The sequence below is a fragment of the Thermotoga sp. SG1 genome (assembly GCF_002865985.1).
Lineage (GTDB): Bacteria > Thermotogota > Thermotogae > Thermotogales > Thermotogaceae > Thermotoga.
The window spans coordinates 343,505-401,175 of record NZ_LNDD01000003.1 but is presented as its reverse complement, the minus strand read 5'-3'; the positions used below and the strand labels follow the sequence as shown (position 1 = coordinate 401,175).

Here is a 57,671-nt window from a genome sequence, read left to right as displayed (position 1 = left end):
CGAAGGATCTGGACTCGCGAGCCGCCGCAGAACTCATAGTCAATTCGATGGGAGACGTTCCGAAAGACCAGAAGTTGCTTCAGAGTATACAGGAAATGATCCTCAAAGGACTTTTGAACACAAAAACAGAAGAGGGGCAATAGCCCCTCTTTTTTTAGAATCTTCTCTTCACGCCGAATTTCTCTTCTGCACGCTGAACCATTCTTTCGAAGATCTGATTCACCTCTTCATCCGTCAGTGTTCTTTCTGGATGTCTGAATATCACATAGAAGGTAACACTCACCATACCTTCCGGGACGCCCTTTCCTTCGTAAACGTCGAACACTCCCACCTCTTCCACGAGAGACTCACCCACTTTTCTGAAGAGGTTCAGTATTTCGAGGGATTTGAATCCTCTTGGAAGCAAAAAGGAAACGTCTCTTCGAACAGCAGGGAATTTCGGGGTGGGTCTATAAGCAGGTTCCTCTGAAGCAAGCTCCATGAATGTCTCCAGATCAATTTCAAAGAAGTAAGTTTCTTCTTTAACGTCATATTCATCAAGAAGCTTTGGATCGACCATTCCCAGAAACCCAAGTTCTTTTCCCTCAGAGAAGATACGAGCGGTTCTCGTCGGGAAGAACCCTGTCAGTTCTGCTTCTCTGTACTCGGCACGTACGCCGTATCTTTGAAACAGCTCGTCAAGAATTCCTTTCACTGTATAGAAAGATACCTTCCTTTTGTCGGTGTAGTCGTCTGGATTCTCCAGTCCACAGGCCGCGGCCGACAACGTTTCAACTTCTCTGTACTCACCGCCCTCTCTGTAGTAGATCTTCCCGATCTCAAAGAGTTTGAGATTTCTGTTCTGTCTCTTGAAATTCTCAGACAGCACCTGAATCATGCTGTGAAAGAGCGTGTATCGCATCGCGTCCATATCCGAAGAGATGGGATTTGTAAGAAGGATCGGTTCTCTTTTTACAACAGGCCATTTTCTCATCTTTTCAGAGTTCAGGAAAGAAAAACTCACAATCTCGTCAAATCCCATTCCTTTCATGAAGTGAGAAATCTCTTTCCTGAAAAGCTGCTTTCTGTTCCAGCCAGTGTTCACGGCGGGCAAGCTTATAACCCTGGGTTCTATCTTTTCATAGCCGTTTATCCTCCCTATTTCCTCGATCAGGTCTATCTCTCTTTCTACGTCCGGCCTGAAAGTAGGAACCACGACTTCGTACCCATCCTCCACACTTTTCACCTGAAACTCCAGACGCTCGAGTATTCTGCCAGGCTCTTCGACCTTTGTCCCCAAAATCTTTTCGACTCTCTCTTTTCTGAGAAACACCCTCTTTGGTTCTATCTTCTTCGGATACACATCCCAGAATTTTCTAAGTACAACACCCCCAGCGAGTTTCTGGATCATCTCTGAAAGTCTCAAAGATACCAGGTCTGCATCGTTGGGATCGACACCACGCTCGAACCTGTAAGAAGACTCAGAACTGATTCCATGTGCCTTGGACGCCTTTCTTATTCTGACTGGATCGAAGTAAGCCACTTCGAGCACCAGATCCCTTGTGTCTTCATACACACCGGATTCCATTCCACCCATGATACCACCGAGAGCTAGGATGTTTTCCCCATCGGTTATCAGAACCTCTCCACCTTTCAACTCGTACTCCTTCTCGTCGAGCAGAACAACTCTTTCTCCACCCTTCGCGGTCTTCACGACTATCCTCTTGTTTTTGAGCCTGTTCATGTCGAACGCGTGAACAGGATGTCCAAGTTCGAGCATCACGTAGTTAGTTACATCGACTACGCTGTTCAGTGATCTCATTCCTGAGGCAACGAGTCTTGCTTTCAACCAAAGCGGGGAGTCCTTCACGGTAACCCCTTTCACTATGCGGGCGGTGTATCTCGGACAACCATCAACATCCTCCACGATCACATCGAAATGAATTTCTTCATCCACAAACGAAACCCTGGGAGAAGGTTTCTTCAGAGGTTTCCCACTCAAAGCGGAAAGTTCTCTTGCCACCCCCAAGATGGAAAGACAATCTGGCCTGTTCGGTGTGATCTCAAGATCGAGTACCCTCTCGTCCAAGCCAAACTCTTTTATCACATTCACACCAGGAGCTACTGGTTCAGGGAATCGATACACACGGTCGGATTTTTCTTCCAAACCCAACTCCTCGAGGGAACACAGCATACCTTCTGAGATAACTCCTCCAAACTCGCGTGGTTCTATCTTGATACCATTGTTCAGCACGGCTCCTTCGAGAGCAAGTATTACATGATCTTTTTCCTTCACCGTTTTGTCGGCTGTAACAACCGTGTATACCCTCTTCCCAGTATCCACTTTGCACACTAGGAGTTTGTCAGATCCAGGATGATGGAAAGTTTCAACTATCCTGGCTGTAACGATTTCACCGGACACGTTGAAGGGTCTCAGAATGTCTTCCACACTCGTTCCTGAGAAAGTAAGCCTTTCTGCTATTTTCTCTATGTCCCAGTCCAGATCTATGAATTCTCTGAGCCACGACTCTGGTACCCGCACTCGTCACACCCCCGTTAGTAGCTACTGAGGAACCTTACATCGTTTCTCACAAATTCTCTGATATCAGTGATGCCGTATTTCAACATGGCGATCCTTTCAACACCCATTCCAAACGCATATCCCGTCCATTCCTCTGGATCGTATCCTACGTTCAAAAACACGTTTGGATCCACCATTCCTGCACCGAGTATCTCGAGCCATCCATAACCGGATAGATACACATCCACTTCAAAACTCGGCTCTGTGAAGGGAAAGTAGCTTGGTCGAAGACGAATCCTGGCGTTTTCTCCAAACATCCTCCTGGCAAACTCCTCGAGGGTGAATTTCAAGTGTGCCACGCTGAGATCCTTATCGACATGCAATCCTTCAACCTGGTGGAACATGGGAAGGTGTGTTGCATCATAATCTCGTCTGTAAACCTTTCCAGGTGATATGATGGCAATCGGAGGCTTTCTTTCCAGCATGGTTCTTATCTGAACGGGGGAGGTATGGGTGCGCAGAAGAAGCTCATCTGTGATATAGAACGAATCGTGTTCGTCACGGGCTGGATGCCACTCTGGAGTGTTCAAAGCATCGAAATTGTGCCAGGTTGTTTCTATTTCAGGCCCTTCCACCACATCAAATCCCATGGAAACGAAGATCCTCTCTATCTCTTCCATCACTTTCAACACAGGGTGAGAGTGTCCCACTTTCCTTCTGGCTCCCGGCAGTGTAACGTCCACTCGCATCTTCTCCATTCTTTCTCTTTCAAGAAGTTCCTCTATTTGTTTCTTCTTTTCGGAGAAAAGCCTTTCTACCTTTTCTCTGAGTTCGTTCACTCTCTTTCCATAGGCGGGCCTTTCTTCAGGTGGGAGATTCTTGAGATTTTTCATCAAACTGGTGATCTTTCCCTTTTTCCCAAAAAATTCCACCCTGAACAGTTCCAGTTCCTGAACGTTTGACACCCTTTCCAGCTTCTCGATCGCTTCCTTTTCAACGGTTTCGACATCCATTTCTCATACCCCCTGGCTTTCATTATACAAAAAATGGCGGAGGCGGTGGGACTCGAACCCACAAGGGCCTTGCGGCCCACCGGTTTTCGAGACCGGCTCCTTAGCCAGTTCGGACACGCCTCCGCATCGTACCTATTATATCATCAAGATATTTTATTTCATTTTGCGGCTATTTTCAATATCTCTTGAACGTCTTCTCTCTCCAGAACCTTCACCCTACCCAATGTGGCTCCCTTTGGTTTCAGATTTTTCTCCACAAGGAGCATCACGTTGTCTACGATCTTTTCGATGTCTTTCTCCGGAATACCAGCATCTTTGAGAGTTACAGGAGCTCCCACCTTCCTGAGCCAGTTCTTGAACGAATCTATGCCCCTCAGGATGAGATCCTCACCCTCTCCTTCGAGGTTGAATATTTTCCTCGCAAACCTTTCAAACTGCGCAGGATTTTCTCTGTACACGTACCTCATCCATGCAGGAAAGACGATTGCCAGACCCGCACCGTGAGCGATGTCGTAAAGGGCACTCAGAGAATGCTCTATTCTATGACAAGCCCATTCTCCGCCTCTTCTTCCAACGGCCATCGTTCCGTTCAGGGCTATGGTCGCACTCCAGGCAAGATTGGCCCTTGCTTCGTAATCATCCGGTTTTTCAAGGAGCCTTTCTGTCATCTTCATGATGGTTCTGATAGTGCCTTCTGCTATCTCGTTTGAGATCTCCGGGCTGCTTCCATCGAAGTAGTACTCGAGGATGTGAGCGATGGCATCCACCGCTCCGTACACCGTTTGCTCTTTTGGAAGTGTGGCCTGAACGGAAGGATCGATGATCGAAACTCTGGGATAGAGGGCCCTCGAACTCACACCATATTTTTCTTTCGTTTTTTCATTCGTTATGACAGCGTTTCCGTTCATCTCTGTTCCTGTAGCAGAGATCGTCAACACATCGAAGACAGGAAGAGCCTCTTTTATCACGTATTTCCCAACGAAGGCATCCCAGATGTCACCCTCGTACAGAATACCAGCTGCCACCGTTTTCGCCGAATCTATCACACTTCCGCCGCCAACACCGAGCACAGCCTCTACCTTCTCTCTTCTTCCAACCTCTATCGCCTCATGAACTTTGGAAAGAACAGGATTCGGCTTGACACCGGAGACCTCCACCCACTCTATTCCATGCTTTCTCAGAGATTCGACCACCTGATCGTAAACCCCATTCCTTTTTATGGATCCTCCACCGTAGAGAAAGAGCACTTTCTTTATTCCGGCATTCTTTATCTCCTCACCTATCTTTGGTATCGTTCCCCTTCCGAAGATGATCTTTGTTGGATTGTGAAAGACAAAATTCTCCATCAATTATCACCTCCTTATTCATATTTTATCATGCCCCTTTCAGTCTCTTTTTGGAAGAATCAGATTCAGAACGATTCCAACGAGTGCAGCAAGTCCGATTCCTTTGAGTTCGACCCTTCCCACCTTCAAAACCGCTCCTCCTATACCGGTTGTGAGCATCAGAGCAGCTATCATGAGGTTTCTGGGTTTGGAGAAATCCACCTGAGCGTTCACCATCGTTCTTACTCCAACCGAGGTGATCATTCCAAAGAGAACAAGACTCACACCACCCATCACAGCCTGAGGTATCGTCTGAAGGATTGCACCGAACTTTGAAACGAACGCAGCGAATATGGCAACGAGAGCAGCTCCCCTCAGAACGGACGGATCGTAGACCCTTGTGAGAGCCAAAACACCCGTGTTTTCGCTGTAGGTGGTGTTCGCAGGACCACCGAGCAAACCGGCAACCGCCGTGGCCAACCCATCTCCGAGAAGAGTCCTGTGAAGTCCTGGCTTGTCAAAGAAGTTCTTTCCCACGACCGCTCCGTTCGTGGTGATATCTCCAAGGTGCTCCATGAAGGTGGCAAGAGTGACAGGAACGATCATGAAAATCGCACCGTAATCGAACTTGGGAAGCATGATCTTTGGTACGTTGAAGAAGGGCGTGCTCAAAACGGCGGTGGTGTCTATCTTTCCCATGAAAAGTCCTGCGATGTAACCAACGAAGACTCCCGTGATCACAGGTATCATGCTGAAAAAGCCTCTGATCACGGTTGAGACGAAGACAACGGTTGATATCACGATGAGAGCGAGAGCCCAGTCACTGGAGGCCATCTGGATAGCAACGGGACTGAGGGTGAGTCCTATCACCATGATCATGCTACCGGTGACGACTGGCGGAAGGAGTTTTTTTATCTTCTCGGGTCCTACGATCTTCACGATCACCGCATAGAGCACGTAGAAGAGCCCTGCCACGAATATTCCACCGGTTGCGTAGGCAAGATCTCCGTACAGTTCCTTAACCGCAAGAATTGGAGCAATGAAGGCAAAACTCGATCCCAGAAAAACAGGGACTATTCCACCGGTTACAAAGTGGAATATGAGGGTACCGATTCCCGCTGTGAGGAGTGCCACAAGAGGATCTAGACCGGTGATCAGTGGAACCAGCACGGTGGCGCCGAACATGGCAACGAAGTGTTGAAGTGCCAGAAGAAACCATCGCCAGCCGCTCACCCTGGTAACCGCTCCCTCAAACTCCATGAAGACACCTCCCGTTTAAAAATAAAGGCTCTTCAAAAGAGCCTTCGATTTCTGTTTTTCAATTTTTCTATTAAAACCAGAGATACGAATTTCAGAACCTGAAAAGGAACCTTTCTTTTGCTGACGGGAGACTGAAAGAACCGATAAAGCCACTCAAGGTTCATTCTCTGAACCCATTCTGGAGCCCTCTTCTTTTTTCCGGAAATGACATCTATGGATCCTCCAACACCCATGGCGAGTCTCACGTTCAGTCGAGGGAAGTTCCTGTGTATCCACTTCTCCTGGCGAGGAACTCCCATTCCCACGAACAGAAGGTCAGTGGATCTTTCATTTATATCCCTCACCACCCTCTCTGATTCTTCCTCTCGAAAGAAGCCGTGGTGGTATCCCGCAACGTTCACACCGGATCTTTTCAGTGAATCGGCGGCTCTTTTGACGATCTCTTCTTTTGAGCCAAGAAGGTAAACCCTCCAACCGGTTTCCTTCGATCTGTCGCAGAGATACTTCATTATCTCGATGCCAGGAAGCCTTTCCGTGTGATTACCTGTGAGGGACTTCATCGCCCAGACTACACCGGATCCATCGGGCACGATCAGATCAGCGGAGTTGATGATATCACGGTATTCTTTGTCTTCCACAGCCTTCAGAAGGATAGAAGCGTTCATGGTGACCACGAAGGTTTTCTTCTTCTCTTCCAACCTTTTTTCGATTTCGTTCAGAAATTCTTCCCTCTTCCCGGAGAGGACCCTCGCTCCAAAAAGTTCGATTTCTTTCACCCTGATTTCCTCCAAAAAAAAGCGGAGGAAAAACCTCCGCCTTCCTCTGGTGCCGAGGGCGGGACTTGAACCCGCACGGGGAAACCCCCACATGATCCTGAGTCATGCGCGTCTGCCAGTTCCGCCACCTCGGCACACCACTCCGTTTGAATAGTTTAGCATTTCAAGGACTCTACGTCAAGAGGTCTCCGTTTTCTTTTCCTGGAGAATCAGCGGCTGAACGATCAGAGTGAAGGTGGCTCCCACACCGATACCGAGCATCATGAGAATCGAAATGTTCTTGAAGAGTGCAAGTTCAGAAAAGAGCAAAACAGCAAATCCACCGATCAAACCGAGCGCGTTCGTGAGAACAGACGGTCCCACGTTTTCGATGACTGGATGAGGATCTTTCAGCCTTCGTTCTTCAGAGGCGATGTGTATCGAGTAATCTACCACAAGTCCCATGAGGATACCGGATGTGATCGAGGTGGAAACATCGAGGTTGATACCGAAAAACACCATGAAAATGAAGTTGAACACCGTTGTGAAGGCAATAGGGATCATCACGCTGAGTGCAGAAAGAAATTTTCGAAAGATGGCAAACACCATGCCAAAGATCATGATGGAAGCAAGAACGATGCTCTGTATCTGTGACCTGAGGATACTATCGTTTATGTCGTTCCATATCAGCACAGAGCCTGCAACGTAGTGTTGCCAGCCTGTTTTCTCAACGATCTCGTTGATCTGCTTTACAACCTCTTTTGCGTGCTCGTATCCCTCTGGAGTGAGATTGACGATGAGTCTTATTCTGTTTCTGTCTCCAACGAAGGTTTTCAAAAAGGGATTGGTCCTAGAAAGAGTGTACATTATCGGAACGGGTATATCGACCGGGAAGACAGCACTGGACACATAACCGCTCTGCTCTATCTTCTCAACCAGATCCCTTATTATTCTGGAATCTGTTCCAACGAAGGGAGAGTCCTTCTCCAGCACCAGATAGAGTGGTTCTCTCATGTTGAATTTGTCCACGATGAGATCGTAAGCTTTTACCGGTTCAGAGTTTTTGCTGAAGTAGGATACCATGTCCGAACCTACCGGAACCCTTGGGAGCAAAAACGGTGACAGACCGGCCATGATCAAAAAAACGATGAGTGCCACCTTTGCCGCCTTTCTTCCCACGTATTTCATCCCAAAGTTTCTGGGAAGCCTCTTTGGAGAGTAATCTCTGAAGAGTTCCACGCCCGAGGTGAAGATCACAAGTACCACAACGGCAAGACCAGAGGAAACCAGGATTCCAAGTTCCCTGAAAGCCCTTATGTCTATGAATATGAAGGACATGAAACCCGCCGCGGTGGTGAGCATCGAAAAGAGGACGGGCTTGAAGATGTGCCTGATCGCCTCTTTTCTGTCTTCGAACCTGAAGAGAGCGTTGTAAAAGTGCAGTCCGTACGCAGAACCGATGATCAGAAGAAAGGAGATGGTCATCACGGTCAGGGTGTTCAGAGTCTTTCCCACAGCGAAGAAAACGGCAAAGACGAAGAAAGTGGACAGAACAGGAACGATCAGAGAAAACAGCGCGGCCCTGAACGACCTGAGTTGGTAGTAGAAGAGAAAAAAGATGACGAGGAACATGAACACAGGATAGACGAGCGTCTGTTTCACAAGTTCTTTGAAAAGCGCACTGTCCAGAACCGGCTCTCCAAAAAGGTAGTTCTTCTCAAAATACTTGGATACAAGAGATTTTATTTCTGGAATCTTCTCCCTCGCGTTCACATCTTTTTTGAATATCACGTTCAAAAGAGCATACCTTCCATCTTTTGTAATGAAACTCTCTGCACTGGGATCATTTAAGATATCTTCTGAAACAGTGCCGTTTTTGAAGTAACTCTCCAGTCTGAAACCAGAAAGCCTTGGAAGGTTCACAGGACTCATCACATTGGAGATGTAACTTTTTCTTTCCAATTCTTCGTGAAGATCGTAAAGCGCCCGTGCGTCTTTGAAGAAGCTCTCAGAACTTTCGACCACGATCACGATGGAAGAACTTCCACCGAAATCCTGGTTCAACCTGAAAAGATTCTTCACGTTCTCGTTGGTGGTCCTTTCGGGGTCTCCGTTGTAGCCGGGAAGGAAGACCTCAGGCCCGGTCTCTATCTTTCCCAGAGAGAAAACCACAACGAAAGAAGCGATGACGAGTACCACGTACACGATCGTGAACACGTACTTCTTCATTCGTCTGATCCCTCCTTTGACAAGGCTTCAACCATCCTCCTGAACCCTTCGCTCACAACCTGAAGATCTTCTTCCGAGAACTTCTCAAGGACCGATCTCACAAGACCGTCAAAATTCTGAAGGATCTTGTCGTACGTTCTTTCTCCTTTCTCAGTCAGTATCACCCTGAAGGTTCTTCTGTCGTCTGGATCCATCTCCCTCGCCACGAGACCCTTTTCTTCCAGAGAATCCACCACGTTCGTAACGTTGCTCTTCGTGGTGGAAAGAAACTCCGCTATCTCCTTCATCTTCTTCGGGCCAAAGAGCGCTATGTACAAAAAAGCGTAGAGTTCTGTCGTTTTCATGTTCGATATCTCTTCATCTGGTGGAAGAAATCTTGAAAACTTCATCACCAGAGAAAAGAGTGTTCGCAGAATTTCCTGTGAGTCCACACTATCACCTCCATTATCTGGACTGTTCATTCAGGAAATAGTTCAATTATTTTACTAAATGGTTCACTTTCCGAACCAAATGATGTAGAATCGTAGTCGGTGGTGAGAATGAGATATTCACTTTTGAAGAATCATCTCTCAAAAGAAGAGGTACCAAAAATCAGAAAGGAACTGATAAAACTCGCCCTGCCGGCAATGGGCGAAAACGTTCTTCAAATGCTCTTCGGCATGGCAGACACAGCCTTTCTGGGGCATTACTCCTGGAAAGCAATGAGCGGTGTGGGACTTTCCAATCAGATCTTCTGGGTGGCCCAGGTTGTTCTCATAGCCGCAAGCATGGGTGTTACCGTCACAGTGGCGAACGCTCTCGGTGCTGGTAACAGACGGACATTGAGAACATTGGCGTGGAACGGTATCTTTCTGGCTCTTTTCACCGGACTTCTCCTCACCGTACTCACGATGTTTTCTGATGGCTTGCTGAACATCTTTCCGAATCTGGAAGATGAGATAAGAGGCGCAGCAAGAGAGTACCTGAAGATCATCCTCTCTGGTTCAATGGGATTTTCCATCATGGCAGTGTTTTCGGCTATGCTTAGAGGTCTGGGTGACACAAGAACCCCCATGATCGTCACAGGTGTTACGAACCTTCTGAACATCTTTCTGGATTACGCGATGATCTTCGGAAAATTCGGTTTTCCTATGTGGGGTGTTCGTGGGGCTGCGATCGCAACCATTCTTTCGAGATTTGTGGGAAGTGCCATTCTTACGTTCGTGATCTTCAGAAAAGAGGATTTCCAGCTCAAAAAAGGTTATGTTTTTCCCACTTGGAACGTTCAAAAGGAAATTCTCCGTGTTGGTTTCCCCACCGCCATTGAAAACTTCGTTTTTTCCACAGGTGTTCTTCTCTTTGCAAACGTTCTCTTGATAGCGGGAGCAGAGGCCTACGCGGGGCACAGAATAGGTATAAATGTGGAGTCACTCTCTTTCATGCCTGCTTTCGGTATCTCAGTTGCCATCACCACTCTAGCTGGAAGATACAACGGGATGGGAAACCGGGATCATGTTCTTGGAGTCATCCGCCAGGGATGGATACTGAGCCTTCTCTTTCAGGTGACGGTGGGCGTTATCATATTCCTTTTCCCAGAGCCCTTGATACGGATCTTCACCAGCGATCCTCAGATAATAGAGATCGCAAAGCTTCCGGTGAAGATAATAGGACTCTTCCAGTTTTTCCTGGCAATGGAGTTCACCATGAACGGAGCGTTGAGGGGAACGGGAAACACCCTCCCACCCATGATCATCACCTTCATCTCCATCTGGACCGTTAGACTCCCCGTTGCTTACGTTATGGTGAAGTACTTCGATCTGGGACTCCTCGGTGCATGGATCGGTATGATCTCAGACATCGTTTTCAGAAGCACGCTGAAACTTGCCTTTTTCCTTTCAGGAAAATGGGAAAAAAGAGCAGCCCTTACAAGAGAAAGGGTAAGAGAACTAAGCTGAAAAGACCGTGCCCCCGTTTTTCACCGTCATGACGACGTTCAGATCCTCATCGAGAAGAACAAGATCTGCTTTCATGCCCTCTTTTATCCTTCCTCTGTCGGCAAGACCAAGCTCCAGACAACTGTTGTAAGAAGACACGATAGCAAGCTCCTTGAGTGAAGCACCTGTGAACCTCTGAAAGTTCTTCACCGCATTTGAAAAGAAAAGGGTGCTTCCAGCGAGCGTGCCGTCTTCCAGACGTGGAACACCCTCCTTCACCTTCACAACGAGATCACCCAGAGTGGTCGTTCCCTCTTTGAGACCTGCTGCGGATATGGAATCAGTGATCAAAATGATACCACTTGCCCCTTTTATCCTGTAAACGAGTTTTACCATCTCCTTTGAAAGGTGCACACCGTCGCAGATGAGCTCCACTTTCACATCGTCCAGCAAAAGTCCCGCGCCTGTGATACCGATTTCTCTGTGATGCAAAATCCTCAGTGCGTTGGGAAAGTGGGTGATTCTCTTCACTCCCTCTCTGTAGAATTTCATGAACTCCTCGAACGTAGCGTTCGAGTGTCCTGCAGACAGAGTGATGCCCCTTCTTAGAAGTTCCAGCAAAATCTCAGAGCCTCTTATCTCGGGTGCGAATGTGAGCATTTTTGCGGGAAAATCGATCTTCTTCAGTTCTTCTTTTGAGGGTGGTCTTATGTACCTTTCTGAGTGGGCCCCCTTCTTTTCCTTGGCAATGTACGGTCCCTCTATATGAACACCGAAGAGTGAAGTTTTCGGATTTTTAAAGATGTAATCTTTTGCTTTTTCCAGGATCTCTTTCATCTTCTCGAGAGAGGTAGAAACGGTGGTTGCAAGAAACGTGGTGACTCCCTGAGAGTAGAGAAACTCTTCCATCTTTTCAAAATCACAGTTCATGGTGTCGGCTCCCATCACGCCATGAATGTGAGGATCGACAAAGCCTGGCATGAGAATCCTCTTAGGAGTGCATTCCCTTTTCCTGATATGGGAGATTATTCCATCACTCACTTCCACATCACCTGTGAACTCTCCATCAACGGGATCAACTATCAAAACACGCTCTAACACCATAGAGAACACCTCATAAAGTGACTGTTTTTTCCAGGTGAGGAGGTCTATCCGGTGAAATTCCACTTGAAAATGCTTTCTGATATCCCAGAATCTGAGCGGGTATCGTCCTCAAAAAGGCAGATCTCCACTCGTTGCTGATTGGAACATCTCCGTCTTCCCCTATCTCTAGAACTGTGGCACCGAGCGACTCCAGTTCCTCTTTAAGGCGTTTCTCCTGATCATCCATTCCACTAACCTTTTGAACGAAGATCAGTACATTCTCATCAACCAGTGCCTTTGGACCGTGTCTGTATTCAAGAGTCGAGTAAGCCTCTGAGAAGGTGAGAGACATCTCTATACACTTCAGAGCAGATTCTAGACTGATTCCGTGAAACTCTGCCATCCCAAGGAAAACAAAGTGTCTGTATCTTTTCAGGTCAATAGCTTCGATTGTCTTCCAAGAAAGATCGAAGAACTTCTCAGAGTAGTCGACAAGCTCCCTGTACGAAGTAACATCCAAACCAGATATTGTATCCACCATGAACATCAAAGAGAGCAGGATCATGTTGAAGGATTTTGTCATCACAACGGCATTTTCTTCTATCGGAAAAACGAGAGGAAAATCGCTTTCTTTCGCTAATTTCGAATCCTCTTCAATTGTGATCCCCACGGTTTTACAACTCATCTTTCTCAGAATGTTGTTCGCCAGTAGCACTTCCGTGGTGTTTCCTGTTCTCGAGAAAAGAAAAGCGAGTTTTCCTTTAATTTCCGGTATCTTCTCAAAGGCCACCTCTCCCGCAGGGAAGGCCTTTGCTCTTATTTTCAAAACCCTCTCGAAGTATCTGGACAGCGTGAGGGCGAGGTTGTAGGAACTCCCACACCCGATGAAAAGAACTTCATCTGAAAGTTTTCTCTCTATCTCCTCGAAAATATCCCTGCTTGGAAAATTTATAACGAAATTTTCAAAAAAGGTCTTCAACTCATGTTTTTGATCGGTAATTTCTTTCAAAGTGAGGCTCATCTTGTTCCCTCCTTCATCAATATTTCACACCACCGGCAATGGCGTTTATTATGTACCTCTGCGCAAGTAGAAACAGAATTATAACAGGCAAAATGGATAGGACTATGCCAGCTGCGGTGTATCTGAAATTCACCTGGAAGGTGCTGTTCAAATATACCAGGGCAACAGCGAGTGGGTATTTGTTTGAATCAGAAAGGACGATGAGAGGCCACAGGAAGTTATCCCACCAGGTAATGACTTGAAAAACAACAAGTGTGGCTATGTCTGGTTTTATCAAAGGAGTTATTATTCGCCACCATATGTAAAGTTCTCCCGCACCATCTATCCTTGCAGCATCTTCGAAACTCTTGGGAATGTTTAAATACGCTTGCCTCATCATAAAGATACCGAACACCGTAACGGCCTGAGGAAGTACGACTCCAAAATAGGTGTTCAACATTCCCAGCTTCCTCAGAGTGAGATAATTGACTATTAGAGTGTTTTGAACAGGTACCATCATCGGTAAAAGTATCAAAAATAGAACGAAATGCTTTCCCCTGAAATCGATTCGCGCAAGAGGGTAAGCCACCATCAAAGAAAAAGTTACGTTCAGAAATGTTCCAAGACCAGCTATTATCAGCGTGTTAAGATAGTAACCTCCTAGATTCACTGTTTTCCAAGCTCCAATGTAATTTGAAAATGTTATAGGATGTGGAAAAAGCGTCGGTGGATACTTATAGACGTTGCCCCCTGCTTCCAGAGATGTCTTTGCTATCCAATAGAAAGGCCAAACAGATAGTAACGCAAAAAACACCAGTATCACATAGGTTAAAATCTTTCTAAATTTAGCCATAATAGCTTTTAAGGCCTCCTTCCCTGAAGATATAGAAATTCAAAAGTGAGAAGGCAATCACGACGAAACTGAACAGAATTGCCGCCGCATTCGAATACCCAAATTGAAGATAACCAAATGCCTTGTTGTATATGAAAAGCCCCATTGTTTCCGTTGCGTGAGCTGGTCCTCCTTTTGTCATAGCATAAATTTCACCAAATACATTCAACGCTGCTATAGATGACATTGTTGAACAAAACAGTATATATGGTTTTAGAAGAGGAATTGTCACCTTGAAAAACACTTGAAATGGTCGAGCTCCATCCACCTTCGCTGCTTCCAACAATTCTCTGGGTATGCTTTGGAGCCCTGCTAGGTATATCACCATGTAATAACCAAATCCTTTCCACATGGTGACGAACATTATAGCAAAGAGAGCCACATTGGGATCTGAGAGAAAAGAAATGGGCTTGTCAGTGATGTGAAGAGATTGAAGCAAAAAGTTTATGAAACCTTTCTCTCTGTACATCCACTGCCAAGTGATGGCCGCAATGGTTATAGGTGTTACAACGGGAAGGAAAATGAGCGTTCTGAAAAGATTCTTTCCTTTTATGGCCTTATCCAATAGAACGGCGAGCATCATTGAGATAATTTGAAGAGGTGGGACAACTAACAGGTACAGCAAACTATTTTTAAAGGCATTCCAGAAAAGAGGATCCTTCAAAAGTTCAAGGTAGTTTCTCAACCCAATGAAAATAGATTCTCCCACCATATCGTACTGGTAGAACGATATCTTTACACCGAATATCAGTGGGTAATATATAAATAAGATCATGAGAAATGTTGGAATGGTAATGAAGAAGAATGTAAGAGTCAACTGTCTTTTTCTCAAACTCAGATGGTGCTTTCTTCTGAGCATTTCTTTCTCTCCTTTCCGAAATAGGGAGGGGAGAATCCCCTCCCCGCTTTCTTACTTCTGCTGGGACTTTATAAGGTATCTCCAGTAATCTGCTGTCTGTTTGAGGGCATCTTCTGGTGTTTTTTGACCCAAGAATACCTGAACAATGGCATCCTTCAATTTATCAAATGCTTCTTTTCTGAATGGTATGTCGTCGTTGTAGAAGGTTATGTACGGGAGGTATTTTGCTCCCATGATCCTTGCTTTGGCAGACAGCGTTCCATCATCTTCGGAGAACCATGGATCGTTAACCGCTGCCTTGAGTGTCGGGAATATGGTCACGAGTTTACAGAAGGCGATTTGATTTTCAAGATTCGCAACAAAAGCAGCGAACTCCGCCGCTTCTTTCGGATTCTTGGAACCCCTTACAATGTTCAGTGTGGAATACCAACCACTCATTCTCACACCTGGTTTTGGAGCCGGGATTGGTGCAACATCAGATTTCTCGTAAATTCCCGGAGCGTTCCATTTGACTCTATCTGCAAACTGAGGTCCCGTGATCAACATGGCAAGTTCGCCGGCCTGATAAAGTTCCGTTGCTCTGGTCCATTCTCCACCTTGAACAAGCTCGCTCGGAATGTACTTCATCTTGTAAAGTGTTGCCCATTTGTTCAAAGTGTGTGCATATTCTAGCCTGTCGAAGAGCACTTCTTTTATTTTGTTGTTTTCGTCTACCGTGTAGAGGTTCAATCCATCCCAGTTGAATATCGCTGATGGATCCTGAAGAATCGTTGGAAGCGTACCGTACTTTCCTGTTTTTTCCTTTATCAGCACAGAGTAGAGCAAGATCTCATCCCAGGTCTTCGGTGGGTACTTGGGATCGAGTCCGGCTTTTTCGAATATCTCCTTGTTGTAGAGAATAACATCAACTGCTGTGTACCAGGGTATTCCATAAATGTGCCCTTTCCACGTAAGGCCTTTCATCATCCCATCGAAGTACTGGTTGATAACTTCTTCAGGAAGAAGCTCATCGACTGGAAACAGAACTTTTTTCTGAGCGAATTCGATCGTCCACTGAGCGTTCAAATTCACAACATCGGGTGGGTTTCCAGAGGAGAAAGCTGCAAGGAGTTTTTGCTGCAGAACATCCCACGGAACATCCTCCCAGACGATATCAATATCAGGATGGAGCGCTTCGTACCTGTCAATGATTCCCTGGATGAAATCCGTGAAGGTTGGTTTCAATGACATGGTCCAGAACACGATCTTCGTTTTCGGAAGAGCTATGGTTACGAGAAGAACACCGAGCAGAACTACCAAGAGTTTCCTCATGAAGAACACCTCCCCAAAAGATGTTCGAAGGATTTATAAACAGAGATGGGCTTTGTCGAATAAGTGATGACAGCATTTCTTCCGGTGAAAAACTTTGCATCAAAGGGATTTCTGACGATGAAATAGATGGTTCTATCCGAAGGTAAATTGAGATGGGCTTTCAAGGCACGATCGTTTTTTGAAGCGTTCACAACAAAATCGAAGATCAGTTCCCCATCGACATTGTCAGGACCCGTTTCTATATCGTATCTGATGACATCTTTTATTTTGAAGAACCTTCTTGCTATCTCTGGTATCAGATCATAATCGCCACCCGTGGTGTCGGCCGGGCTTAAATTCTTGTTCGATGGAACAAGTAGAACAACTTCTACGTCAAGAAGTTCTTTGCTTACACGTGTATACTCTATGGCTCTTTCAGCAACTTCGGTGGATAGTCCAGCGTTGAATCTGTTTTCTATCGTGTTCAGGTAATCACCGACGATCTTTATAGAGCGTTCCATTTTTTCCTTTTCGATCTTTCCATCTTTGACAAGCCTTTTCAGGGCTTCGTAATAAGCGGGAAGATCTCTGAAGTTATCGAGGAGTATCATGTTTCCTCCTGCTTCAATGAAGAGCTTCACAGTCTCTTCGATGGAGAAATTTTCAGATATCGCCTTCATCTCCATTGCATCGCTGAGAACAAGTCCTTTGAAGTTCAACCTTTCTCGAAGTATCTCTGTTATCATCTTTTTCGAGAGAGTTGCTGGCAGATCGTCCACAGCAGTATATTTCACATGTGCCGTCATGACTGCTGTTTTCACACCACTCTGGAAAACTTTTCTGAAAGGCAAAATATCCTCGTTCCACAGCTCCTCGAAAGTTGCGTTGACAGTCGGAAGAAGATAATGAGAATCATCTGTGGTCTTCCCGTGTCCTGGAAAATGCTTGACGCAGGGAATCACTCCTCCTCTGAGATATCCCCTGCACGCCTCTAATCCGTGGGAAGCAACTTTTTCTGGATCCGATCCAAAACTTCTCAAATCCACAACAGCAGAACTCTTTTCTGAGAGTAGATCCAGTACGGGGGCAAAGACCATATTGAAGCCCAGCGTGTTCATGATCCGCCCGGCCATCTCACAGTATCTTCCTGTATAGATCGGATCGAGTTTTCCAGCTGCGAGGTTTCCGGGAAATGAGGGAACGTATTTCAGTACTTCAAGCTGTCCACCTTCATGATCTGAACTCATAATGAACTTTCCTTCCTTGGATAGAAAGTTCATGAAATCAAAGAACAGATATTCTCTGGAAAGAAGTCCGGGATAGATCAAAATACCAGCTGGTCTGTACTTTCGTATTATTTCTTTAGCTTCTTCGTTGAAGTCATCGAAGCCGCAAAAAAACAACTTTCCTAAATCCACATCGATCACTCCCTGCTTATAAGATCTTCTGGGCAAATTCGTAATTTTCCAACATCCTCTTCCAGAAAGCCCTTGCTGCTCCAACCGCAATTGTCCAAAGTCCTCTGCTATCGAAAAGAATCTCAACATCAGAAACGTGTCTTTTTTTCAGGCGATTTAGAAGTTTCTCTTTTAGTTCTTCACGAAAAGCTTCGGAAAAAAGAGCGACGTCTCCTCCAAAGACAACAGTCTCTGGATCGATCAGATAAACCACAAAAGAAGCGACCTCTGAAAGCCGAAAAATGAGATGTGAAAGCGATTCAAGAGACATCGTCTCAAGATTTACCTCATCGAAGGTGAGAGAGTCCTTCAAAATGGATGGAAGTGTGTTCATTTCAAATTCTCCGGAAGCACCAGTTGAGCCCTGGTACAATCTCCCTTCCAACCACAACCCCGCTCCAACACCTACGGGCAAATTCAGATAGTATGGAACGGAGAGTAGAAAATAAACCACATTTCTTCTCTGAAGCGCATATCCAACCACCGCTGCATTGGCATCGTTCAAAATGAGAACTTCCAAGTTCAGGTTTCTGGAGAGTTCTCCTCCCAGATCGAAGTCTTCTATATCGAGTGCTGAAGAGAAGATCACTCTGTTGTTTTCTATGATTCCTGGCATTCCAACGGAAACACCGACAATATTTGGAAACTTCCTTCGAAGAGATCTCACACAATCAATCAATACTGGAACGATTTCTTCCCCGCGAAACGCTTCGTGTTTTTCGACTTCTTCAACAACGTTTCCTTTGGCATCCAACACTGTAACAATCAGCCTGTTTTGCTCAACTCCAATACCGAGGATGAAAAACTTATTTGGATTCACCGTGTACAACGTTGTCTTTCTCCCCCCCTGAATTCCTGGAGGGACCTCTTCTTTTTTCAAAACAAAACCTGACTCCAAAAGAGGTCTGAAGTTTCTGGATACAGTGGAGAGATTGACGGAGAGCTCTTTGCTCATCTCTTTCATGGAGATCTTTTCGTTCTCTATCAAAAGTTTGAGGATTTTGTGTTGTGTAGGAGATATGTTCAAGGATGATCCCTCCCACAATGTTAGTTGCATGCCGCAAGCAACCTCATAATGTATTTTTAAACAAAACGATATCCTTTGTCAAGTTTCAATTCAGTTTTTTTAATGTCGGGAAAAAACAACAGGTGGGAAAAACAAAGGCAGGAAAAACAAAAAAGTGGCTCCCGAAGGAGCCACGTTGTTTTATTGGACCTTCTTGTAGCAGAACCACCAGTCGTAACACTCGTATTCTTTCGATTCCAATCTTTTTCTTGCTTCTTCCACACTGGTGACGGGTGGTACTATCACTGCGTCTTTTATGATATCATTTTCTGGCCAGTTGGCAGGTATGGCAACATTCTTCTCATCGGATACCTGGAAAGCTTTTATAACCCTCAGGATTTCGTCAATGTTTCTACCAACTTCTGGTGGGTAGTATATGATGGCCCTTATTATTCCATTCGGATCCACCACGAAAACGGCGCGCACGGTGTTCGTTCCCTTTTTGGGGTGGATCAGACCGAGCTTTCTGGAGAGTTCCCCGAGGTCATCTGCTATGATCGGGAATTCAATTTCAACACCGAGTTTTTCTTTTATCCATTCAACCCACTTGATGTGTGAGAACACCTGATCGATACTGAGCCCTATGAGTTCCGTGTTCAGCTTTCTGAACTCATCGTACCTCTTCTGGAATGCAAAGAACTCTGTGGTACAAACCGGTGTGAAGTCCGCTGGATGGCTGAAGAGAACGAACCACTTTCCCCTGTAATCATCCGGAAGAACCTTCTTTCCGTGCGTGGTCCTCACTTCCACCCTGGGAAACTCTTCGCCGAGCAAAGGAATCCTACCTTCCATGTTCAGCACCTCCCTGTAAATGTTTGAAATTATTTCAAATTGTCATCCAGATAGTATAATAACCAATCTGTGTTTCTAATCAATTGCGAAAATGTATCAAAAAAGAACGAATATCAATAAGGCGTGGTGTGAATTTTTTCATCGAAGGAGGGCTTGAAAAAAGCGGGGAGGCTTTCCTCCCCGATTTCAGATGGTGCTTTCCAGATTTTTGAGAAATTCCTTGAACTCTTCCAGCCATCGAAGAACCTCGTCTTTCGCCTCGAATTTTTCGTCGTTCCAGAGATTCACACTCCAGTCCTCCAGTATCATCTTCCACTGTTCATCACTGGCTGTACTGTACGCCTTTTCAATGCTCTCAAGGAAGCTTTTCGCATCGTTCAGTATCAGCCTGTAGTGTGCAAAAAATCTCAGGTATCTTTCAAGGACGAGAACTTCTTTGAGCCCAATTAGATCGTTGTAGATTCTTGAGATGATTTCGTTGATCCTGGAAGATTCCAGATTTCTCTGTTTTAAGTAGTCTCCAAATTCATTCAGGTGTTTCAAAAGAAGTTCTTTCCATGGGTTCAGTTTGTAAGTGTAATTTTTCTCGGTTATGAATTTTCTCATCTCCTCAGCGTTTATGGAGAGCCAGTTCTGGTTTTTGAAGTCTTCAAGCATGTCTTTGAAGATTTCTTCGAAACGAGATGAATACTCCTCTCCAAAGTCGCTTCTGAGGTATTCCTTCAGATCGTTCAATATGCTTTCAAACCTTTTTTCAGCAGCATTTTCGTACTCTGGAAGTGATTCCTTTGTCCTTCTGTAGCTTTCTTCGTAGAGTCTCAGGATATCTTCAAAGGCAAAGAGGGCTTCTTGGTGTTCTTTTGAAGACATGTGTTCAAACGGCATCGCATGAAGAAAATCGATCACTCCATCGGGCACTCCCCAGACACCAATTCGGTTCATGTTTTCAACGGCCCAGATTTCCTTCCCGGCGAGATAAAGCAGAAACTCTCTGTTCTTTTCGACAGTCAGAGGCTGTGCTTCGGCGGCCTTCGTGGCGAAGTACCTGTAGATATCCTGCCCCGCAACAGCCTGTCTGAGATCGTAATGCTTCCAGTCAGAGAACCTGTTCCACGCACCGGGAAGATAATGAATGGTGATCTTGGCATAATTTGTGAACTCATCGAAGTATCTTACAGCTAGTTCAGAAAAGGCCTTTTTCATCAGATCGTTTTGAGTCTTTGTAAGTAGAACCTTCATGACCTGATGAAGACCTACGTACCTTGTCGCAAGAGCCCTGTAGGTGTTCCTCTCGTTGAAGGATTTCAGCGAGGAAAGATACAGGGAAACAGAATCGAGAAGGGCCTGGGCGGTGATCAGATTGTCTTCTCCCAAAGAATCGACTACAGAAAGATCTTGATCTTTTAGAAATGAAAGATCAGTTTTCCGGGCATCTGGAAGTATCACCGTCTGGTACTCATCGAAGTTTTGGTTGAAAAACCTTTCATAATCTTCTTTTGTCTTCAGCAAATTTTTCAGCTCATCGACTCTGAATTCACTCACCGCAAGGGCGGCAAGATAAAAATAGGACCTTCCGTAAACCCTGTTGATACGAACGGATCTCAGAAAATTCTCTTTCGCCTTTCTATAAAGTTCCACTCTCTGGTTCAAAAGCTGAGTTCGATAGGATGCGATCTTCTGGATGGTGCTCTGTATATTCTGTTTTTCCTTCTGGATAGTTTCGAGTCTGAGTTTTTCTATCTCCATGTCAGATGGCATCACTGGAAGGTTTTGTTTCATCACGAACTTTTTGAACTCATCGGGTCTCAGGTAACTGTAGCGGCCCGTGAGTGAATTCAGTTCCTCCAGAGCGTTCTTTGCCTGCTGCTCGTAGCTATCCAATTTGGAGAGTTCCTCTTCCACCTTTCTGATAGAAAGATACGCGGCGTTTCCCTGTTTGAAGTACACTTCAGATACGAAGTAGTTCCACTTCAGATACGAAGAGACCACACCGATCAGGATTACAATCGTTCCCAGCGTGATCGCCCATCTTCTCTCAAATCTCATGACCCTTCCACCGTAGAAATAGCCACCAACGGCCATTGAGGCTGCAGCGACCACGAGAAATCCGTTCGGGAGAAGATGGGCTGGAAAACTGAAGGCACTGTGCATCATAAAGGTGATGAAAGAACTGGAGAGGGCGAGAAAGAGAAAAAGGTCATCCCTCGTTTCAACTTTCTTCAATATCCTGAAGAACAGAACACCGAGTGAGAGTGCCAGAAAGACCAGAGAAGCAAGCCCCACGATCCCCATCTCTCCGAGGACCTGAAGGTAATCGTTGTGTGTTCTTTTGAAGTTGTTCCAGCCGTACATCAGCGTTGGATGATCCTCTATCACGTCTCCCATGTAGTTTATCGTGAGAAGCTGGTACGTTCCGATCCCGGTACCGAGTATCTTATGGTCTTTCCACTGATACACAGAGGAAAGCCAGGAAAGAAGACGTTCGTGCCAGGAACTCACCTCTGCCACCGCCTGGATCCTCTCGGCAGGAGAAACCCTACCGTAGCCGTTCAGAGGAGTTGGCACGTTGTAGAGAACGACAAGAGCAATCACAGCGATCACAACGAACGCCGTGAGGGTTCGACTCATATCGGCAACTTCCCTATCTGTTTTTTCCTGACTCTTTTTTCTTCTAAAAACCATGTAGAAGGAAAGGAAGATACCCAAAGATACGATGTTCGCAACATAGAGAGAACGCGTCTGCCCGACAAGAATACCAGAGACCATGAGAAGCGCAGAAACGGAAGCGATCACCTTCACAACGGATGCTTCTTTCTTTCTAAAATCGTTCGACGCTATGAGGTACAGGGCAAGAGGAAGATTCAGAGAAAGAAAGTTAGAAACGAAGTTCACGTTTCCTATGGTTGCCTTCACACTCGCCCTAGAAAAGGGATCACCGATCTTTCCAAGAAAGATATCAACACCACCGTAGAAGTTCAAAAGGGCGTCGAAGGCAACAAAACCAGCCAGAGCCACGCTGACTGTGAGAAACCTTTTTATTCTCTCTTTTGTGACGAAGAAGTTCGAAATGAAAATGGAAATGAAGAACATGAGAAGAACGTAGATCGCTATATCGAAGGAATACCGAAAGTAGACGGGATTTTCACGATAGACGTTTATCGTGGAAAGAAGGGCTGAAACCGAGAAGGCAAAGAAAGCCACATGAGCCGGATTGAACCTGATCTCCAGTTTTTCTCTTCTCAAGATCTTCAGAAGGCTCATGAAAAAGATGACACTCAAAAACACCGTGATGATGGCGTATTTTGGAACACTGAATTCGTACGTTAGTTTTCTTGAAGAAAACAAAGCGATAGTAACATACATCACGTAGAAGAGAATCTCCATACGTTTCCCTCCCGCTCAGTCGTAATAAAAAAGTTTCAAACTCTTGATGAGGATGTACGAGAAAAAAGCGGCGACAACAAGTGAGATGAATCCTGTCACCGTATTTCCCAGCGCCCCAAAACTGAACCCGCACAACAGAGAGTGTATCAAACACATGACAAACAGTGCTTTTCTGACCCCCAGTCTCCGTGAGAGCTTGTCGTACATGTGGTCTCTGTCTCCGGAAACGATTGATCTTTTGTTTCTGAACCGTCTTATCACACTGGTGAAAAAGTCAAGCAGAAAGATCCAGAGAAGAAACACGAATGGTACAAAAGAGTTGAACGAGACGACGCGGTTTTGAGAGATGATCATCGTAGAGAGTAAAACGGCCAGGTGATAGCTCCCGGCATCTCCCATGAAGATCTTTGCCGGCGGGAAGTTGAAGACAAGATATCCCAGCGAAGCACCAAGAAGCGCCAGCGAGAGATCCTTAAAGAAAGTCCCTTTGACCAGAAAGAAGAAAAAGAGAGAAGAAATGGCCACAAGACTTCCACAGAGCCCATCCATTCCATCCATCATGTTCACAGCGTTCATCAGGATCACAACGAAAAAAACCCAGAGTATCGGATACCAGACGCTGTGGAATCCCACGTATCTCCAGACCAGAATCAGAGAAATCCCAAACTCCACAACGAGCCTGAAAAAAGGAGACAGCGAAAACAAGTCATCCAGTAAACCAAGTGTGAGAGCAAGAGACGATGCCAAAAGAACAGCCGTATCTTTCCACAAAAACGGCAGAACGCCGGCGAATATACCAAGCCCCCCGAGATAGGGAACTTCTCTTCCGTGGGGTTTTAACAACCCATTCGGTCTGTCCACGATGTTGAGCTTCTTTGCGAGCCTTCCGAAAAACCAAACCCCAAACATCCCCAGAAGAAAACTCAGAACAAAGGGCATTCCTTCACCTCAGTTTTGTGGTGAAAAGTTTTTTCCCTTCAACAACGGCGTACTCGAAGTTGAACCTTCTCAATTTTGACATGATCTCCTCGATTCCCCGGCCTATGTGCTGCACTTCATGGGCATCTGAACCGATCGTGATGAGTCTTCCACCAAGATCCCAGTACATCTCCAGTATCCAGTAGTCGGGATTGGGCCTTCCGTGTTTGAAAAGCCCCGCGGTGTTCACCTCGAGGATCTTTTCGCGGGTCACAAGAAACCTCAGGATCTTCTCTATCAGATCTCTGTTTGCTTTGAAATCGGCGTTTGCATACCTTGCAGGGTAGTCAAGGTGTGCCAGTGTATGGAATTCCACCCTTTCCATAACGTAAAGCGTTCTTTCCAGATAGTCTCTTGCCAGTTCATCCGGTGGAAGGTTCTCATCGTACCTGTGCACTCCAAGAAGTAGGTAATCGAATCCCTGTGGAAAGATTGCCTCTTTCACACCGTCCCAGCTGATCTCCGCTCCTCTTGGAAGATCGAACTTGTCCATGGTGAGGAAGTACTCTTCCACGTTGAAATCGTGAACGAGTTTGCCGTTCTCGTATTCGTAGTGATCCGTGATGCAGAAATGATTTATTCCGAGTCTTTGCGTCTGAGCGATGATATCTTCCACTTCCGCCTTTCCATCGTAGGAAAACGTGGAGTGAAGGTGCATATCTATCATTGCAATCCCTCCAGGGTCTTCTTCAGGTGAACAAAGATCGGATGAGGTGCTCCCACCTTGCTCTTGTACTCCGGATGGAACTGAACACCGATGAAGAAGGGATGATCTTCTATTTCTATAGCTTCGATGAATTCAGATTTTGCAGAAACAACAAGCTTGTATCCTTCCTCACCGGGTTTCTTGAAGAGCTCCGGAAAGGCTTCTTCGTTCGCTTCGTATCTGTGTCTGTGCCTCTCGTAAACTTCTTCCACCCTACCGTATATCTCGTAAAGTTTTGTGCCTGGAAAGACCTTCACTTTCTGCGCACCAAGCCTCATCGTACCGCCGAGTTTCAGGATCTTTTTTTGTTCCTCCATCAAGTCCACGACGGGGTATGGGGTTTTCGGATCGAACTCTGTAGAATTTGCCTCTCTGTATCCAAGCACATTTCTTGCAAATTCAATGATCATGAGTTGCATGCCAAGACATATTCCAAGAATGGGTTTTTTGTTTTCTCTGGCATACTTTATGGCCTTTATCTTTCCTTCTATACCTCTTCTTCCAAAACCTCCCGGTATGATCAGAGCATCGTACTCGCCCAGAACCTTCGCTACCTCTTCCTCACTCATCTCTTCGAGCATCTGACTGTCCACTATTGTTGGCTTTTCTACACCAGTCAAAAACACAGATTCTATGATGCTCTTGTATGCGTCGTCCGTTCCAAGGTATTTCCCTACCAGCGCTATCCTGTAAGGTTTAAAGGCCTTCGGATAAGACCAACTGAATTCCGCGCCTTTCAGATTCAGTTTCAACTTGGAGGAGATCTTCTCATGCAATCCCATGTCCCTCAGTATCTCCGGGACTTCATAAACATTTTTTGTGTCGGGAAGGTTTATCACGAATTCCCTAGAAACACCTGAAAAGAGGGCAACTTTGTTCATACTGGGAACGTCGAGGGGAAACTCACTTCTCACGATGATCATGTCGGGAGTGATTCCGATCCTTCTGAGAAGTTGAACCGACTGCTGCGTTGGTTTGGTTTTGAACTCGTTTGTAGTTCGAAGGTAAGGAACGTACGTGACATGGGCAAAGAGGAAGTTTTCCCTTCCCTCTTCCATCTGGAGTTCCCTGACAGCTTCCAGAAAGACCTCACCTTCGATGTCACCGACGGTACCTCCGATCTCGACCACAAGGAGCTCTGCCTCGAGAGACCTTATTCTGTCCTTTATCTCCTCTGTGAGATGTGGTACGATCTGGACGGTGTTTCCGAGGTACTTTCCCTGCCTTTCCTTTTCTATAACCCGAAGGTAGACCTGACCTGCCGTCATATTGTTGTGGCGGGTCATGTCTCTTCCGAGGAAACGCTCGTAGTGACCGAGATCCAGATCCGCTTCGTAACCATCTTCGGTAACGAAGACCTCACCATGCTGGTTCGGGTTCATGGTCCCTGCATCCACGTTCAAGTATGGATCGATCTTCAGTACGTTCACATCGACACCGTATTCTTTCATGAGTCTTGCCAGAGAGGCGGAGAATATGCCTTTTCCTATTCCGCTGAGCACTCCACCGGTCACAATAACGTATTTCTTCATCCCATTCCCTCCCTCTTCAGATATGTTATCACCTGAGAAGTAAATTTATTGTTTCTTTCTCATGATCGAGGCCAAAGATTGAAACTTCCTGTGAGATTATGATATAATCATGCCAGATTTTTTGTCGGGAGGTGGTACTTTGAGACGGGTGGTCATAACGGGAATGGGTATCGTAAGTCCTTTTGGTGTTGGGAAAGAAAAGAATCTGGAAGGTCTTAGAGAAACCAAAGTAACGATAGATCGAATATCTTCTTTTGATGCTTCTAACTTGCCCGTTCAAATTGCAGCAGAAGTCAGAGATTTCAAACCGGAAGAGTACATAAATCCAAAACTCGTGAAGAGAACAGATCGGTTCGTTCACTTCGCCCTCGTCAGCACCAAAGAAGCGGTGGAAGAGGCAGGGATAAACTTCGAGCAGTTTTCAGAGAGGACGGCAACGATCATAGGATCCGGAATGGGAGGATTCCTAACACTCGACAGTGAGAACAACAAATTCCTTTCTCAAGGTCCCAGCAGGGTGAGTCCGTTCCTGATTCCAATGATTCTCATCGACATGGCATCCGGTGTCGTTGCAATGGAGTACGGTCTCAAGGGACCGAATTTTTCTTCTGTGAGTGCTTGTGCTTCTTCCCTACACGCGGTGGCACTCGGCACTCTTCTGATAAGGCATGGATACGCAGACGTGGCCGTCGTTGGAGGAACGGAAGCAACGATAGCACCCCTGCCGATCACCGGGTTTGCGAACATGAGGGCGCTCTCAAGAAGAAACGATGACCCCAAACGAGCTTCCCGTCCGTTTGACAGGGACAGAGACGGTTTTGTCATGGGAGAGGGAGGAGCAATCCTTGTCCTTGAAGCGGAAGAAGTTGCAAAATCAAGGGGTGCGAAGATCATAGCAGAGATAAAGGGAATTGGCATGACGGACGATGCGTACCACTTCAGCGCACCGGATCCAGAAGGAAGAGGAGCAGCAGAGGCGATGAAACTGGCTCTGAAAGAATCCGGCCTTTCTGTTGAGGACATAGATTACGTGAACTGTCATGCCACGAGCACACCTGCTGGTGATGAAGCAGAGCTCAAGGCAATAAAGAAGGTGCTGGGGGAACACGTAAAGAACGTAGCCATAAACTCCTCTAAAGCCTTGATAGGACATCTTCTTGGTGCCGCTGGTGCCGCAGAACTCGTCCTTTCGATTCTTCAGATGCAGCACTCTTTTGTGCACGGCATGCCAAACCTTGACAACCCAATTGAGGAGGCAAAGGGAACAGGTCTTGTTGGGAAAGAAAATGTTCAGATGGAAATAAAGAACTTCATGAAGAATTCGTTCGGTTTCGGGGGACACAACGTGTCGATCGTTTTGGGGAGGTATGAACAATGAACATAGACTACGTAAAATCGATCCTTCCACACAGGTATCCTTTCCTTCTGGTGGATGGTGTGATAGAAGAGGGCGAGGATAGAATCGTTGCTTTCAAAAACATCAGTATTTCCGATCCCGTCTTCCAAGGTCACTTTCCAGAATATCCCATATATCCTGGTGTTCTCATCATCGAAGGGCTTGCTCAAACTGCCGGAATTCTTCTCCTGAAAAACCTTGAAGGCATACCACTCTTTCTCGGTATAGACGAGGCACGTTTCAAAAAGGAAGTGCGACCTGGAGATAGACTGATCTACGAGGTGAAGAAGATAGGTGAAAAACTTGGCACAGTTCAGGTAGAAGGTGTGGCAAAGGTTGAAAATACCATCGTAGCTAAGGCCAAACTCTTGCTGGGGGTGAAAAAGAAATGAAGCTGAAAACCAGAGTGACAGAATTACTTGGGATAGAGTATCCCATAATCATGGGTGGAATGGCGTGGGCAGGGACCCCCACCCTCGCAGCAGCGGTGTCCGAAGCAGGAGGACTTGGAATCATCGGATCTGGAGCTATGAAACCCGATGATCTGAGGAAAGCCATTTCTGATCTCAGAGAAAGAACAAACAAACCCTTCGGTGTGAACGTGATTCTCGTTTCACCTTGGGCAGACGATCTCGTCAGAGTTTGTGTGGAGGAAAAGGTGCCCGTGATTACTTTTGGAGCGGGGAACCCTACAAAATACATAAAGGAATTAAAAGAAAACGGCATAAAAGTCATTCCCGTTGTGGCTTCAGACTCTCTTGCAAGAATGGTTGAAAGGGCAGGAGCAGACGCTGTTATAGCGGAGGGAATGGAATCCGGTGGTCATATAGGAGAGGTCACCACCCTTGTTCTCGTGAACAAGGTCTCCAGGAGCGTGAACATTCCCGTAATCGCAGCAGGGGGAATCGCTGATGGAAGAGGAATGGCCGCCGCTTTTGCCCTCGGAGCAGAGGCTGTGCAGATGGGAACAAGATTCGTAGCGAGTGTAGAAAGTGATGTTCACCCTATCTACAAAGAAAAAATTGTCAAAGCTTCTATAAGGGACACGGTGGTGACCGGTGCCAAACTTGGCCACCCCGCACGCGTTCTCAGAACGCCATTTGCCAGGAAAATTCAGGAAATGGAGTTCGAAAACCCGATGCAGGCAGAGGAGATGCTGGTGGGAAGCCTGAGGAGAGCCGTTGTAGAGGGGGATCTGGAGAGAGGTTCTTTCATGATGGGACAAAGCGCCGGCCTGATCGACGAAATAAAACCTGTGAAACAGATCATAGAAGACATCATGAACGAATTTGTGGAGACGGTGAAGAAATTGAGGAGGTGTATTGAAGAATGAGGGAACTTGTAAAGGCTGGGATCTTTACAGCCCTCATTGCGGTTGGAGCATGGATCTCGATTCCGATCGGTCCAGTTCCCTTCACTCTTCAGGTGTTCTTTGTTTTCCTTTCCGCCTACATTCTTGGGAAAAAATACGGTACACTGTCGATTGCAGCGTATGTGTTGCTTGGAGCCATCGGACTTCCCGTCTTTGCGAACTTCAAAGGAGGAGCACAGGTCCTTGTCGGTCCCACCGGTGGGTACCTCTTCGGTTTTATTCTGGGAGGGTTTGTGATCGGTCTTCTTTCTGAGAAGAGAGAGAACTTCGTGTGGTATCTCGTTTCTGGTCTTTCTGGTCTTGGAATCATATACGTGCTCGGTGTGTTCGTTTTGAATTTTTACGTTCACGATATCAAAAAAGCAGTTGCACTCGGATTTGCCCCGTTCATCTGGTTCGATCTGATAAAACTCGTTGTTGCCGCTGTCATAGCTCTCAGGTTGAAAAAACTGGAGGTGAAACGGTGAGGGCGTTCGTCTTTCCCGGACAGGGATCCCAGTACTCCGGAATGGCAAAGGATTTTTCTGTGTACGAATCTTCAGAGGACATATTCGAGAGGGCAAAAAAGGTTCTGGGATTCGACATCACCGAGATCATGAACGGCGATGAAGAGACCCTGAAACTCACAGAAAACGCCCAGCCATCCATTTATATAACGAGTTACATCGCTTACCTCGAACTGGAAAAAAGGGGTATTCTCCCAGATGTCGTTGCGGGTCACAGTCTCGGAGAATACACTGCTCTGGCGGTGGCCGGTGTGTACGATTTCGAGACCGGGCTCTACCTTGTGAGGAAAAGAGGAGAGTACATGTCGCAGGCGCTCGAGCCTGGAAAGGGCACCATGGCAGCCGTTATAGGACTCGATATCGAACAGATAGAAAAGGTAGTGAACTCAATAGATGGAGTGTACGTGGCAAATTACAACTCACACGATCAGGTGGTAATAAGTGGCCTGAAAGAATCTGTTGAAAAAGCGATGGAGCTTTTGAAAGAAAAAGGTGCGCGCCGGATTGTAGAACTCATGGTCTCGAGTCCTTTCCACACACCGTTTCTGGAGTACGCTAGGGAGAAAATGAAAGAAGAGGTGGAAAAGATAGAGTTCAAAAAACCAAGATGGCCCATCGTGATGAACTCTACCGCCAAACCTACAGAAGACCCCGTAGAGATAAAGAAGAACATCATAGAACAAATCACAGGCCCTGTTCTCTGGAAGCAATCGGTGGATACAATGAAAGAGATGGGAGTGAACGAGTTCGTAGAGGTAGGTCCAAAAACCGTTCTCAAGAATCTCTGCAGGAAGATGGGAGTGAACGCAAAGCACTTCACCGAGCTTCTTTCAGAGTGAAAGCACCGTTTGCGAGGATTGGAACCACGTTGTAGAGATCTTCCGTTGTGCAGAAATCGACGTCTTTTTCGAATCCAAGAGATATCAGTCTCTTTGCATGGGAGGAGAATCTTTTGATCTCCTCCCTTATGTTTTTTACAGATTCGAAGTATTTCATAGCCACAAGCGCACCATCCAGAAGATCGTCCCTTTTCAGTCTTTTCACGATCATACCAGCAAGTAAAAAATCTTCCAGAGAAAAACGCCCACTGGTTCCAGCACAGACGACGGTGATGCTTTCCTTTTCTTTCAGGTATTCAACAACCGCAGAAACGTTCAGAAAAGAGGCTGCGATGACGCTGTCACCCTCTACTTTCTCGATTATCTGAGTGCCGTTCGTCGTTGTGAGAACGATCGTTTTCCCAAAGACCAGTTCGCTTTTGTACTCAAGAGGAGAGTTCCCAAGGTCGAACCCCTTCACCTTCTCTGCGTTCCTTTCTCCACACACAAGAACATCCTTTTCCTTCCTTAACAATGCTTCCTCCACCGTTTTTACAGGAACAACCTCTTTTGCACCGTTGGCAAGCGCTGTGACAATAGTACTAGTGGCTCTCAGAACGTCCACGACGACCACCGTTTCATCCTTCACCACAGAACATGGAACCATCACAACATTCACCATTCGACCACCCTCTTCAACATCTCATCGAGATCTTCTGGATTAAAAGGATCGTAGACGGGAAGGTCTGTTTCGAAGGTCCCGTTCAGACACACTCCCCCGATCACCTTTGCATCCGAGAGTGTTTCGATGAGCTTTCTTTCTTCTTCAAAATCAGGTTTTTTTGGAATTTTCGGAAAAGACTCAAAATGGTTTCTTGACGGATCGTGTACCAAGAAGACAACATCGGGATTGCATCCATACAGAAGGCCCAGGGTGACCTGACCGTACGCGGGATGTCTCAGTGCCCCCTGTCCCTCAACAAAGACGATTTCTTTTCCCATCCTCTCGAGCTCCATGATGGTCTTTTCCACCACACCGGAAACGAAATCGGCAGGAATAGCGTCCACAACGTACCCTGCGTCTGCACCTATCAGAATCCCTGTCTGACCTGTGGCCATGAAGGCAGCTTTCATTCCTTTCTGAAGCGCCCTTTCCCAGAGCTGAACGGCGGTTGTCCTTTTTCCAACAACACAGTCTGTTCCAAAAACACCAACGACTTTTATTCTCTTCTGGTATACATCACCAGAAAAGACCCTCAGATCCACCGGTGGAACACGAATATCCAGTATTTTTGCTCCACTTTCCTGAGCCAGTTTCAGAAACTCTGTTTGCTGGGAGATCTTGAAGTGAAGGCCCGATATAACATCTAAACCGTTCGACAAGGCATCTTTCACAAGCTGAGCGACCTTTTCCTCAAGGTAGCCTCCAGGGTTGGACACTCCGATGATCACAACCTTTGCACCGAACTCTTTGATCTTTTCTATCGAGGAAACCACGGGAACATCGAAACGAACCGGCCAAATAAAATCGCTTGCTTTCTTTCCATCGTGTTCTGCGACAACACACACCGGTTTGAAGAGCCTGCTGTGTCTGAGAAGGCCGTAGGTGGTTTTTGCATGGGGTGTTCCCAGCTGCCCCCAGGCTATTATCGCAGCGGGTGTTCCTGGCTGATATAATTTCCAGAGATTCATCGTTTTCCCTCCGTTTTTTTGAAATTCTATCACGGGAGGGACTTTCGTTGAAGATAGCGATCTTTGGTGGCACTTTCTGGGACGTCTTCCTGTTCGGTAAAGATCCACACAAAACAATCATCAGGGAATCTCCAGGTGGGTCGGGCCTTAACGTGGCGTACGGTCTATTCCTTCTTGGACACAGAGTTGATTTTTACTCGAACGTTGGAGAGGACTTTCGAGGAAAACACCTGGTTGATGAACTCAAAAGATCAGGCTTCGATGTTTCTCATATGTCGATTCTTCATGGGAAAACGGGTCTGTTCATAGCCCGCAACGGAAGGCCTCTTGCTGTCGAGATCGGTGTGAACGGAGAAAACATCGTTGTTCCATCCATGATGAACGATTACGATCTTGTCTTTGCAACGGGAGAGGTCACGGAAAAGACCTTGAAAGTCGTGTGTGAAAGATCACAAAACGTAGTGATCGACATCGGCCCCAGAGCACGGATCGACACCAGCGATTTGAAGGCACTCATCATAGGAAACGAGAAAGAATGTTCAAGAATCAGATGTGATGTGGTGAAGATGGGACCAGAGGGTGCAAGATGGCACGATATCCATGTTCCAGGAAACGGAGTATTATTTTCCCATCCGATAGGTCTTGGAGATCTGTTCGATATGGTGTTGATCCACGAGCTTCTGAAAGGAAGGTCTCGCAGAGAAGCTCTGGAAAAAGCGGTGGAATGTTCGCAGATTCTTGGTCAAGAAGGTCCATTGACTCCCTTTGAGAGGATCTCACGTCTCAAATCTTTCTACACGATTCACAAAACGCCTGAAAGTTGCGACAAATCCACCGATGCTTCCCACAACAACGGATATTAAAGCCAGTGCGAAAATAAGATGCGACCCGAGTGAAAGAACGTATCCGAGAGAAGCCACCACCCCGAGGGCAAGAAGCTGTACCAGAAGAACCACCGGTGTGGAAAAGACCTTCGCAGGGTTTGCAAGTTGGCCTGTTTTCTCCCACTTTGAAAGAAAAAGCCCAACCATTGAGACAAAAAGGTAAAGACTCAGACATACGGGAACGAAAGAAAGGTAGAGAAATTGCTTCTGGTAGAAAACAAGAAAGATCACGTAACCTGAAACAACCGTGGTGTTCAGAAAGGATGGAACGAGCACCTTTGAAAGAACGACATCTTTCAATCTGACGGGAAAGATTCTGGGAAGTGGCCAGACCTCCAATTCCTTCCTCCAGAGCATCGCCGTCATCGTCGCGTTGTAGAGTGCGGAAATGCCGGACGCAAAGATCAATCCGAAATCCGCGCTTCCCACGATCGTCATCAAAACTCCAAAGCCCACCGGATAGAAAAGAAAATAAACCATCCTTTCTTCACGAACAAGAGTGATGAAATCTTTCTTGAAGAATCCCCTTCCCGGGAATCTTTTCTCTTTTTGTTCTTCTTTTTTCTCATATGAAACGGGCTCAAAGGCAGCCTTTCGTGATGCCAGATAGAAGAGCAAAAAGGAAAGGACCGCAAGAAGAGTCTCGTGGATCAGGAAGATGGGCCTGTCATGTGAAAGAACAGGATAAGAAAGAACGTTCCACTTCGAAACAAAGAATTTTCCTGCCACAGTGGCAAAGTCTGGAACGTTCACGATCACAAGAAACCCGAAGACGGCAAGAAGTTGTACCACGGAAGAGAGCCGGCGTGCCGCCGATCGATTCAATGCCCTCCCAAAGACTATCGACAGAACAGATCCCAAAAGAATGAGAAAGAAAAGATGCAAAATCCCGGACAGCACTGGAAGGAGGTCTCTGGTGAGAAAAGAAAGCATCAGAAGATTCAGAAACATCGTTATCAAGACAAAAGCCTGGTAAAAAAGAGACATCAGCATCTGATATATGACAATCGTACTTCTTCTGATCGGCAGAGTGAGTAAAAATTCTATCTCTTCCTCCAGAACAAGAGAATGAGAAAGATAGAAAGAAATTCCAAGAAGAAACATCACAGAAAACAGGGTGGTCGAAAACGTCAGGGAGGCAACAAAGACTTCCTCTCCGAACCTGTTCAGCAGTTCTTCAAAGGTCTTTCCCATGAGAGAGTAAAAGAGCACACCCATCATCAGGGCGGTGAAAATCACCGCATACAATCCTTTCTTTCCCCGTGGATTTGCGTACTTCATAAGCACAAAGAGTTCTCTCATATCTCACAACTCCCTGATGATCTCTTCTATTTCCTCGTTTTCCGCCGTGAGTTGAAGGAAGAGGTCCTCCAGTGAAGCTTTTTCCTGCCCAGAGAGTTTTCTGAGCTCTTCCATTGTTCCCTCCACTATGAGTCTTCCCCTGTTTATGATGCCGATCCTGTCGCACATCTTCTCTGCAATCTCCAAGATGTGGGTGGTGAGGAATATCGTGGCACCTTCGTCTGCATACTTCCTCAAAAGAAGTTTCAAAATTTTGGCACTCTTTGCATCGAGCCCCACCGTTGGTTCATCCAAAAAGATCACCCTGGGCCTTCTCATGAAAACACCGACCAGCATGAGCTTTTGTTTCATTCCATGAGACATCTCGCTCACTCTTTTTCCAAGGTAATCCACCTTGAAAGCCTCACAGAGCTCTGCTATCCTTTTGCTCACCTCTTTTTCGTTGAGGCCGTATATCTCCATGATGAAATCCAGAAACTCTTTTCCGGTCAGCTGAGAGTAGATCTTCGGCTCGTCCGGAACGACCCCGATGCTTTTTTTTATTTCCATCTCGTGTGTCTTCATGTTCATTCCGAGGATCTCTATCTCACCCTCGGTTGGTTTCAAAACACCCGTGAGCATCTTTATGGTGGTCGTTTTCCCTGCACCGTTTGGTCCCAGAAAGCCGTATATCTCACCAGGCCTCACCACAAGATCGACATGATCGACGGCGACGAAATCTCCGAATTTTCTGGTCAACCCTTTTGCAACTATCAAAAATATCAGCTCCCTTCCTTCACAACCCATCTACCGCTCACGAGTTTTACTCCCAGATAAACGAAGGGAGTGTCGATAGCGGCGATGATCAATTTCACCGCGTACTGAGAGAAGACCATCTGGGAGAGTGCAGTTCCAGGAACCGTTCCGGCGAAGGCCAGAGTGATGAACACAAGGGTATCTATGAACTGGGAGACCATCGTGGAAAGGTTGTTTCTGAGCCACAGGTGTGATCCCCTGGTGACCTTCTTCCAGAAGTGAAAGGCCCAGACATCGTGGGACTGAGAGAGAACGTACGCGAGGATACTCGCAAGAACGATCCTCGGTGTGGCACCGAACACCTTCACAAACGCTTCGTTTTCTTCGAAGATGGAGGCGGGAGGATAGAGAGCGGCGATCTGCGAGTAGATTACAAGGATCAGAGAGGTGAAAAAGCCGGTCCACACCACCTTCTGTGCGGTTCTTTTCCCGTAAACCTCCGAAACGATGTCCGTTACAGCGAACGTGATGGGATAGCATAGAACTGCCACAGGAACGAGGAAAGGACCTATGTTCACAAGTTTTCCTGCGATCACGTTTGAGATGGTCAGGGCAGAAACGAAAATTCCTGTCAGGAGTATCAATCTTTCATTCAACTTTTCCATTCCCTCTTCCCTCCAGTGAACCTATCTGCGTCGTTGTCTTTATTCCGCCTCTTATGTTGTATATCACGGTGACTCTCAGACGGTCCGTTTTCAAAAGGCTCTTCAGGTCTTCGTATATTCTCTTCGTTGCCTCTTCCTGGTATATTCCCACGTTCCTGAAACTCACAAAGTAGTACTTCAGGGACTTCAGCTCAACGATCTTTCCACCGTCGGGATAGTATTCTATGATCACCTTGCCTATGTCTGGAAGACCGGAGAAGGGGCACACGGCGGAGAACTCTTCGGTTTCGATCCTGATGTACTCCTCTTTCCCATCGAAATCTATGGCCTCCAGAAAGTCCGTTCTTATCGCATCGTGCCCTTTGAAATCAAAGATCCTTCCCTCCGCCTTCGGCATATTCTCCCTCCCTCACCATGAGTTTTATCTTCTCCAGAACCTCCTTTGGATTTCTTCCAAAAACCCTTATCATCGCTTCCTTTCCCCACCATCCTTCATCATATACCACATCCGGTGGTGCGTTCAACTCCGAGATCGCCTGCTCTATCATCCACACCATGGACTGACCCTCTCTTTCTCTGATCTCTTCCGGCTCTTTCGATCTGTCGTAATGATAGACTTTCAATCCTTTTTTCCTTGCCCTCTCCACGTACTCTTTTCTGTATCTCACGTTCACCGTGCATCTCATGTACGGATGGAACCGCATCATGGTGATCGTCATCCGTGCGGTATGGGACCTGTCTCTGAAGGAAGCGCAGGATACAGCCACCGCCTTTCCTTCCTTGAGCCTGATCCTTCCCGGGAACTTTCCCACCTCGTACTCACTCTGCGCCCACGGCAGAGCGTAGGAGATGTTCTGCCCAACCTCGGGTACCGTGGAGGGGCCTATCTCAAGGAATTCCGGGAGGATCTCGTCCAGCGTGTTGAGAACGTCGTGTTTGTGCCAGTCACGAAGAAGCTTTTCCGTCTCCACCACACCTGAAGACCTCTCGAGGATCTTTCTGAGAAGTTCCGTGGCGGATCTGATCGCCTCTTCTACAGGATAGTTCATCGCAAGAAAGCCGGCAATCGCACTGGAGAAGGCACAGCCTGTTCCGTGAAACTCTCCGGGTATCCTGGGGGTTTCGATGACAAGATCCCTGTACCTCACCTTTATCCTGTCATCTTTCTCATGCCCGCCGGTGATGATGAAGTTTTCCTGCTCACCCACCTTTTCTGCTTCCTCGCTGTTCAGCACAACGTAGTTGGCGTATCCTGTGAACTTTCTCACTTCGTCCGGGTCCTGAAACTTGAAACCCGAAGAAGACTCAAGCACAACGTTCCACACGATCGTTGAATCCGAAAACATCTCCCTCAGATTCTTCACCACTTCAGGACGGACAAGACCCACCTTTATCACACGTGGCGGGGTGAGCACCTCGATTTCCTTTTTCATCTCTTCCCAGTTCCTGAAACCCACAGAGAAAACCTTCTCTTCGTTCTGAACGGTCAGGGCAGATATCACACCGTGGACCCTTATTCCGAGTGCGGACAGAATCTTCACGTCCTGAAGCATTCCTGCTCCTCCAGAAGGGTCAAATCCCGATACCACAAGAACCATCACAGATCCCTCCAGTACTCGAGAAGTTCTTCCAAGCCCTCATCGCACTCCGGAGTCGGTTCTATGACAAAATCAACATCCATGTCTTTTATGAATTCCAAAATCTCGAAGAAGTTCTTCGACTCACCCCAGGGGGCATGGTGGCACCTTCTGTAAGTTTCAAAGTCAGCGTAGTATATGTGAAACTCCTCGATCAGATCTGAAAGCTCCTCGATGAATTTCACAGGAGAAAAGTGGTAGATCTCAGCGTCGAGAAGAAGGTGTCCCACGTCGATACACATCCTGCAACCTGTGTTTTCAAGAAAGGATCTATAGTCCTTTGCGGAGTGAAAATGGTCGTTTCCATAAACATTCTCCACCCTAGTTTTGACGAGGGTTGAAAGTTCAGAAAATTCCCTTTCCACTTCTTCGTATATAGAAAGCCAGTTTTCTCTCTGAAGAGCATTTGGAAAGTGAACAACCACGTAATCGGCTCCAATCTTCTTCGAAAGCTCAGCGCACCTTTTGTTCACGAAGAACGTGTCTTTCCTTTTTTCTTCGTTCAGTGAGGTGGGATTTGGATGATGGTCGATGTATCTGTAAACGAAAGGAGCATGAATTCCAAAATGTTTGCCTGAAAAGAAGTGGAGGACATGTCCCAGGTCCTCCAGTTTGAAAAAACCCAGTTCGTACACATCGGCCTGTGGAAGAGTTTCTAGGAGATCTGGTCTGCTCCTTATGATGCTTGTAGAAACGCCTTTTCTCAAGAGAACTCCTCCGCTATCTTTATTGCACAGAAGGGTCCACACATGGAACAACCCTTGTCGGGATATGGCCTTTCCTCGTACTTTTTCCTTGCGATGTCCTTCCCCAGTGAGAGATCGAACATCGTTTCCCAATCGAAATTCTTCCGTGCGAGTGCCATGCGTTTTTCCAGTTCCCAGGCTTTTCTGTTTCCACGTGCAACGTCCGCCACGACCGCTGCTATCTTAGATGCTATCACACCTTCTCTCACATCCTCAACATCTGGAAGGGAAATGTGTTCCGATGGAGTAACATAGCAGAGAAAATCCGCACCGTAGTAGCCGGCAAGAGCCCCTCCGATCGCACAGGCTATGTGGTCGTATCCCGTTGCCCTGTCGGTGGGAAGGGGACCCAGGAGAAAGATGGGGGCACCTTTTCCCACTTTCTTCATAAGTTTCACGTTCATCTCCACTTCGTTCAGTGGAACATGGCCGGGTCCTTCCAGCATCACCTGGACTCCCTTTTCTCTTGCTCTCTCAACGAGTTCTCCCATCACGAAGAGTTCTTCGAACTGCTGGGAGTCACTCGCATCCACCACCGCTCCCGGCCTCATTCCGTCACCGAGGCTCAGGGTGATATCGTACTCTTTTGCTATGTCCAGAAGTTCATCGAAGTGTTCGTAGAACGGATTTTCCTTGTTGTTCTTGATCATCCATCCAGCGATAATTGCTCCTCCCCTGCTCACGATCTTCAGGATCCTTTTTGAACTTTTCACCCTCTCGAGGACTCTTTTCGTCACACCCACGTGTATTGTCATAAAATCTATACCGTCCTCAGCGTGTGCGATCACCATATCGAAAAAGTCCTTTTCCGAGAAATCCACCACGTTCTTTTTCATCTGATAGCTCTTCACGGCAGAGTCGTAGATAGGAACAGATCCAACGGGGACGGGAGACATTTCCACGATCGCCCTTCTGATCTCTCTCAGATCCCCCCACGTGGAGAGGACCATGAGAGAATCGGCACCGTACTCTATCGCTACCTTCGCTTTCTCTTTCTCCTCCTCAAGAGAAGAAAAACCCTGAGAAGTTCCTATGTTTGCGTTCACCTTCACGGTGAAACCTTCTCCCACTATCATGGGCTTGCTCACTCTGTGGAGTTTGTTCTTTGGAAGAACAGCCCTTCCTTCTGCGATCTTTTTCCGAACTTCTTCCACATCCACACCTTCGTACTCGGCGACTTTCTTCATCTCTTCGGAAACGATTCCTTTTCGTGCCATCTCCATTTGGGTCATGATCTCACCCCAGCCTTTCACTTATCAACTTCGCAACCTTCTGACCGGACAGAACCATACCCCCAAAGATCGGTCCCATTCTGGGACCGCCGTAGACAGCGCATACTGCCATTCCAGAAACGAGAAGTCCTGGAAAGATCTCTCCGGTGTTTTCCACAACGAACTTCTCTGCTTCATCGGCATCCATGGGAAACTCTGTTTTCATCTCGACGAGTCCACGCTTTGCAAGAAGAGATACCACGTTCGCAGGATGTCCCGTCCCATCCACAGTGAAGGAAGCCTTTATCGTGATGGGATCAACGTGGAGTCCCAGCCTCACCGTGGGCCCCCAGTTCACCACAACACCACACACCCTATCGTTTTGAACGGCAACATCCTCCACAGAAACGTTGTTGAAAAGTAAGGCACCTGCCTTTGTTGCTCTGTAAAGAAGACCAGAAGCAAAGTGAACAGAATCCACCACGATGTGATCTTCTCTCAAGGTGTAATTGATCTCGAGCTCTTTTAAAAAGTCTTCAAGTTCTTTCTCCAGTACGATTTCGTTGAACATCATTCCGCCGCCCCAGATGCCTCCACCTGGAACGTTTCTTTCCTCGAAAACCGCTACTCTGAAACCCTTCTTTGCCAGTTCATACGCTGCTGTGAGTCCGCTTGGACCTGCTCCAACGATGGCAACATCCAGTTCTAAACTGTTTCTGAGTTTTTCAAAGTACCTCTCAACGATGAGTCTGGAAATCAGAACATCTTTCATGAAGACACCTCCCTTATAAAAATAAAATCCTCCGCACATGGCGGAGGGGTTTTTTCTTTTCCTTCCCCATTCCCTCCGCCGGTATTACCCGGATCAGGTTCTAGGGGTCGAGGACTTCCGTCCTCCTCTCAGCCCCGGAATAGGAGCTCCCCCTGGGGAAGGGTCTTATTTGACTTTTTACAGTGAGATTCTAATACATACTTTTGTGGTAAAATTTAAGTGGACGTTTCATTTTCAAAAGAATTCAATGGAGGTGAGAGAAAATGGCAGATCAGTACCACGAACCGGTTTCTGAACTCACAGGAAAAGACAGAGATTTCGTCAGAGCTCTCAATAGCTTGAAGGAGGAGATAGAGGCGGTTGCCTGGTACCATCAAAGAGTTGCAACCACGGAAGATGAAACCGTGAGGAAGATATTGGAACACAACAGAAACGAAGAGATGGAACATGCGGCGATGCTTCTTGAGTGGTTGAGAAGAAACATGCCGGGTTGGGACGAGGCACTCAGAACCTATCTGTTCACAGACAGGCCGATTACGGAGATAGAAGAGGAAACCTCCAGTGACTCCTCTACAGGCGGGGATCTCGGTATAAGAAAGATTTGAAAGGGGTGAAATCATGGAATTTCTGAAAAGATCATTTGCTCCTCTGACAGAAAGACAATGGCAGGAAATAGACAAAAGAGCAAGGGAGATATTCAAAACACAACTCTATGGAAGAAGATTCATCGATGTAGAAGGTCCTTACGGCTGGGAGTACGCTGCTCATCCGCTTGGAGAGGTTGAAGTGCTTTCAGAGGAGAATGAAGCCGTGAAATGGGGGCTGAGAAAATCCCTTCCACTGATCGAGTTGAGAGCGACATTTACCCTCAAGCTGTGGGAACTCGACAATCTAGAGAGGGGAAAAGAAAACATAGATCTCTCCAGTTTGGAAGAGACCGTGAGAAAGGTGGCAGAGTTCGAAGATGAAGTGATATTCGAGGGGTGCGAAAAGTCCGGCGTGAAAGGCCTTCTTTCCTTCAAAGAGGAACGAAAGATCCAGTCTGGGAATTCTTCAAAGGACCTTCTTGAATCTCTGGTGAGGGCTCTTTCGACGTTCTCGAAAGACGGTATAGATGGTCCCTACACCCTCGTCATAAACACTGACAGATGGATCAACTTCCTGAAGGAAGAGACTGGGTACTATCCCCTCGAAAAAAGGGTGACGGAACTTCTCGGAGGAAGAGTCATCACCACACCCAGAATCGAAGACGCTCTTGTTGTATCCGAACGAGGAGGAGATTTCAAGCTGATTCTTGGACAGGATCTGTCGATAGGCTACGAAGACAGGGAAAAAGACAGCGTAAGGCTCTTTGTGACGGAGACGTTCACTTTCTACGTGGTCAATCCTGAAGCGATGGTGTATCTAGCATTCTGAACTGAAAGTTCAAGTGGGGATAGTGGATGATGTCCCCACTTTCTTTCATTTTTCATTGGTGAAATGAACTGGAGAACTAAATTACCACGATATTTCCCCTCGTCCATATTCCTGTTACCTTTCCAACACTCCCCACCACTCCAAGTACATGATCGTTCTTCTTCACTGCTCTCAGAAAGCCTGGAAAGTCTTCTGGCCATTTCACCGTTTCATCGAATCTTTTGATCAGATCTTCTGCCGTCTCTTCGGTTCTTGCCATCACAACGCATCCTCTGCCATCTTCAAAATCTTCGAAGATGAGAAAAGCAGGAGTCAAGGACGGATCTATCCTGATTGTCAGATCTTTTGAGTAACGAAGTGTGAGAGGACTGGTCAGTTTCAGGAACACCTTTCCGTCTCTTTCCAGGATGAATTCGTCCAGTGTGTTCATCAGATCTTCTCCGATTTCCTGAACGCTCTTTGCAGAGAAATCGATATCTGGCAGCTTCCCTGTGTATTCCCTTCCGATCATCAGAGAGCATCCTCCAAGATCGAACCTTCTGAACCGTGATGTTCCCAGGATAGGCTCTCCGATCTGAACTCTCATTTCTTTCACCTCCTTCTGAAAAACAAAGGGGCCGACCTTCTGGCCGGCCCCTCGATTTCTGCTCAGCGGTCACGCAGAAACCCCCGGTCCGCTGAAGGGCCGGCTCTTTGGTGTAGTGCACATTATCATATCACTTAGAATTCCTTGCTCGAAGAGTACGAAACTGTACACGTTCTCACCTCACGAAATTACGATACCACTCTACTGTTAAAATCATGTTGCTTCTTTCATTAAATTCATGATCTCACCTTCGTCGGCCTCGAACACACCTATCGCCCAGTCGGAGACACCACCTATCCATATCACCTTTCCTTCGTATACCACAAGTCCACAGCCGAATATCACCCTGATCCTGTCACCGTACTCTTCGATCACGCCTTTTGGTGAGAGAACGTAGTTCGTTGTTCCAAGGAGTTTCCCCCTGCTGTCCACAAGTGCCAGACCGTTTTTGTAGGTGAGGTCTTTGAGAACCGCATGCCAGCCTATGAGGTAACCTTTCTTCACTTTGATAGCGTTGGTGGACCATCCGACCTTCGTTTCCCATTCTTCGGGGAAGAAGACCGGGTCCAGACTGTAGAGATCTATGGAATCTCCTTCCATCCTTCCACGCCAGCAGACTTTGGTGTCTCCCACCGTTATTCTGGTCAGTATCACGTTCGATTCCACAAAAGAACTGTCCTTCATCGAAACGGGGATGAAATCACCGAGCGTGCTTCTTATGGAGATGTATTTCTTTTCCAGAAGATTCAGATCTTCATCCAAAACAGCGTAAGCAAGAAAGTCCGTGTGCGGTTTCCCTTCCTGCGACCAGTCTTTGTATCCTTTTGCCGTGTACAGTATCTCGAACTGGGAGTCTCTGAAAAAGACCCTTGGATCTTCGCAGCCGAGGAACTCCTGAATGTCTCGTGGCCAGAAAACGACCTCCATCTCTATGGGTCTTTTCACTTCTTTGCTGAGCAGTTCATCGATGTCCACCACGAAGTGGCCAATCGACGACACGTACTTGTAGTAATCGAATATCACCCTCGGAAACACATGGAGGCTCTTTCCCACGAGGACTGCTCCCGGGTTGAAAACGGCAACGGGTTGTCTGGGGTAGTTCGTGAGAACGAAATCTTTGGGAAAGAAGTAGGTCACCCTTCTGAAAATGTCGATCGTTTCGTCTTTTCTCAGCGATCTTTTATGAAAAAGGAGTTTTCTTAAAATCTCCTCTGCCATGCCCCACTCCCCCACGAGTGAAGGGGCATCTTGCCCTTTCACACAAGTTGATCCAGTGTTTTTCCAGAGTAAAGCTCTCCTGCGATCCTCACCAGTTTCACGTTCAAGCCTGCTTGCTGATAGAGGGAGAAGAAAAGGATCCGCTCCATCTGCTCCTTACTCATAACGGGAGTGCTACCGTTGGACAGAGAGCGCTGCACCGGATGGTTCGGATAAACTGGATTGTATCCGACACCATCTACTCTCAAACTACCACCTCCCCGAATCTTTTATCGGAAAGATCGCCCGGTCTTTTATCCTGAAAGACGTTCAAGTTCCATCTCTATCTCTTCGTAAACAGGCTCTTTCCCTGGATCGTCGGACACCCATGAATAGACGATCGTTCCGTTACCGTCCACGATGAAGACTGCCCTTTTTGCAACGGTGTAGCCAGGAATACCCAGGAAGTTCTCGTGTACTCCTCCGTATTGAGATGCCATCTTTCCACCGAAATCAGAGAGAAGGTCGAACGTGATACGGTTCTTCTCCGCAAAAGCCTTGTTTGCGAAGGGACTGTCCACACTGATACCAAGAACAACCGCGTTGAATCTGTTAAACTTGGAGAGGGAATCCCTGAACGTGCACAATTCCTTTTCACAGACACTCGTGAACGCACCGGGATAGAAAACGAGAACCACGTTTTTTCCTGAATAGTCTGAAAGTCTCACTCTTTTCAATTCTGTGTTCACCAGTTCAAAATCGATCGCCTTATCACCAGATTTCAACATGAAGACCACCTCCACTTAGGTAAAACTTATACACTGATATACATTGATATTCTACCACAAGAGGGATACAGAATGAAATACGAAAAAATCGCCTTTTTCAGATTCTTCGGTAGATTGAACGATTTCTTCAAAGACAACGAAAGAGTGAAAATTCACCACTTCACAGGATTTCAAACGGTGAAGGACAGAATAGAGGCACTGGGGGTGCCACACGTTGAAGTGAGTTTTATCACACTGAACGGAAAACCTGTCGATTTCGATCACATGGTGGAAGATGGTGAATTTTTCTGCGTGTATCCTGAGTTTAAGACGATAGAGATTCCTTCAGAATGGCTTGTCACCCCAAGGTACGAAGGTGAACCCCGTTTTGTTCTCGACATCCACCTTGGAAAGCTCGCCAGGTTCCTCAGAATGCTTGGCTTTTACGCCTTCTTCGGTGAAGAAGACGACGAAAAACTCTGCAGGAAGGCAGTTCAAGAGAATGCCATACTCTTGTCCCGCGATGTAGGTCTGCTGAAGAGAAAAGAACTCGTCTTCGGCTACTATGTGAGAAACACCGACCCGAAGAAACAACTGATGGAAGTGGTGGAAAGGTACGATCTGAAGAGATGGATGAAGCCATTCACAAGATGCATCGAATGCAACACAGAATTCGAAGAAGTCCCAAAAGAGAGTGTGAAAGACAGAGTTCCTCCAAAAGTTTACAAGCTCTTCGATGAATTCGTGCGCTGTCCAAACTGTGGAAGGGTCTACTGGAAAGGCTCACACTACGATCACATGGTGGAGTTCATAAAGAAAAATCTGAATTGATTTTCAATTTGTTACAAATTTGTATTTTAAAGAAAACATGATATAATTTTACCCAAGATTTTTCAAGGGGGTGTTATTATGAGAAGGCTGATTCTGTTATTTGTAATCGTAGGTGCCATGATTCTTTTTGTGGGAACAAGCTGTGAATCAAGGGTACAGGTTCCCGTTCCCCTTCCCGAAGTGAAGGTGGAGGTACCAGAAGTGGAACTTGGTTTCAAAGTGGTAAAACCAACAGGAACAGAAGATCTCTTCGAAGACTTCGAATCGTACGGTCAAGGAGAAGTGGCCCCCTTTGGACCATGGAAAGTTCTTGAAGGATTTAATGCTCCTCACGTTGAAGAGGGAGTTCAAGCAGACAAAACTATCGGGAAGGTCCTCAGAGCAGATATAGGCCGGGGGATTTTCACTCTGGGTGAGTGGACGAATCTCACACTCGAGTGTAATTTGAAAAGAGAAGGCTCAGCAGAAGGAAGAGTGTACTTCAGGCTCTCCGAAGATGGAAAGAAAGGTTTCTACGTATCTTTCTCAGAGTACGGTGTGGCCCTTCACAAGTTCGCAGGAAGCATAGACATGAAGATAGCAGAAAACAAGGGTGTTAAATTGAGTGGCGACTGGATGTATTTGAAAATCCTTGCAGAAGGAGAAAGGATCGAAGTTTTTCTGAACGGAAAAAAGGTCATCGATGTTACTGACTCCGACGTCTTCTCAGGAGGAATAGGAATGGCAACAACCTTCCAGACCGTCTTCTTCGACAATGTAAGAGTCGAAACCATCGAATAAAAAAGAAGGGGCTCTGCCCCTTCATTTCTGTTCTTGAACCGTCTGCTCTTCTACAAAAGTAGGTTTTCTCTTTACCTTCTTTATCACGTAGAACTCGAGTTCATCTCCTTCCTGTATGTCGTCGAAGCCCGCAAATTTTATACCGCATTCCTGTGGTGCTTCAACGACATTCACGTCTTCTTTGTAATGCTTTAGGCTCTCTATCTTTCCTTCAAAAACAAGTTGGCCGTTTCTGTAGATTCTCACAAAACCATCTTTGTCTGCCTTTCCATCCAGCATCTGAACACCGGCAACTTTTCCAACCTTTGAGATCTTGAAGACCTTTTTTATCTCTCCATGTCCGATCACTTCTTCCACTTCTTCGGGCTCCAGCATTCCCTCCAACGCTAGTTTCAGATCGTCAACGAGTTTGTAGATGATGGAGTACGTCCTCACGTCAACTCCTTCCTGCTCTGCAAGTATCCTGGCCTTGTTGTTCACCTTCACCTTGAAACCGAGTATCACACCGTCCACGGCTGCAGCCAGCATGACGTCGCTGGTGCTGATCTCACCAACTCCAGCATGGACGATGTTCAGCTCTATCTCCCTGGACTGGAGTTTGTTTATGGCGTTCCTCAGTGCCGCAACCGAACCGTAGGTGTCTGCTTTCAGAATGAGGTTCAGGATCTTTTTGTCTTTTTCCTGCATCATCTTCATGAGTTCTTCCAGGTTTACGTGCTTTTTCGTCTGTTTTTGAGACTCCAACTTTTCCAGTCTTTTTTCAACGATACTTTTCGCCTTTTCCACACTTTCCACCACGTAAACGTTCGAGTGAACGTCCGGTATGTCCTCGAATCCAAGGATCATAACGGGCTGAGACGGGAGTGCCTCCTTTATAGGTCTTATCCTGTCGTCGAACAGGTTTCTCACCTTTCCGTAGGTGTTGGAAGCCACGACGGCGTCTCCCACTCTCAGAACACCGTCTTTCACTATCACACTTGCAACAGGTCCCATCTTCTTGTCCAGTTTGGACTCTATTATCACCGCCCTTGCGGGTCCTTCAGGATAACACTTGATCTCGTTCATTTCTGCAACGAGGAGAATCATCTCGAGGAGCTCATCCACTCCCTGTCCGGTCCTCGCTGAGATGGGAACAACGATCGTATCGCCACCCCATTCTTCCGGGATGAGACCGAGTTTTTCCACGAGTTCCTGTTTTGTCTTCTCCACATTCGCATTCGGCTTGTCTATCTTGTTTATCGCGACTATGATGGGAACGTTCGCCGCCTTTGCATGGTTGTACGCTTCTATCGTCTGGGGCATCACTCCGTCGTCAGCAGCGACAACAAGTACAACGATGTCCGTCGCCTGGGCACCCCTTGCTCTCATCTCTGTGAAGAGTTCGTGCCCCGGTGTATCTATGAACGTGATCTTCTTTCCGTTCACTTCCACCTGATATGCACCTATGGACTGGGTTATACCACCTTCTTCTTTTTCGGCAACCCTTGTAGACCTGATCCTGTCAAGAAGCGTTGTCTTTCCGTGATCGACGTGCCCCATCACCGTCACAACGGGAGGTCTTGGCACCAGTTTGTCCTTCTCTTTCTCGTAGAGCTCCTGGTACTTCTTCTCCAGAAGTTCGAATTCATCGATTTCTTCTTCAATTCTTCTCTCTTCCTCCAGTTCCACTTCCACCTTGTATTCTTTCAGGATCTGATCTACCTCTTCGAGTTTTAAGATTTGACCCGGCCTCAGTGCGATGCCCCTTTTTACGAACATATCCTGTATGATCTTGTTCTGAGGGACACCTATTTTTTCAGCGATTATGTCGAGTTTTAACTCGTCCGGTTTTAATGTGATTTTTCTCCTCTTTTTCTTTTCAACGACTTCCTTTTCTATCTCTTCGTCACTTTCTCTCTTTGGTTTTGAAGGCTGCTTTGATTTCTTTCCCCTGTCTTCTTCCAGCAGATCTATGATGATGTTCGCGATCTCCTCATCCACAAAACTCATGTGGTTTTTCACACTGACGCCGAGTTCTTCCAGTTCTTGAAGGAGTTCTTTCGGAGACATGTTGAGTTTTTTCGCCAGTTCATAGACTCTCAATCTGGCCACTTCTATCACCTCACCTCGTCTATTTTACCACCTTTTCTATAGCCTCTATCAGGTTGTCTTCTTCCAGGCCTATCACGGAAACACCGGGTTTGTCCAGAAGCCTCCCCAGTTCTTCTTTGGTGAACATGACGATGTAGGGAACGTTTCTGTTCTCACATCGCACGATGGTATCTTTCTTTGTCCTCTCGCTCGCGTCCTCCGCTATGATGATGAGTTTTTTCTCTCTCGGAGCCCTTATGTACGCCCTGATACGTTCTTTTCCGAATACAACCTTTCTTGCCTTCACAGCGAATCCAATGTAGCTGTAAACCTTTCTCTTTATCTGATCGTCCATACCATCACCTCATCCGGGATATCAGGTACAGAATGAGAGATATAACCACGCTGATGATCAAACTCGTCATCAATGGAAAGTAGAAAACGAAGTTCTTTCGCCTTATCACTATATCCCCGGGAAGCTTTCCGAGAAATGGTATCTTTTCGAATAGCACAAGTAGAATTCCGAAAACCACAAGAATGAGTCCCATGAGGATCAAAAACTTTCCAATCCCCTGGAACATCCTCATTCCCCCTTCCTGAAACGATCGAACGGGACCTTTATCATCTCTCCCTCCTGGTCGGAGAAAAGGGTCACCGTTTTCAGAAACACGTTCACGTTGACCACCCTGTAACGTTTGCCTTCGTAAGTTATGGTGCTTCCCTCGTCGGGAATTCCTTTCAGTTCCTTTTCATAGAAGTCGTACTCATAAGTGAGACAGCAGAGCAATCTTCGACAGGGCCCGGATATCTTGGCCGGGTTGATCATCATCTGCTGTTTTTTGGCGTGTTTCAACGTGACACTGGAGAACTCCCTGAGGAAAGTGGAGCAACACGCTGGAAGTCCACACAGTCCAAGGCCCCCAAAGAACTTCATCTCGTCCCTTACACCAACCTGGCGCAGTTCTATCCTGGTTTTGAATATTTTCGCAAGGTCTCTCACGAGTTCTCTGAAGTCGACCCTTCCTTCCGCACTGAAGAAGAATATGAGTCTTGATCTGTCAAAGGTGTACCTTGCATGGAGGAGCTTCATCGGAAGACCGTGTTCCTTTATCTTCTGTTTACAGATCTGGAAGGCCTTCCATGCGTCCTCCACGTTCTTTTTGTGCTGCTCCATGTCTTCCTCCGTCAGTTTTCTGATCACGGCTTTTAACTCGTAGCCGACCTCGTCTATGCTCACCTCACGAACGGGTATGAGGACCCTACCGACTTCAAGACCGAAGTCTCCCATCACAAGGACCAGATCTCCTCTTGAATATTCCTCACCGTTTGGAACGGAGTAGTATATTATCTTACCCTTTGGGATTATCTCCACACCCACTGCCTTTGCTTTCAGCTCCAAGCGTGAACACCTCTCTTTCTTTTCCTGTGTATGATCAAAACGTTCATCAAGGTGATTCTGGTGTTCAGGTTTGCCGTCTTCACTCTGAGAATGGAGTCAAGGAAAGAAACGTTTTTCTGATCGTCAACTCCTTCCCATACGTTTTCATGAAGAACGATTCTCACCATTTTCTGAATCAAAAGAAATGCATCTTTACCGGTGACGGTATTCACCACCTGATCAAAAAGGGTGAAGAATTCCTTCGGTTCTACTCCAGAAAGCCTCTCTAGAAGCTCCCTACAGGCAAGATAACCTTCCAGACCCTTTCCCATTACCTTTTTCAAAAGCTGGTCGAATCCCAGAGATTTCACGTTTTCCAGAAGAGACAGAATCTTTTCTCGACCGAACTTATACGCTTCCAGAGCCATCGAAAAATCTCTTTCAAGAAGCGGAAGCTCTTTCCACAGGTCTCCAATTTTCTCCTTCACCGTTTCCCAGAATTCTCTGGGTACCCTCACACTCACCCTGAAAACCCTGCTCTTTATCGTGGGAAGCAGATAATGCCAGTGTCTGGTGTTCAGCACGATCACAGCATATTCGGGTGGCTCTTCAAGGGTCTTCAAGAAAGCGTTTGCTGCCTGTTGAGTCATCCTCTCACAATCGTGGACAATCACGTACTTTCTGCTGTAAAGTTCTGGACTGTAATTCAAAAAGTCCTTTATCGATCGAATCTCATCTATTCCGATGTTTTCACCCTTTGGATCGATTTCCAGCACGTCCGATGCCTTCGGTGGAAACTTCTCCACATACTCGGGCAGTGCCAGGGAGATTTCCCTCTGATAAGAAAGATCCTCACCATCTATGAGGAGAGAGACTCCTTCTGATCTTTCCACGATTTTCTTCAAAAGTTCCAGCTGGTTTTTTGCATATTTCACGATCAATTCATCCATTTTCCCACCTCGCCATTCAATTATATAATGATAAAATCGAAATTGAGGTGAAAAAATGATCCTAAAATTCCTGAACGAAACACTACCATGGGTCAAAAAACCAAGCAGGTACATAGGCAAGGAGATAAACAGTGTTGTAAAAGATCCGAAAGAAGTTTCACTTCGGATCGCCCTTGTTTTCCCCGACACCTACGAGATCGGAACCTCAAACTACGGCCTCGAGATACTCTATCACATCCTGAACAGCCAGCCCGATATCTGGGCAGAAAGAAGCTATCTTCCATGGATTGATATGATAGAGAAGATGAAGGAAAGGGATATCCCACTCTACACGATGGAGTCCTACACACCGCTCTATCAGATGGACGCAGTTGGAATCTCTCTGGAGTACGAACTTTCTTATACCAACGTCGTCGAAGTTTTGAAACTCTCAAAAATTCCACTGTTTTTCTGGGAAAGAAAGAAAGATCCCATCGTTCTTGGGGGAGGTCCCTGTTCCTCCAATCCAGAACCTGTTTACGGGTTTTTCGACGCGATCCTTGTGGGTGACGGAGAAGAGGCCATCCTGGAGATCACAAAAGTCCTGAAAGAAACGAAGGGAGAAAACAGAGAAACCATCTGGAAAGAACTTTCAAAGATCGAAGGAGTGTACGTTCCCGCTTTCTACGAGCAGCGAGGAAAAAGGATCGTTCCCGTATCAGTTGAGTTTCCAGCGTCGATAAAAAGAAGGATCGTGAAGGATCTGAACGCTCAGCCAGTTCCTGTAAGAAAAATCCTTCCGAACACAGAATCCGTCCACGATAGGGCGGTTGTGGAAGTCGCACGCGGATGCACAAGGGGATGCAGGTTCTGTCATGCGAGTGTTTTTTACAGACCGGTGAGGGAAAGATCACTCGAAAACATCATCGAAAACGCTGAAAAAATGCTGAAAAACACAGGGTACGAAGAGATCTCGCTTCTTTCGCTCTCGACGATGGATCATACACAGATCGAAAAAGTTGTGGAAAAACTGCTGAGTAGATTTTCTGAAAAAAAGATCGCCGTTTCCATCCCATCAACGAGGATGGACAGGTTCGGTGTGGAGATCGCCTCCAGGATCGCGTCGGTCAGGAAAACAGGACTCACCTTTGCTCCCGAGGCCTCCACACAACGTCTGAGAAACATCATAAACAAGAACATAGAAGATCATGACATCTTCTCGACACTGGAAGCAGCGAGGAAATCAGGATGGAGACGGGTAAAACTCTACTTCATGATAGGCCTTCCCGGTGAAACGGAAGAAGATCTGAAGGCACTGATCGATCTTCTGAGAAAGGTCAGAACCATCGGATTCAAAGAGGTTTCAGCGTCTGTGGCCGTTTTCGTTCCAAAACCACACACGCCGTTTCAGTTTGCCCGACAGATCACCCCAGAAGAAGCAAACGAAAAATTCAAAATCCTTACCAGAGCAAGAAGGTTCGCAAAAGTCTCGTACCATAATCCAGAGATGAGTCTTCTGGAGGGGATCTTCTCGAGGGGTGATAGAAAACTTCTGGATCTCATAGTGAAGGCAAACGAACTTGGAGCGCTTTTCGATGAGTGGAGTGAGATGTTTGACTTCAACGTATGGAAAAAGGCGTTCGATCTGACAGGAATAGATCCAGAGGAGTACTTGAGAGAAAGAAAAACGGAAGAGGAATTTCCCTGGGATCACATAGACATGGGTGTCACGAAGGAGTTTTTGGTGAGAGAATACCAGAGGGCACTCGAGGGAAAAACTACAGAGGATTGCAGATGGAAGGGTTGCTATCTCTGTGGTATCTGCCCCAGATTCAAGGTGCAAAATATTCTCTCTGGAGGTGAAAAGGGATGATCCTGTTTGGAACGGGTGGAATTCGAGGTGTGATGAGAAAGGGAGAGTTCGATGAGGACACGGTGAAGAGGGCTTCGCTGAGCGTTGCCCTCTGGATGAAACAGAGAAACTTGAAAAGCGTTGTGATCGCCTACGACACGAGAAAAAACTCCAGAGAGTTCGCAGAACTCGCTGGAAGAGTCTTTGCAGGTGAAGGAATAGAAGCTTACGTGTTTCCAGAACCAACGCCAACGCCAGTTCTCTCCTTTGCTGTGAGATACATGAAGGCCGGTGCGGGAGTTGTGATAACAGCAAGCCACAACCCCCCAGAATACAACGGATACAAGGTCTACACTTGGGATGGAGTTCAAGCAATTCCAAAATACACGGACGAAATCACCGAAATATACAAGAAGGTTGATATTTCCGGTGTGAGTGAGGGAGCTATCAAGATCGTACCTTCCGAAGTGAAAGAAGCCTACATAGAAGAAGTCATAAATATCGTCTCTAATCTTCCGAAGAACACAAGTCTTGATATTGCCTACTCCCCACTCCATGGAACAGGAGCAAACTACGTTCCGGAGGTTTTGAAAAGGCTTGGTTTCAAAGTGAGGCCCGTGGAGGAACAGATGAAACCCGATCCAAACTTCTCCACGGTCCCAACTCCAAATCCCGAAGAAGATGAAGCACTCGTTTTGCTGAACAAAAAGGAAGCGACCCTTGGACTTGCAACCGATCCGGACTGTGACAGGGTGGGAGTGGTGTACAGAGGAAGAAGACTCACAGGAAACCAGGTCGGAGTGCTCCTTACAGATTTTCTACTTGAACACGTAAAGGTGGAAAATCCCCTTGTTATAAAAACGATCGTCACCACAGACATGGTAAGACCCATTTGTGAAGAAAGAGGCGCTTACCTCGAAGAAACTCCAACAGGGTTCAAATTCATCGGTTATTTGATAGAAGAACACACAAAAAAGGGTGACAGGAACTTCGTTTTTGGCTTTGAGGAAAGCTGTGGATACCTTGCAGGTAACCACGCAAGAGACAAGGATGGAGTTGTAGGAAGTGTCCTTTCTGCTATAGCTTTCAGCAACTACGATCCGTATGAAAAGCTCGAGGAACTCTATAGAAAGTACGGCTACTACATGGAAAAATTGATCAACTTCAAGTTCGAAGATGTCAGCAAAGCAGTAGAGATATACAGATCTCTGAAGGAGTACGATGGTATCATCGATTACTCTAAAGGTTACAAAGGGATAATTCCAAACGAAACCGTGGCCTTCATGTTTGAGAAATCCAGGATCTTCGTAAGACCATCGGGAACTGAGCCAAAGCTCAAGGTGTACATCCATGTGAGAGGAGACACAAGGGAAGGGGCAGAAAATCTCATGAAAGAAAGTGAAAAAAAGATCAGGGAGATTCTGAAACTGTGAACTGGTACCCTGGTCACATAGAAAAAGCAAAACGTCAGATCAAAGATCTTCTAAAACTGGTGAATACAGTTGTGGAGGTCCGGGACGCCCGGGCCCCCTTTGCTACATCGGCGTACGGAATGGATTTTTCCAGGAAAAACACGATCATCGTTCTGAACAAAGTAGACATGGCGGACGAAAAGATAACGAAAGAATGGGTGGATTTCTTTAGAAAAAAGGGCAAAAAGGTGATCATCACCTACAGGGATGAACCCCGGCAGGTCTTCCTGAGGAAACTCCGTCTTGATAGACTCGCTCGTGTGCTGGTTGTGGGAGTTCCGAACACGGGCAAATCAACGATCATAAACAAACTGAAAGGAAAAAGAGCAAGTTCAGTAGGTGCCCAGCCAGGTATAACAAAAGGCATACAATGGTTTTCTCTGGAAAACGGTGTGAAAGTCCTCGACACACCGGGTATTCTTTACAAAAACATCTTCAGCAAAGACCTCGCTGCAAAGCTTCTTCTGGTGGGAAGCCTTCCTCTAGATCGGATCGATGATCACGAAGTTTTTGAAAAAGCGTTCGATATCTTCAAGCGCTATCAGAAAGTCGAAGAGGATTTCACCACGTTTTTCGAAAACTTCGCAAAAAGAAGGGGACTCCTCAAAAAGGGCGGAGTCCCAGATCTAGATCGTGCCATCAGAGTGTTTTTCACAGAACTGTCTCAGGGAAAACTGGGGCGCATCTCCTTCGAGCGACCCGACGAGATCAATCCCGAAGAACAAGGACAAACTCCAACGGTTTGAGAATTACCCTTCCTTTCCTTTCCCACTTTCTTCCGTTCCAAACCCTGCCGCCGGAAAGTTCTTTCGTCTCTTTCCCAACGTTTGCAGCGATGACAAGTTTTTTCCCGTCTTTTTCGTAAGAGTACAGAACCAGATCCTCACTAGAGAGGTTTCTAAAGGTTCCTTCGAGAACGAACTCGACAAGCTGTTCTCTCACCTTCAACAACCTTCGTATGAAGGAAAGAACACTCCTGTCAGGCCTGTCCCAGTGGAGAGCGTAGTGGTCGAAGAAGGCAAGTTTTCCAAAAAACTCGTCTGTCGGTGGTAACACCTTTCTCAAGTTCGGATCTGTGTCCAGGCCGAGGTTCATCGGTTGTTTTTCACCTATCTCCTGTCCTGTGTTTATGTACGGAATTGCATTCGGGAGAAAGTAGGTCACAAAGGGTGCCAGTTTTTTCATTCTGGAGGCATTCTTTCTTGTGGCTATACGTGGTGTGTCCGGTGTTTCAACGGACGCCAGGAATGGAAGAACGAGCCTTTCTGCAATCTCTGGTAGTTTTCCAATCTCTTCTGTTCTTCCGGCAAAATACCAGCTGCTTCCAAGTATCACGTCGTAGCCCGCCTCTTTTGCCGCTTTGTCTCTGCTCATATCGAGTTCTTCGGCTATCATCACAAAGGCCGGATCGTACTCTTTCACATTCTTTATTATGAGATCGAGGAGTTCTTTTGGAAGGGCATGCCCCATGTCGAGTCTCGCTCCATCGATTCCGTACTTTTTCTGATAATGCGGAATCACACTTGCAAGATACTCCCAGAGTTCTCTGTTGGGTATTTTCCCTGGGAATTTACTCGCTTTTATCACATCGTAGAGGACATAAGGAGGTTGATCTGGATCGAGAAACTTTTTCGATGCCTCCGGGTGGTCAAGGTACAGTCTCAAGAATGTAACATCGTCCCAGGTAGGCTGAGGATCGTTTATCAAGTCGGAAAAACCAGGAGGTGTTATGATTCCAAACTCCCTCACAATGAGCTCCAGAATGTTACCCTCTTCTTCCTTTATCTTTTCCCACTTTTCTGGATTGATGCGATCCGGAGAGAGTGTGAACTTTTTGAGGTGCTTTTTCACGCTCTCTTTTCCGTATATGATCTCCAGTTCATCCTCATCTGGGACTTTGAAAGGAAGCTCTTCTGCCGTCGGTGGAGTATAGTCCGCGAGTTCTTCAACCCTTATCCAGTAGAACCAGTCCGGGTGTTCTCTGATGAGATCCGAATCTCTTGAAGCTGTTCTTGGTATGAAATCGAGTATCACTCTGACTCCAAGGATGTGACATGCTTCAACGAAAGCCTTGAACTCCTCTTCCACACCGAAGGGTTCAAGAAGCGGATCATGGTACCTCTCATCGAGCGCCATGGGATTCTTCACAGAATACGGAGAGGGAGCTCCCCCTTTTTTGAAAAGATCACTCATTTTGCTGACGGGAAGAAGGTAAATGGCATCCACTCCGAGCGATTTGATGAACGGAAGAAGAAGAATCATCTTGAAGAACGTTCCCGCCTCACGGAAACCGAGGACATCATCCTCTTCGTAGTAGCCAGAACCTTTGTGATTGTACGAAACAGTTGCTCGTGGAAGGGAACCATAAATGACAGAGCGTTTTATCCAGTCAGGAGAACTTTCGCCTTTTAAAAACGAAAGAGGTTGAGAGTAATCGAGATTCTTGGAGTGCTTTAATATCCAGTCTGTGACAGCTGCACCGAATTCGTACGGATCGACGAAATACTTTCCAGATTTTTCCTCGAAGTTTTTGAAAAATCCCGGTATCCAAAGCTTTGGAACTGCGTACAACTTCTTTCCGGTGATTTTCTCCTTACAGAGGCGGTTTATCTCTCTGAGGATCAACGCCATCCCTCCTGATTTAATTGATTTCATCATCTATTTTAACAAAACGAAACAAAGAACGCAAGACGAAAATTGACAAATATCATTGTGTAATAGTATAATATTACACCGAGGTGATAACATTGTGGTTCGGGATCGATTTTCACTCCTCAAAACCGATCTACGAGCAGATAAAAGAGAAGATCAAACTTCTCATTCTGTCTGGAAAGTTGAGGGAAGGTGATTTTGTGCCCTCTATACGATCACTCGCAGAGAACCTGGAGGTGAACCTGAACACCGTCGCCCGCGCGTACAGAGAACTCGTCCAGGAAGGTGTTCTGGAGGTGAAAAGAGGAGAAGGTTACATCGTATCGAAAGTGAACATGGAAAAACTCCAGACACAGCTCGAAGAGAAACTCAGAAAAGTACTGGAAGATTGTAAAAAAGCAGGAATTCCTTTGGAGAGAGTGTTGAAACTCTCAAAAGAAGTTTTCGGGGGTGATGAGTGATGTTGAAAGTAGAAAACCTGAAAAAATTCTACGGAGAAAAATCAGCAGTGAACGACATTAGTTTTGAAGTGGATAAAGGGGAAATCTTCGCCATTCTCGGGCCGAACGGTGCGGGGAAAACAACCACGTTGAAATGCATAGTCGGCCTCAGAAAGAAAACATCAGGAAAGATCGAACTGGAAGGCACGTTCACATACCTTCCCGAGGAGAAGAAGCTCTATCCCTACCTGAGGGTGAAAGAAACGATCGATCTGTTCAAAAAAATTGGAAAAAACTTTTACGAAGAAAGATCTCTTGAGATGCTTGAAAGGTACAGTATAGACCTGAACGAAAAGGTGACCAACCTTTCGCATGGCATGAGAACGATACTGTATCTTTCTCTTGTTCTCGCCGAAGATGTTGACCTTTACATCCTGGACGAACCCACTTGGGGTCTCGATCCTATCGTGAGAAACGAAATTCTCAACCTTATAAGATCTCTCACTTACGATGGAAAATCCGTACTCTACACCAGTCATGTGCTGGCAGAGGTTGAGAAAATAGCAGACAGGGTCGCCATCATGAAAGAAGGAAAGATGGTTCTTTCAGGGAATCTGGACGATATAAAGTCTTCCTATAAACTTGTTGTCTCAAAAGATGAACTGGGTGGCTATCTTCTGAAAACACTCAAAAGTGGGGAGAAGATCTATCTGATGAAAAAAGAAGAGATACCAGAAAGCGTTCAGGTGGAGGACGCCTCGTTCGAGGACATCTTCGAAGCGATCGTCAGGGGTGAGAGAGATGTTCAATAAAGAATTCAGGGATATGAGGGTGCGTTTTTTTGTGATGTTCTTCATCCTTCTTGGAACTTTCATTTTGCTTGTGGTGATGAAGGACTACACGCAAAATCTCTCTGAGATCATCAGAAGTGCACCGAAAAACATCCTGGAAAAGTTCGGTGTCACAGATGAGTTCATGGAAAAACTCTCAAGATGGGACTTCTACATCATCACCCAGTGGTACGGGAAGAACCTTGGCCAATTTGTTCCAATACTTGCGATCATAATGGCTTTTCCGGTGTTTGCAAGGGAGATAGAGAACGAAACGATGGAACTTTTACTTGTGAGAGTCAAAAGAAAAAGACTTTTCATGGTGAAGTTTTTCGTTCCTCTGGTTTTCACTCTTTTGTCTCTCGTGGTACTCGCCGTTCTTCCACTGCCCGTCAGCTGGATCGTCGGTGAGTCACTGGATGCAAGTTCTGTGTTTCGCTATCTTCTGGTGGAAACAGTTGGGATTTTCCTGTGGTTTTCTATCACCATCTTCTTCTCCGTGCTGTTTTCCGATCAGGTCAAGCCCCTCATTGTTTCGATCGCTCTTCTTGCAGGAACAACGGCACTTGGAAGCTTTATCAAACCTCTGTCCATCTTGAACACCTACCTTTACATCCTGAGGGGAGAACTCACACCATGGCCTTCCTTGGCTTATACTCTGACCGGTGTGGTGTTTGTCTATCTTTCCTATAAAGTTCTTG

The 57,671-nt window shown here is 46.5% G+C and carries 57 protein-coding genes, 2 tRNA genes and 1 riboswitch (2 of these 60 running past the window's edge); of the genes, 18 read left to right on the top strand and 41 right to left on the bottom strand.

Annotated features, from left to right (window positions below; all coding sequences use genetic code 11):
• Positions 1–143, top strand: partial view of a TetR/AcrR family transcriptional regulator gene (locus AS006_RS04920; RefSeq protein ID WP_101513228.1) — the 3' portion only. It extends 433 nt beyond the left edge of the window; the window shows 143 of its 576 coding nt (coding positions 434–576); the start codon falls outside the window, past its left edge; its stop codon occupies positions 141–143.
• Between the two features lie 11 nt (positions 144–154).
• Here AS006_RS04920 and pheT read toward each other — a convergent pair whose 3' ends face one another.
• From pheT to AS006_RS04875, 9 genes are all read right to left on the bottom strand, one after another.
• Positions 155–2,521, bottom strand: a complete 2,367-nt coding sequence (pheT, locus tag AS006_RS04915) for a phenylalanine--tRNA ligase subunit beta (protein ID WP_101513227.1) — start codon at positions 2,519–2,521, stop codon at positions 155–157.
• A gap of 14 nt (positions 2,522–2,535) precedes the next feature.
• Positions 2,536–3,513 (bottom strand): phenylalanine--tRNA ligase subunit alpha, encoded by a 978-nt coding sequence (gene pheS / locus AS006_RS04910; protein ID WP_101513226.1) that lies wholly within the window; start codon positions 3,511–3,513, stop codon positions 2,536–2,538.
• Between the two features lie 34 nt (positions 3,514–3,547).
• Positions 3,548–3,636: transfer RNA gene (locus AS006_RS04905), tRNA-Ser, on the bottom strand.
• A 35-nt stretch (positions 3,637–3,671) separates the two neighbouring features.
• Entirely contained in the window at positions 3,672–4,859 is a 1,188-nt protein-coding gene (locus AS006_RS04900; protein WP_101513225.1) for an iron-containing alcohol dehydrogenase, read from the bottom strand.
• 39 nt (positions 4,860–4,898) lie between these two features.
• Positions 4,899–6,098, bottom strand: coding sequence for a uracil-xanthine permease family protein (locus AS006_RS04895; RefSeq protein WP_101513224.1), 1,200 nt, complete (start codon positions 6,096–6,098; stop codon positions 4,899–4,901).
• Between the two features lie 32 nt (positions 6,099–6,130).
• A complete protein-coding gene (locus tag AS006_RS04890; RefSeq protein ID WP_199167389.1) occupies positions 6,131–6,874 on the bottom strand; it encodes a WecB/TagA/CpsF family glycosyltransferase in 744 nt (247 codons plus the stop codon).
• A gap of 47 nt (positions 6,875–6,921) precedes the next feature.
• A tRNA-Leu gene (locus tag AS006_RS04885) sits at positions 6,922–7,008 on the bottom strand.
• Between the two features lie 43 nt (positions 7,009–7,051).
• Positions 7,052–9,082 (bottom strand): RND family transporter, encoded by a 2,031-nt coding sequence (locus tag AS006_RS04880; protein ID WP_101513222.1) that lies wholly within the window; start codon positions 9,080–9,082, stop codon positions 7,052–7,054.
• Positions 9,079–9,513, bottom strand: coding sequence for a MarR family winged helix-turn-helix transcriptional regulator (locus tag AS006_RS04875; RefSeq protein ID WP_101513221.1), 435 nt, complete (start codon positions 9,511–9,513; stop codon positions 9,079–9,081). The genes AS006_RS04880 and AS006_RS04875 overlap by 4 nt, the downstream gene beginning before the upstream one ends.
• A 108-nt stretch (positions 9,514–9,621) precedes the next feature.
• On the opposite strand from AS006_RS04875, the gene AS006_RS04870 reads away from it, so the two are divergent.
• Positions 9,622–11,016 carry an MATE family efflux transporter gene (locus tag AS006_RS04870; RefSeq protein WP_101513220.1) on the top strand — a complete coding sequence of 465 codons (1,395 nt, stop codon included), beginning with the start codon at positions 9,622–9,624 and terminating at the stop codon, positions 11,014–11,016.
• Here the strand turns inward: AS006_RS04870 and nagA are convergent.
• The 12 genes from nagA to AS006_RS04810 all read right to left on the bottom strand — a co-directional run bounded on the left by nagA (position 11,008) and on the right by AS006_RS04810 (position 26,034).
• On the bottom strand, positions 11,008–12,099 hold the full coding sequence (nagA, locus tag AS006_RS04865; RefSeq protein WP_101513219.1) for an N-acetylglucosamine-6-phosphate deacetylase: 1,092 nt from the start codon (positions 12,097–12,099) through the stop codon (positions 11,008–11,010). The two genes, AS006_RS04870 and nagA, sit on opposite strands and share 9 nt — an antisense overlap.
• 10 nt (positions 12,100–12,109) lie before the next feature.
• On the bottom strand, positions 12,110–13,099 hold the full coding sequence (locus AS006_RS04860) for an SIS domain-containing protein (protein ID WP_101513218.1): 990 nt from the start codon (positions 13,097–13,099) through the stop codon (positions 12,110–12,112).
• Positions 13,100–13,115: 16 nt separating this feature from the next.
• The gene (locus AS006_RS04855) at positions 13,116–13,931 is read right to left on the bottom strand and encodes a carbohydrate ABC transporter permease (protein WP_101513217.1); all 816 of its coding nucleotides are present in this window, start codon (positions 13,929–13,931) and stop codon (positions 13,116–13,118) included.
• Positions 13,924–14,829 carry a carbohydrate ABC transporter permease gene (locus AS006_RS04850; protein WP_101513216.1) on the bottom strand — a complete coding sequence of 302 codons (906 nt, stop codon included), beginning with the start codon at positions 14,827–14,829 and terminating at the stop codon, positions 13,924–13,926. Before AS006_RS04850 ends, AS006_RS04855 begins: the two co-directional genes overlap by 8 nt.
• 51 nt (positions 14,830–14,880) lie before the next feature.
• The gene (locus AS006_RS04845; protein WP_101513215.1) at positions 14,881–16,140 is read right to left on the bottom strand and encodes a sugar ABC transporter substrate-binding protein; all 1,260 of its coding nucleotides are present in this window, start codon (positions 16,138–16,140) and stop codon (positions 14,881–14,883) included.
• Positions 16,137–17,537, bottom strand: coding sequence for a glycoside hydrolase family 3 N-terminal domain-containing protein (locus AS006_RS04840; RefSeq protein ID WP_199167387.1), 1,401 nt, complete (start codon positions 17,535–17,537; stop codon positions 16,137–16,139). Before AS006_RS04840 ends, AS006_RS04845 begins: the two co-directional genes overlap by 4 nt.
• A 16-nt stretch (positions 17,538–17,553) precedes the next feature.
• Positions 17,554–18,603, bottom strand: a complete 1,050-nt coding sequence (locus AS006_RS04835; protein WP_101513214.1) for an ROK family transcriptional regulator — start codon at positions 18,601–18,603, stop codon at positions 17,554–17,556.
• 180 nt (positions 18,604–18,783) lie between these two features.
• Complete coding sequence (locus AS006_RS04830) at positions 18,784–19,434, bottom strand: peroxiredoxin (protein ID WP_101513213.1); 651 nt, start codon at positions 19,432–19,434, stop codon at positions 18,784–18,786.
• 186 nt (positions 19,435–19,620) lie between these two features.
• Positions 19,621–22,818, bottom strand: a complete 3,198-nt coding sequence (locus AS006_RS04825) for an O-antigen ligase (RefSeq protein ID WP_101513212.1) — start codon at positions 22,816–22,818, stop codon at positions 19,621–19,623.
• 15 nt (positions 22,819–22,833) lie between these two features.
• A complete protein-coding gene (locus tag AS006_RS04820; protein WP_101513211.1) occupies positions 22,834–23,757 on the bottom strand; it encodes a glycosyltransferase family 4 protein in 924 nt (307 codons plus the stop codon).
• Between the two features lie 4 nt (positions 23,758–23,761).
• Positions 23,762–24,463, bottom strand: a complete 702-nt coding sequence (locus AS006_RS04815) for a PHP domain-containing protein (protein WP_101513210.1) — start codon at positions 24,461–24,463, stop codon at positions 23,762–23,764.
• A complete protein-coding gene (locus tag AS006_RS04810) occupies positions 24,460–26,034 on the bottom strand; it encodes a CTP synthase (protein WP_101513209.1) in 1,575 nt (524 codons plus the stop codon). Before AS006_RS04810 ends, AS006_RS04815 begins: the two co-directional genes overlap by 4 nt.
• Positions 26,035–26,173: 139 nt before the next feature.
• On the opposite strand from AS006_RS04810, the gene fabF reads away from it, so the two are divergent.
• From fabF to fabD, 5 genes are read left to right on the top strand one after another with little or no spacing between them, the layout of a single operon-like run.
• A complete protein-coding gene (gene fabF, locus AS006_RS04805; protein WP_101513208.1) occupies positions 26,174–27,412 on the top strand; it encodes a beta-ketoacyl-ACP synthase II in 1,239 nt (412 codons plus the stop codon).
• Positions 27,409–27,822, top strand: a complete 414-nt coding sequence (gene fabZ / locus AS006_RS04800; protein WP_101513207.1) for a 3-hydroxyacyl-ACP dehydratase FabZ — start codon at positions 27,409–27,411, stop codon at positions 27,820–27,822. Before fabF ends, fabZ begins: the two co-directional genes overlap by 4 nt.
• Positions 27,819–28,763, top strand: coding sequence for an enoyl-[acyl-carrier-protein] reductase FabK (gene fabK, locus AS006_RS04795; RefSeq protein ID WP_101513206.1), 945 nt, complete (start codon positions 27,819–27,821; stop codon positions 28,761–28,763). The genes fabZ and fabK overlap by 4 nt, the downstream gene beginning before the upstream one ends.
• The gene (locus tag AS006_RS04790) at positions 28,760–29,269 is read left to right on the top strand and encodes a biotin transporter BioY (protein WP_101513205.1); all 510 of its coding nucleotides are present in this window, start codon (positions 28,760–28,762) and stop codon (positions 29,267–29,269) included. The genes fabK and AS006_RS04790 overlap by 4 nt, the downstream gene beginning before the upstream one ends.
• Positions 29,266–30,147: an ACP S-malonyltransferase gene (gene fabD, locus AS006_RS04785; RefSeq protein ID WP_101513204.1), complete on the top strand. Its 882-nt coding sequence runs from the start codon at positions 29,266–29,268 to the stop codon at positions 30,145–30,147. The genes AS006_RS04790 and fabD overlap by 4 nt, the downstream gene beginning before the upstream one ends.
• Here fabD and AS006_RS04780 read toward each other — a convergent pair.
• Both AS006_RS04780 and AS006_RS04775 read right to left on the bottom strand, forming a co-directional pair.
• Positions 30,125–30,808 carry a 2-phosphosulfolactate phosphatase family protein gene (locus tag AS006_RS04780; RefSeq protein WP_101513203.1) on the bottom strand — a complete coding sequence of 228 codons (684 nt, stop codon included), beginning with the start codon at positions 30,806–30,808 and terminating at the stop codon, positions 30,125–30,127. The two genes, fabD and AS006_RS04780, sit on opposite strands and share 23 nt — an antisense overlap.
• On the bottom strand, positions 30,802–31,818 hold the full coding sequence (locus tag AS006_RS04775) for a DUF1611 domain-containing protein (protein ID WP_101513202.1): 1,017 nt from the start codon (positions 31,816–31,818) through the stop codon (positions 30,802–30,804). Before AS006_RS04775 ends, AS006_RS04780 begins: the two co-directional genes overlap by 7 nt.
• Positions 31,819–31,865: 47 nt before the next feature.
• On the opposite strand from AS006_RS04775, the gene AS006_RS04770 reads away from it, so the two are divergent.
• Positions 31,866–32,681 carry a PfkB family carbohydrate kinase gene (locus AS006_RS04770; RefSeq protein WP_101513201.1) on the top strand — a complete coding sequence of 272 codons (816 nt, stop codon included), beginning with the start codon at positions 31,866–31,868 and terminating at the stop codon, positions 32,679–32,681.
• Here AS006_RS04770 and AS006_RS04765 read toward each other — a convergent pair.
• From AS006_RS04765 to AS006_RS04730, 8 genes are read right to left on the bottom strand one after another with little or no spacing between them, the layout of a single operon-like run.
• Complete coding sequence (locus tag AS006_RS04765) at positions 32,595–34,004, bottom strand: hypothetical protein (RefSeq protein WP_101513200.1); 1,410 nt, start codon at positions 34,002–34,004, stop codon at positions 32,595–32,597. The genes AS006_RS04770 and AS006_RS04765 overlap by 87 nt on opposite strands.
• 3 nt (positions 34,005–34,007) lie before the next feature.
• On the bottom strand, positions 34,008–34,760 hold the full coding sequence (locus AS006_RS04760; protein ID WP_199167385.1) for an ABC transporter ATP-binding protein: 753 nt from the start codon (positions 34,758–34,760) through the stop codon (positions 34,008–34,010).
• A 5-nt stretch (positions 34,761–34,765) separates the two neighbouring features.
• A complete protein-coding gene (locus tag AS006_RS04755) occupies positions 34,766–35,404 on the bottom strand; it encodes a queuosine precursor transporter (RefSeq protein ID WP_101513198.1) in 639 nt (212 codons plus the stop codon).
• The gene (gene queF, locus AS006_RS04750; RefSeq protein ID WP_101513197.1) at positions 35,388–35,801 is read right to left on the bottom strand and encodes a preQ(1) synthase; all 414 of its coding nucleotides are present in this window, start codon (positions 35,799–35,801) and stop codon (positions 35,388–35,390) included. The genes AS006_RS04755 and queF overlap by 17 nt, the downstream gene beginning before the upstream one ends.
• Positions 35,773–37,002, bottom strand: a complete 1,230-nt coding sequence (locus AS006_RS04745) for a thiamine-phosphate synthase family protein (protein ID WP_101513196.1) — start codon at positions 37,000–37,002, stop codon at positions 35,773–35,775. Before AS006_RS04745 ends, queF begins: the two co-directional genes overlap by 29 nt.
• Positions 37,002–37,748, bottom strand: a complete 747-nt coding sequence (locus AS006_RS04740; protein WP_199167383.1) for a sugar phosphate isomerase/epimerase — start codon at positions 37,746–37,748, stop codon at positions 37,002–37,004. The genes AS006_RS04745 and AS006_RS04740 overlap by 1 nt, the downstream gene beginning before the upstream one ends.
• A complete protein-coding gene (gene thiC, locus AS006_RS04735) occupies positions 37,745–39,019 on the bottom strand; it encodes a phosphomethylpyrimidine synthase ThiC (protein ID WP_101513195.1) in 1,275 nt (424 codons plus the stop codon). Before thiC ends, AS006_RS04740 begins: the two co-directional genes overlap by 4 nt.
• Before the next feature lie 4 nt (positions 39,020–39,023).
• Positions 39,024–39,770: a sulfide-dependent adenosine diphosphate thiazole synthase gene (locus AS006_RS04730; protein WP_101513194.1), complete on the bottom strand. Its 747-nt coding sequence runs from the start codon at positions 39,768–39,770 to the stop codon at positions 39,024–39,026.
• Positions 39,771–39,822: 52 nt separating this feature from the next.
• Positions 39,823–39,933, bottom strand: a riboswitch (TPP riboswitch).
• A 100-nt stretch (positions 39,934–40,033) separates the two neighbouring features.
• Here AS006_RS04730 and AS006_RS04725 point away from each other — a divergent pair.
• Positions 40,034–40,375 (top strand): encapsulin-associated ferritin-like protein, encoded by a 342-nt coding sequence (locus tag AS006_RS04725; protein WP_101513193.1) that lies wholly within the window; start codon positions 40,034–40,036, stop codon positions 40,373–40,375.
• A gap of 13 nt (positions 40,376–40,388) precedes the next feature.
• Entirely contained in the window at positions 40,389–41,186 is a 798-nt protein-coding gene (locus tag AS006_RS04720) for a family 1 encapsulin nanocompartment shell protein (protein ID WP_101513192.1), read from the top strand.
• A gap of 76 nt (positions 41,187–41,262) precedes the next feature.
• Here AS006_RS04720 and AS006_RS04715 read toward each other — a convergent pair whose 3' ends face one another.
• The 4 genes from AS006_RS04715 to AS006_RS04695 form a co-directional block, all read right to left on the bottom strand.
• A complete protein-coding gene (locus AS006_RS04715; protein ID WP_101513191.1) occupies positions 41,263–41,772 on the bottom strand; it encodes a hypothetical protein in 510 nt (169 codons plus the stop codon).
• Between the two features lie 213 nt (positions 41,773–41,985).
• Positions 41,986–42,990, bottom strand: a complete 1,005-nt coding sequence (locus tag AS006_RS04705; RefSeq protein WP_101513189.1) for a glycosidase — start codon at positions 42,988–42,990, stop codon at positions 41,986–41,988.
• A 38-nt stretch (positions 42,991–43,028) separates the two neighbouring features.
• The gene (locus tag AS006_RS04700; protein WP_101513188.1) at positions 43,029–43,238 is read right to left on the bottom strand and encodes a hypothetical protein; all 210 of its coding nucleotides are present in this window, start codon (positions 43,236–43,238) and stop codon (positions 43,029–43,031) included.
• Between the two features lie 45 nt (positions 43,239–43,283).
• Positions 43,284–43,757 (bottom strand): peroxiredoxin, encoded by a 474-nt coding sequence (locus AS006_RS04695; protein WP_101513187.1) that lies wholly within the window; start codon positions 43,755–43,757, stop codon positions 43,284–43,286.
• Between the two features lie 72 nt (positions 43,758–43,829).
• Here AS006_RS04695 and AS006_RS04690 point away from each other — a divergent pair, with 72 nt between their 5' ends.
• Together AS006_RS04690 and AS006_RS04685 are read left to right on the top strand one after the other, a co-directional pair.
• Positions 43,830–44,567 carry a Mut7-C RNAse domain-containing protein gene (locus AS006_RS04690; protein ID WP_101513186.1) on the top strand — a complete coding sequence of 246 codons (738 nt, stop codon included), beginning with the start codon at positions 43,830–43,832 and terminating at the stop codon, positions 44,565–44,567.
• 78 nt (positions 44,568–44,645) lie between these two features.
• Positions 44,646–45,347 carry a family 16 glycoside hydrolase gene (locus AS006_RS04685; RefSeq protein ID WP_101513185.1) on the top strand — a complete coding sequence of 234 codons (702 nt, stop codon included), beginning with the start codon at positions 44,646–44,648 and terminating at the stop codon, positions 45,345–45,347.
• Positions 45,348–45,368: 21 nt separating this feature from the next.
• Here AS006_RS04685 and infB read toward each other — a convergent pair whose 3' ends face one another.
• Genes infB through AS006_RS04660 form a run of 5 tightly spaced genes read right to left on the bottom strand, consistent with a single transcriptional unit; the run spans position 45,369 to position 49,745 of the window.
• A complete protein-coding gene (infB, locus tag AS006_RS04680) occupies positions 45,369–47,438 on the bottom strand; it encodes a translation initiation factor IF-2 (protein WP_101513184.1) in 2,070 nt (689 codons plus the stop codon).
• Between the two features lie 19 nt (positions 47,439–47,457).
• On the bottom strand, positions 47,458–47,772 hold the full coding sequence (locus AS006_RS04675; protein ID WP_101513183.1) for a L7Ae/L30e/S12e/Gadd45 family ribosomal protein: 315 nt from the start codon (positions 47,770–47,772) through the stop codon (positions 47,458–47,460).
• Between the two features lie 4 nt (positions 47,773–47,776).
• On the bottom strand, positions 47,777–47,998 hold the full coding sequence (locus tag AS006_RS04670; RefSeq protein WP_101513182.1) for a DUF2905 domain-containing protein: 222 nt from the start codon (positions 47,996–47,998) through the stop codon (positions 47,777–47,779).
• A 2-nt stretch (positions 47,999–48,000) separates the two neighbouring features.
• On the bottom strand, positions 48,001–48,816 hold the full coding sequence (locus AS006_RS04665) for a stage 0 sporulation family protein (RefSeq protein ID WP_101513181.1): 816 nt from the start codon (positions 48,814–48,816) through the stop codon (positions 48,001–48,003).
• Positions 48,807–49,745 (bottom strand): hypothetical protein, encoded by a 939-nt coding sequence (locus AS006_RS04660; RefSeq protein ID WP_101513180.1) that lies wholly within the window; start codon positions 49,743–49,745, stop codon positions 48,807–48,809. The genes AS006_RS04665 and AS006_RS04660 overlap by 10 nt, the downstream gene beginning before the upstream one ends.
• Positions 49,746–49,800: 55 nt before the next feature.
• On the opposite strand from AS006_RS04660, the gene AS006_RS04655 reads away from it, so the two are divergent.
• From AS006_RS04655 to ylqF, 3 genes are read left to right on the top strand one after another with little or no spacing between them, the layout of a single operon-like run.
• On the top strand, positions 49,801–51,597 hold the full coding sequence (locus AS006_RS04655; protein ID WP_101513179.1) for a TIGR03960 family B12-binding radical SAM protein: 1,797 nt from the start codon (positions 49,801–49,803) through the stop codon (positions 51,595–51,597).
• The gene (locus tag AS006_RS04650) at positions 51,594–53,009 is read left to right on the top strand and encodes a phospho-sugar mutase (RefSeq protein ID WP_101513178.1); all 1,416 of its coding nucleotides are present in this window, start codon (positions 51,594–51,596) and stop codon (positions 53,007–53,009) included. Before AS006_RS04655 ends, AS006_RS04650 begins: the two co-directional genes overlap by 4 nt.
• Complete coding sequence (gene ylqF / locus AS006_RS04645) at positions 53,006–53,794, top strand: ribosome biogenesis GTPase YlqF (RefSeq protein ID WP_101513177.1); 789 nt, start codon at positions 53,006–53,008, stop codon at positions 53,792–53,794. The genes AS006_RS04650 and ylqF overlap by 4 nt, the downstream gene beginning before the upstream one ends.
• Here the strand turns inward: ylqF and AS006_RS04640 are convergent.
• Positions 53,757–55,673: a DUF1923 family maltosyltransferase gene (locus AS006_RS04640; RefSeq protein ID WP_199167381.1), complete on the bottom strand. Its 1,917-nt coding sequence runs from the start codon at positions 55,671–55,673 to the stop codon at positions 53,757–53,759. The genes ylqF and AS006_RS04640 overlap by 38 nt on opposite strands.
• Before the next feature lie 122 nt (positions 55,674–55,795).
• On the opposite strand from AS006_RS04640, the gene AS006_RS04635 reads away from it, so the two are divergent.
• The 3 genes in view from AS006_RS04635 to AS006_RS04625 are tightly spaced (each overlapping or abutting the next) and all read left to right on the top strand, a layout consistent with a single transcriptional unit that may run on beyond the window.
• Positions 55,796–56,161, top strand: a complete 366-nt coding sequence (locus AS006_RS04635; RefSeq protein WP_101513175.1) for a GntR family transcriptional regulator — start codon at positions 55,796–55,798, stop codon at positions 56,159–56,161.
• Positions 56,161–56,952, top strand: a complete 792-nt coding sequence (locus tag AS006_RS04630) for an ABC transporter ATP-binding protein (protein ID WP_101513174.1) — start codon at positions 56,161–56,163, stop codon at positions 56,950–56,952. The genes AS006_RS04635 and AS006_RS04630 overlap by 1 nt, the downstream gene beginning before the upstream one ends.
• A protein-coding gene (locus tag AS006_RS04625) for an ABC transporter permease (protein ID WP_101513173.1) crosses the window boundary here: on the top strand, positions 56,942–57,671 show its 5' portion. 17 nt of this gene lie beyond the right edge of the window; 730 of the gene's 747 nt are visible here — the first part of the coding sequence; the start codon lies at positions 56,942–56,944; its stop codon lies off the right edge, out of view. Before AS006_RS04630 ends, AS006_RS04625 begins: the two co-directional genes overlap by 11 nt.

Bases quoted from the DNA above. Each gene is read 5' to 3' on its own strand.
- AS006_RS04695 (WP_101513187.1), bottom strand. From the start codon at position 43,757: ATGTTGAAATCTGGTGATAAGGCGATCGATTTTGAACTGGTGAACACA.
- AS006_RS04860 (WP_101513218.1), bottom strand. From the start codon at position 13,099: ATGAGCCTCACTTTGAAAGAAATTACCGATCAAAAACATGAGTTGAAG.
- AS006_RS04830 (WP_101513213.1), bottom strand. From the start codon at position 19,434: ATGGAAGGTAGGATTCCTTTGCTCGGCGAAGAGTTTCCCAGGGTGGAA.
- AS006_RS04670 (WP_101513182.1), bottom strand. From the start codon at position 47,998: ATGTTCCAGGGGATTGGAAAGTTTTTGATCCTCATGGGACTCATTCTT.
- AS006_RS04845 (WP_101513215.1), bottom strand. From the start codon at position 16,140: ATGAGGAAACTCTTGGTAGTTCTGCTCGGTGTTCTTCTCGTAACCATA.
- AS006_RS04825 (WP_101513212.1), bottom strand. From the start codon at position 22,818: ATGGAGATTCTCTTCTACGTGATGTATGTTACTATCGCTTTGTTTTCT.
- AS006_RS04815 (WP_101513210.1), bottom strand. From the start codon at position 24,463: ATGATAGATATGCACCTTCACTCCACGTTTTCCTACGATGGAAAGGCG.
- AS006_RS04660 (WP_101513180.1), bottom strand. From the start codon at position 49,745: ATGGATGAATTGATCGTGAAATATGCAAAAAACCAGCTGGAACTTTTG.
- fabZ (WP_101513207.1), top strand. From the start codon at position 27,409: ATGAACATAGACTACGTAAAATCGATCCTTCCACACAGGTATCCTTTC.
- nagA (WP_101513219.1), bottom strand. From the start codon at position 12,099: ATGGTGTTAGAGCGTGTTTTGATAGTTGATCCCGTTGATGGAGAGTTC.
- AS006_RS04715 (WP_101513191.1), bottom strand. From the start codon at position 41,772: ATGAGAGTTCAGATCGGAGAGCCTATCCTGGGAACATCACGGTTCAGA.
- AS006_RS04855 (WP_101513217.1), bottom strand. From the start codon at position 13,931: ATGGCTAAATTTAGAAAGATTTTAACCTATGTGATACTGGTGTTTTTT.
- AS006_RS04690 (WP_101513186.1), top strand. From the start codon at position 43,830: ATGAAATACGAAAAAATCGCCTTTTTCAGATTCTTCGGTAGATTGAAC.
- AS006_RS04810 (WP_101513209.1), bottom strand. From the start codon at position 26,034: ATGAAGAAATACGTTATTGTGACCGGTGGAGTGCTCAGCGGAATAGGA.
- AS006_RS04685 (WP_101513185.1), top strand. From the start codon at position 44,646: ATGAGAAGGCTGATTCTGTTATTTGTAATCGTAGGTGCCATGATTCTT.
- AS006_RS04900 (WP_101513225.1), bottom strand. From the start codon at position 4,859: ATGGAGAATTTTGTCTTTCACAATCCAACAAAGATCATCTTCGGAAGG.
- AS006_RS04775 (WP_101513202.1), bottom strand. From the start codon at position 31,818: ATGAATCTCTGGAAATTATATCAGCCAGGAACACCCGCTGCGATAATA.
- AS006_RS04630 (WP_101513174.1), top strand. From the start codon at position 56,161: ATGTTGAAAGTAGAAAACCTGAAAAAATTCTACGGAGAAAAATCAGCA.
- AS006_RS04730 (WP_101513194.1), bottom strand. From the start codon at position 39,770: ATGAAAGATGTTCTGATTTCCAGACTCATCGTTGAGAGGTACTTTGAA.
- fabK (WP_101513206.1), top strand. From the start codon at position 27,819: ATGAAGCTGAAAACCAGAGTGACAGAATTACTTGGGATAGAGTATCCC.
- AS006_RS04720 (WP_101513192.1), top strand. From the start codon at position 40,389: ATGGAATTTCTGAAAAGATCATTTGCTCCTCTGACAGAAAGACAATGG.
- AS006_RS04850 (WP_101513216.1), bottom strand. From the start codon at position 14,829: ATGCTCAGAAGAAAGCACCATCTGAGTTTGAGAAAAAGACAGTTGACT.
- pheS (WP_101513226.1), bottom strand. From the start codon at position 3,513: ATGGATGTCGAAACCGTTGAAAAGGAAGCGATCGAGAAGCTGGAAAGG.
- AS006_RS04820 (WP_101513211.1), bottom strand. From the start codon at position 23,757: ATGCCCTTTGTTCTGAGTTTTCTTCTGGGGATGTTTGGGGTTTGGTTT.
- AS006_RS04655 (WP_101513179.1), top strand. From the start codon at position 49,801: ATGATCCTAAAATTCCTGAACGAAACACTACCATGGGTCAAAAAACCA.
- queF (WP_101513197.1), bottom strand. From the start codon at position 35,801: ATGCCGAAGGCGGAGGGAAGGATCTTTGATTTCAAAGGGCACGATGCG.
- AS006_RS04765 (WP_101513200.1), bottom strand. From the start codon at position 34,004: ATGAGAGAACTCTTTGTGCTTATGAAGTACGCAAATCCACGGGGAAAG.
- AS006_RS04870 (WP_101513220.1), top strand. From the start codon at position 9,622: ATGAGATATTCACTTTTGAAGAATCATCTCTCAAAAGAAGAGGTACCA.
- AS006_RS04895 (WP_101513224.1), bottom strand. From the start codon at position 6,098: ATGGAGTTTGAGGGAGCGGTTACCAGGGTGAGCGGCTGGCGATGGTTT.
- AS006_RS04725 (WP_101513193.1), top strand. From the start codon at position 40,034: ATGGCAGATCAGTACCACGAACCGGTTTCTGAACTCACAGGAAAAGAC.
- AS006_RS04675 (WP_101513183.1), bottom strand. From the start codon at position 47,772: ATGGACGATCAGATAAAGAGAAAGGTTTACAGCTACATTGGATTCGCT.
- AS006_RS04705 (WP_101513189.1), bottom strand. From the start codon at position 42,990: ATGGCAGAGGAGATTTTAAGAAAACTCCTTTTTCATAAAAGATCGCTG.
- AS006_RS04790 (WP_101513205.1), top strand. From the start codon at position 28,760: ATGAGGGAACTTGTAAAGGCTGGGATCTTTACAGCCCTCATTGCGGTT.
- AS006_RS04880 (WP_101513222.1), bottom strand. From the start codon at position 9,082: ATGAAGAAGTACGTGTTCACGATCGTGTACGTGGTACTCGTCATCGCT.
- AS006_RS04745 (WP_101513196.1), bottom strand. From the start codon at position 37,002: ATGGTTCTTGTGGTATCGGGATTTGACCCTTCTGGAGGAGCAGGAATG.
- AS006_RS04650 (WP_101513178.1), top strand. From the start codon at position 51,594: ATGATCCTGTTTGGAACGGGTGGAATTCGAGGTGTGATGAGAAAGGGA.
- AS006_RS04780 (WP_101513203.1), bottom strand. From the start codon at position 30,808: ATGGTGAATGTTGTGATGGTTCCATGTTCTGTGGTGAAGGATGAAACG.
- thiC (WP_101513195.1), bottom strand. From the start codon at position 39,019: ATGACCCAAATGGAGATGGCACGAAAAGGAATCGTTTCCGAAGAGATG.
- AS006_RS04755 (WP_101513198.1), bottom strand. From the start codon at position 35,404: ATGGAAAAGTTGAATGAAAGATTGATACTCCTGACAGGAATTTTCGTT.